We start from the raw sequence: 57,671 nt of genomic DNA on the forward strand, positions 1-57,671 counted from the left end.
AACCGATTGCTTACGCTTCGATTAAATTACACGAGACTTAAATGGGTAACCCTATGATTTTATTTAAGGTTTACTTCTTTATAAATGGCATAATAAAAAACAGATTTATCTTCGGAATACCAATATCCGGCTGGTTTCATAGCTTTTACAAAACCATCGGCTTCTTCTCGAATAGATTCTACAAAAGTATCTACAGTAGAGATGGAGCTTGAATCATTTATTGTAGTTAGTTCTTCTTTGATATATGATTCTGTGGAAGAGGTGATATTTGATCCATTGATAAAAATGACAATTTCTCTTTCGGCTTTTATCTTTCCAACTCTGACTAGAGAGGACATCTTTTTAGTTCCAACATCAACTGCACTAACCCCTGCAATATAAGTTTGCCCCTCCACTTTAATTAAATCAGAACCACCAAACATGAGGAGATCGTTTGATTGAATATTCGATTTCATGCTTTCTGAGCTGATTTGCCCGAATAGAAAAAATGGGAGTATGCTAAGCCAAAGGAATAATTGTGTTTTCATATATGCATTTTTGAAAGATTCCCGAAAAATGATGCTGTAAATATAATAAAAAAATAGAGAGCTGCGGAGCAACTCTCTATTTCAAATTATTCTAGAAATAATTTTGGATTAAGAATCCTATGATGTTAACACTTTGTGAATTAAAACACCTCTGTTAATTAAGTCTCTTGATATTTTCTTCTTTTGTTAAACCATTTAAAATTTCGATGTTAATACCGTCACTAAGTCCAGTTTTGATAATGCGTTTTTCAAAAACTTGAGGGGAGGTTTCTACTTCCACAAAAATGGTATCATTTTCAAAGCTGAGTAGGCTTTCGCTAATGGCTAAAACTTGATCCCGACGGTCGAGTACAATAGCAGCATTAGCACTATAACCTGCTCTAATAAAGTAGTCTTCACGGAGGGTAACTTGAGCTCGAATTTCAAACTGTACGGCACCATTTTCTTCCACTCCCTTAGGAGAAATATGCTCTAATATGGCTTCGAATTCCACATCTTCAATAGCACCAATGGTAAGGATAAGGGGCATGCCTTCTTTTATCTTGCCCACCTCTGACTCGTCAATTTTTCCTTCGAAAATCATTTCTCCCATATCAGCAACAGTGGCAATGGTAGTTCCATCGTTAAAAGTGTTACTTTCGATGACACTGTTGCCTTCTTCCACTGGGATTTCCAATAGCATTCCCTCAATAGTAGATCGGATTAGTGTATTTGTATTGCTATTGGAATTGCTGGTTTGTCCATCACGAATCAGTTCCAAATTGTCGATGGCAGCTTCCACTTCTTCTTGAGAATTCTGAAAGGTGGTTTCCGCTTGTTCAAACTCAGAAAGAGCAATGACTCCTTTTTCATAAAGTTCCTTTTGGCGGTCATATACTGTTTTATTAAAAGTCAGCTGAATCTTAGCTCTATCCACTCGTGATTCTGCATTATTCAAATTCACCATATTAGGGATGATTTTTACTCGAGCTATTAAATCACCTTTCTTTAATATCTGGCCTTCCTCCACATAAATCTCTTCGATAATACCAGAAACTTTTGGTTTAATTTCAATTTCTTTTCTAGGTTTAACAGAACCTGTGGCTGTGGTTTTTTTAATAATATCTAATTCGCTAGCTTGAGCCGTTTCAAATACCACAGGCTGTTCTTGCGATTTTTCCCAAAGGAAATAAAGGGTGTATCCAAAAATCCCTAAGACTACTAAAACTAAAAATACTTTTAAGAAGGTTTTCATTATTCTATGTTTTATTTATTATCTCTGTTATTATTCATCTCGTAATGCATCAATTGGTTTTATACTCACTGCTCTGTTTGCTGGTATTAATCCTGCTATGGCACCAGAAACAACCAATATGATTAAGGCGGTAACTGCTTTTTCAAAATCAACTTCTGGATGGGCAAACATATCAGTATTGGCCCCAAAAGCGATCAATGCATAGTTTATCAATTCTAATAATCCAACTCCAGCAACCAAACCAATATAACCAGATACCGAAGTTAATAATACCGATTCTATGATGATTTGCTTTCTGATATGCCAAGGAGTTGCACCTAAGGCTCTTTGTACTCCAATTTCTTTGGTTCTTTCTTTTACAATGATGAGCATGATATTACTTACGCCAATAACTCCAGCAAATAAAGTTCCAATGCCTACTATCCATATCAATCCATTGATTCCGATAAATAGCCTAGCCATTTTTAAATATTCTTCTTCCACATTAAAAGATCCAATGGCACGTCCATCTTCTGGTGCAATTGAATGACGACTTTTTATAACTACCTTGGCTTTCTCCAAAAGTTCAGCAGCGGAAGCCCCTTCCTTAGCTGTTATAGAATACCAGCCCACTCGATTCCCCATATTATAGGTAGATTGCATGGTGGTAAATGGCATAAATATTTGCTGGTTTTCTTGTTCGGCTTGTTGGTCATTTTTCTTTGAACTACACACTCCCACCACTCTAAAATAGACTCCTCTAATTTTTATGTTTTCACCAATTGGGTTTTCATCTTTATCGAACATCTCTTCCAAAACCCTAACACCAATAACAACCACCTTTCTTTTGTCGATAATGTCATTATTATTGATAAAACGACCTTGAAGAATATTTGATGGATCTATTTTATTATAATCTGGATAATCACCTTGTATGGAATAGGCAGCTGTTCTTTCTTTACGAACCACATTGTTTTGGCCTTGAGCAGCAAATACTTGAAGCCTTGGTGCTATGTATTCTATCTCTGGTAATTGATCGATTAGAGCTTTGGTGTCTTCATTTTCGAATTGAACAAATCGACCTCTAGGAAATCCCTTATAAGGAACGGTAGTTCTATTGCCCCACATAAACATACTATTGGTGGCCATGTCGCCCATTCCAGTACTCACACCATTATGAAGACCTTTACCAGCTCCAAGCATAACCACTAGCATAAAGATACCCCATGAAACTCCAAAAGCGGTAAAGAAAGTACGCAGCTTATTTTGTTTGATAGTAAACCAAATCTCCTGAAGTTTATCTGTATTGATGAAGTTCATAGCTTTTCTTTCTTATTCGTCTCTAAGTGCAATAACAGGTTTAACGGAAGCAGCTTTTCGTGCAGGAACAAATCCAGCTAAAGCCCCAGCAATAATGAGTATGATGGTAGCGCCTAATGCTACATTTATATTTATCTCAGGATTGGCAAAATAACTATCTCCAGAGAAACTTCCAGAGATGAGCTCTAATAATCCGACTCCCAACACCAGTCCTACATATCCTGCAAAAGCGGTAATCATGATTGACTCTTGAAGAATTAAACTTACGATAGACCAAGGTGTCGCGCCTAAAGCTTTTCTTACTCCAATTTCTTTGGTTCTTTCTTTTACTACAATCATCATGATATTACTCACGCCTACTATTCCAGCTATAATGGTTCCTATGCCAATAAACCAGATGAAAATTCTAATACTGGCAAATAGATTCATAAATTGCTGATAATTCTCAATACTATTAAAAATGAAAAGTGCTCGAGTATCACTGGGGTCGAATTTGAATTTATCCGACATGGAGGACTTTATTTCACTTACGGTTTGGTAGCTTTCTTCAACGCTAGCATCTCCAAGCATCAGTTGGATAGAATTCACTCTTTCACCCATTCCAAATACCCGTTGACCTGTACTGGTTGGAATGTAGATTCGCTGTAAATCACGATCGGAACCCGGATCGTTGAATACTCCTATTACTTTAAATGGCACTCCTCCAATATTGATGTATTTATCTATAGCTGGTTCTCCTTTGAAGAGCTCCTCATATACAATTCTTCCTAAAGAAGCTACTTTTCTAGTTTTATCTTGGTCGTTTTTGTTTAAAAATCTACCAGATATCATAGTTAAATCTTCTACATATTTATAGTCTGGAGAAATAGCGAAAACATCGAAGGTGCCGTATTGTTGTTTGTAATTGATGGTGCTTATTCTCCAAAGTCTTGTTCTGCTCGCTGACATGTCTACATTACTCAAGCCCGCCAAGATGTCGTGATCTTCGTTTTTAAACTGGATAAATCGACCAGGTTTCATTCCTTTATATGGTTTACTGGTTACTCCACCATTAATAGAAAGGTAGTTTACAGCATCTCCTTCAAATTCTTTTTTGACTCCGTTTTCGAGGCCATAACCAGAACCTAAGAGGATGATCAGCATAAATATACCCCAAGCCACACTAAAACCAGTCAAGATGGTTCTTAACTTATTTTTCTTGATGGTTTCAAATATTTCTTGCCATTTATCCAGATCAAACATAGGGATGGGTTTTAGTTTTGGAATAAAATCTGATCAACTTTATTTCGGTATTGCATCCAGCTTTTAATCTCTGATGAGTTAATCATCTGAGCACTGGCTTTGGCGATGTGCAGATAATGCTCCCTCAATACACTTAATGTATCGGGAGCTTTATCTACGGAGTTTGTGTTTAAAGGACTTTTTGTTTTCATGGTATACTTGTTTTGATGCTATATGAGAGTTTCATGAATTTTCTGTACTTCGTTTTCATTCAACAGGTTTTGAGTTCTGAAATTTTTTAAGTCGCCATTATAAATATTCTTTTCTATCACTCCATCTTTCAATCGAATGATACGATTAGTCATGGCCGCAATATCACTTTCATGAGTAACCAAAATAATGGTAATACCATCGTCGTTTATCTCTTTCAGAATCTTCATCACTTCATAGGATGTATTGGTATCAAGTGCTCCTGTTGGCTCATCGGCTAGAATTACTTTAGGTTGAGCAATTAGTGCTCTTGCAATGGCTAATCTTTGTTTTTGTCCACCTGATAATTCATTAGGCATGTGTAAAGCCCATTCTTTAAGTCCCATCTTATCCAAATATTCCATAGCTAGGATGTTTCTTTTCTTGCGACTGACTTTCTGGTAATAAAGAGGTAGTGCAACGTTTTCCATGGCGTTTTTAAAAGAGATGAGGTTGAAAGATTGAAACACGAATCCCAGCATTTCATTTCTATAATGTGCTGCTTTTTTTTCGCTCATATTTTGAATCAACTTGCCATTTAAATAATATTCTCCCATGTCATAATTGTCGAGTATACCAAGAATGTTAAGCATAGTAGATTTTCCTGAACCAGAGGAGCCCATAATGGACACCAATTCTCCTTTTTCAATCCCAAGGTTAATACCTTTCAGAACGTGTAATTTATTGGAACCTATAGAATAAGATTTGTTGATGTTTTTGAGCGAAATCATAAAATTCGTTTTTCTTCTTTTATCTATAATCATACCATTATACTTAATATACATGACCTCAGTGCTTTGCCTTTTTAAGAGGCTTTACTTTAACATTTTTTATGTTCGGGGACTAACATGGACTGTTCGTTATCGACCATTTTAAACTTGTAGACTATCGATTATTTCACATTCTATTAGGAATTTATTCACCAACTATCTTTTCTAATCAGTATACATTTGCCGTTCGAAAAAATAAATTATATATAAATGAAAAATATTAGCATTCCAGGCATTCTCAAAAGCTTGGGTATCAAAAAAATAAATAAAGGTGTTTCTACTGGAGCTCAGTGGTATGAAACTGTAGGTAATATAAGTAATTCTGTTTCCCCAATTGATGGAAAGGAAATAGCAAAAGTTCAGAATGGCACTATTGAAGATTACGAAATGGTGGTGCAAAAAGCACAATCAGCTTTTAAGGTTTGGCGAATGGTTCCTGCTCCAGAGCGCGCCGAGATTGTTCGTAAAATAGGAATTGCCCTAAGAGAAAATAAAGAAGACTTAGGCGCTCTGGTGACTTTAGAAATGGGAAAAACCTATCAGGAAGGTCTTGGAGAAGTTCAGGAAATGATAGATATCTGTGATTTTGCGGTAGGTCAAGCGAGATTGATGAATGGTATTAACTTACAATCTGAAAGACCAAATCACCGTTTGTCTGAGCAATATCATCCATTGGGAATTGTGGGAATTGTTACTTCTTATAATTTCCCCGTTGCTGTTTGGGCATGGAACTCTGCTTTAGCAGCCATTGCTGGTGATGTGGTCATCTGGAAACCAAGCTCTAAAACTCCAATCACAGCTTTAGCCACTCAGCATATTATTAAACAAGTTTTAATTGATAATAATGTCCCAGAAGGGGTATTCAATTTGGTAGTGGCAAAATCTTCAGTTATGGGAGACAATTTCATTGCTGATAAAAGAGTTGCCTTGATGTCGATTACTGGTTCAACTGCTGTTGGTAAGAGAGTAGGAGGAATTGTAGGCAAAAGACTAGGGAAAACCATTCTCGAATTAGGTGGGAATAATGCAGTAATTATCACACCAAATGCTGATTTGCAGATGGCCATTATGTCTACTGTATTTGGAACTGTTGGTACAGCTGGACAGCGTTGTACCTCAACACGGAGAGTGATTATTCACGAAGATATTTATGAGGAGGTTAAAGAGAAATTTGTCCATGCTTATGAAGGATTAAAACCAAAGATTGGGGATCCTCTTGATGAAAGTCATTTGATTGGACCACTGATTGACAATGGTTCAGTTGAGCTATTCAGAAATGCAGTGGAACAAGTAGAGAAAGAAGGTGGTAAAGTAATCTTTGGTGGTGAAGTTTTAGAAGGACCTGGTTTCGAAAGCGGAAACTATGTGATGCCTTGTATTGCTGAAGCTGAGAACCATTATGAAATTGTTCAAGATGAGACTTTTGCACCAATTGTGTATTTTATCAAATACTCTGGCGATATTCATAATGCAATAGCTATACAGAACGATGTGCCACAAGGTTTGTCTTCTGCATGTTTTACATTAGATATGCGCGAAGCAGAAACATTCCTTTCTGTTGCTGGTTCCGATTGTGGCATTGCCAATGTAAACCTTGGAACATCAGGTGCTGAAATTGGTGGTGCTTTTGGTGGAGAAAAGGATACGGGAGGAGGACGTGAGTCAGGCTCTGACGCTTGGAAGGTATATATGCGTCGCCAAACCAATAGTGTTAATTATGGTTCTAGTTTGCCTTTAGCTCAGGGTATTAAGTTCGATATTTAATCTGCTTCAATAATAATATTAGCGTCCAAAGTGGAATCTTTGGACGCTTTTTTATATACTAGTATTTTGATATATTTGTAAAAATTATCAATTAGTATTTAAAAACAAACACATGAAAAAAACAATTTTATTATCTCTAATTGCTCTTATGTTTTTTAATTTGAATATATCAGCACAAGAAACCAATTATTTCCAAAAGAAAAATGAATTCAATGTTCAAATTGATGACATTTTTGCCAAAAACAATCTTTTTACTGATCTGTATTTGTATGACATGAGTTCTGAGTATTATTTTCCTCAGATTAGCTATGGGCCAACTTTGGGCTTAGGTTATAAGCACCATTTTACAAAGGGCGCTATAAGAATAAAAGTTAATATTGCAACAAGAGCACAGAAATATCAAATTCAAGATGGTAGTGATGATTATAAAGATGATTCGAAGTTTGCCTCTCATAAAGAAAGAATTTCTGCTGGATACGAATGGCATAGTAATTTGGGTAGAACTCAAATCTTTTATGGATTAGATGCCACTATTTCTATTGAAGCTATCGCCACAGAATCATACCGATATGCCAATTATGAAGGTTCCGATTATACTGTTGAAAATACACAAGGTACTTTTACTTATGGTGTGAAGCCATTTCTAGGGTTCAAGTATTTTATAAGCCCAATGTTTTCTGTTTCTACTGAATATCATATATTATTAGAGGGGTATGCCACTAAAAATGTGAATAAGAATAGTTTAAATGATACTGAACAAAAGACTCGACAGGGTGGTTTTGAAACTAAGATAGGTCCAATAGGTCAACTTACTTTCAGTTTCCATTTTTAACAGAATATTTTCTGATTTGAAAATCCAAAAATAATATATTTGTCCAATGGATAAAAAGAAAAAAGAAGGCCGCTATCAGCGGCTTTTTTCACAAATAGAGAAATTGATGGCCACCTGTGAGCATGAACCTTCTAGAAGAGCGACCATCATAGCATTGCTTCATAATAAGATGGATTACTTTTTCTGGACTGGCTATTATTTGTTAAAAGATGGTGAATTATTAGTAGACCATTATCAGGGTCCAGTGGCTTGTATGCGATTGGCTAAAGACAAAGGTGTTTGTTGGGCAGCTATCAATCAGCAAAAGACTTTGGTGGTGCAGGATGTTCATGATTTCCCAGATCATATTGCCTGTGACTCTCGTTCTAATAGTGAAGTTGTGATTCCTTTAAGAAATAAAGAAGGAGAAATCTATGGGGTTTTAGATGTGGATAGTGCCGATAAAAACTCTTTTGACGAAGTTGATGCAGAATATCTAGAGAAGATATTGGCATTGCGCTGGATTTAATAAATGAATTTTTGTTATTGTACAAAGTAACACGAAGGAGTCACAAAAACCACTAAGAAAAACATAGAGGGTTTATGTTTTGTGTCTTCTTTGGGAGTTTTGTGATATTGCTTTTATTTAGACCAGTAACACAGTTCACATAAGCTGTAGTTTTGGATTGTTTTATCGCATAAAGAACCACCAAGCAATCAAAATTTTGCCCTGAGATTATTACTGCTTGAAGCGGATTTACACTTTCTTAGTTTCTGCTAAAAACCAAGCGGTCATACTTCTGAAAGTAGTTAAATCTATTCCATGTTCAAGCCAAGAAGCATTAACGATTTTGATGTTTTCAGCACTTGGATTAATGTTGGCTAGGTAATTCTTAACTTCTTTAGGATTTACCCTTTCATCTTTCTCCCCTAAGCAAAAGAATAGGGGAGGGTTTGACATGGATTTTAGTTTTGGAATGAATGGCTGTAGAGATACAAAATATAATGCTGGATTATAGAGTAATGCTGCTAATTGCAAATCCTTTGCTAACCAAAAGCCAATAAATCCTCCCATGCTACTACCAATTAACACTTCCACTTGTTCTTCTACCGCGATAGCCTTTATCCTTTCATAAACGGCACCTTGTTCCTTGTCATAATCAATAAATGGAGCGATAATTTCTAATTCAGCCTCCTCTAAAATTTTTATCTTATCGGGATTTGGATTGCTATGAAGTCCGTGTATATAAAGTGCTTTCATGTCAATTGAATATGGGTATAAAAAAAAGATAGAATAAAGACATCTACCTTATTCTATCATTTTCTCTAATATGTTTTTAATGTTCTATAAATGATTCTTAGGCCATCTTAATCAAGAAATAATTCTTCTTCCCTTTTTGAACCAATACGTATTTATTATTTAAAAGATCGGAAGTAGAAACCTCATAGGTATCTTTTACTTTTTCTTTGTTGATGGCTACTCCATTGTCTTTCAACATACGGCGTGCTTCTCCTTTGGAATTAAAGACCTTTGTTTCTTCTGCTAAGAAATCGAGGATTCCAATTCCGTCAGTAAATATAGCTTGCGGAACCTCAAACATAGGTACTCCTTCAAAAACAGCCAAGAAAGTACGCTCGTCTAATTTCTTTAAAGCATCAGTTGTGGCTTTCCCGAAAAGAATTTTAGAGGCTTCTACAGCAGCTTCAAATTCTGATTGACCATGAACTCTAACAGTAATGTCTTCGGCTAATGTTTTTTGTAATTCTCTTAAATGAGGTTCTTGACTATGGCGAGCTATTAAAGTTTCAATCTCTTCTTTACCAAATAAGGTAAAGATCTTAATATATTTTTCAGCATCGGCATCAGAAGTATTCAACCAGAATTGATAAAAAGCATAGGGAGTAGTTCTTTCGGCATCTAACCAAATGTTTCCACTTTCCGTTTTTCCAAATTTTCCACCATCAGCTTTGGTGATCAGCGGACAAGTTAATGCAAATGCTTTTCCAGAGGCTTTACGACGAATCATTTCTGTTCCCGTTGTAATGTTTCCCCATTGGTCGGCACCACCCATTTGTAATTTACAGTTTTTCTCTTGGTATAAATGGAGGAAATCGTATCCTTGAACCAATTGGTAAGTGAATTCAGTAAATGACATCCCGGTTTTACTGTCTGCTCCAATTCTTTTCTTTACAGAATCTTTAGCCATCATATAGTTGACGGTTATATGCTTGCCAATGTCGCGGATGAAATCTAAGAAGCTGAAATCTTTCATCCAATCGTAATTATTCACCATTTCGGCTTTATTAACGATATCGCTTTCAAAGTCTAAGAATTTACTTAGTTGCTTTTTAATACATTCCTCATTATGTCGCAATTCTTCCTCGTTCAACAAATTTCTTTCCTCAGATTTCCCACTTGGATCACCAATCATACCTGTGGCTCCACCTACTAAAGCTAAAGGCTTATGACCTGCTATTTGTAAATGTTTCAACATCATTACGCCTACTAAATGGCCAATATGTAATGAATCTGCTGTTGGATCAATACCCACGTAAGCAGAAATCATTTCTTTTTCCATTTGTTCATCTGTTCCGGGCATGATGTCGTGTATCATCCCTCTCCAAGTCAACTCTTCTACAAAATTCATTCGATCATATTTTTTTAAAAAACAAGATGCAAATATAGTTTTTTTTCATGCTTGAGAAGAGTGCTTTTTGTGAAATTCTGATTAGGATTTTTTGAGGTGAATGATGATTTCATTTTTGTCTGCTTTTAAACTCATTTTCCCATTGAAAATAATGTCTTTTTCATCATCAGTTAATTTCTCCAAAACAGGATAGATTTTTCTGATATGATTAAAGAAATCATTTAGACCTAGATGTTTTCTGCTATCTGTATGTTTTAATTGAACTGCACTCTTTTTGTTCAACTTTTCACCAAAAAGATTGGTTTGAATTGAAAGGTCCGCTATGTCTTCTTCTTTAAGGATAAGATTTTTAAATTCATGAGCTAATTCTTCTTTAAGTCTTAGACTTAATTCATGGTGGTTATCTTTTTCTGTGATAAAACTCAAGAGCTGTTTAAGAAATAAGGGTTTGCTGTTTTCCCATTGAAAAATGATAGATTCTAAACTCGATACAGTCTCAAATATGTAAAAACGACTTTTGTCTATGCCTACTTGGTTTTCTGTTTGTATTTTAATTCTTTCTTGTAGAAATCCATTTTGTATGGGAAGGTGATAATATATGAAATGATCTGCCTCAGGTAATTTTATTTCTGACTGGTCTGAACAGATTAAAAATTGAAATTCATCAGGATTTATGTTTGAATCTGCCTCTAATACTATCGCCGATTTTCGTTCTTCCAATAGAATTCTCTGAATCTGATGTTGTATAGTTTTTGAGGAGGCGTATATAATCACTTTTTCCTCTGGATTTAGATTTAGCTTATGAGAAATGAAATGTCTAAATTCATTAGGTTTTGGATAGTCGATATTGGAAGATTCCGTGTTTCGAGTGGTCTGGCTTAGACTTAATAGTTGTTTAAAATTGTTTTTGAATTGTAGTAAATCGTAATGGTTGATTCTGTCTTGCTTCACCCATTTTAAAAGCCTTTTACTAAGGTTGCTTTGTGTTAGTTTAAGCTCATTATCCAAATCAACTGGTATTCTTACTAGGTCTGCCTTTGGAAACTGATTGAGTATTTCTGACTTCTCTCTTCTTAAATATACTCCCTCTAGTTTTTTGGCTATAATTTCTAAGTTGTGATAGGCCAATATTTTACTATTGTCACTGCTGTCGAATAAGCAATGCTTATAGGATAATTCCCAAAGGGGTGTAAGTAAATACTTGTCGATAAATGCTGACATGGCATAATACTTCATCAGGCTAATTTCGAATTTACTATCTGTGATGAGTAAGATATGTTTGTATTCTATCCTGTGTATTTGGGAAAGGATTCCAGATTCATAATCATCAATTTTTTGCGCTTCATCAATAATTAAAAAGTCACAATTGTTATGTTGTGAAATATTCTCAAAACAGGTTAAGTTAAAGTAAATAAGTTTGTCATCAGGTATCCATTTTTTCATTTCTTTCTCCCAGTGCGGGTGAAGGTGTCTTGGAGCTAGAATGGTTATGTCTAATAACCCCGAGTATTTTATTTTAAGGAGCGCAGCTCCTAGCGCTTGAGCTGTCTTCCCCAGTCCAATTTCATCGGCAAGAATGCTCCCTTTTCTTGAAGCGATAAATAGAATTCCTTGCTTCTGGTATTCAAATATAGGTTTTTTGAGAAGGCTTCCTGGGATTTCTTTGTTGGAGTATAATTCACTGAGTGATTTAGACTCAAAATAATTTGAAATATAACTTTTAACTTCTGGACGTATATTGACAGATTTAATGTCTTGAATGTCCTCCAAAAAGTGATGAAGAAGGTGTAGCTTGTCTTTTTTAAATAGCTGTTTTTCGTTAAAATATTTATCAAGAATGCTTTGAGCTTTTTGCTCAGGTTGATGTGGATAAAACCAAGCAATTTGATAATCATTCAATGGATGTCTAAATATTTCAAGAAAGGGATAAGTTTGTTGAGGAAGCTGACTGATATCGTGATGGTTGGAGAACTCTTTGAAAGCATATATTAGATGTTTGCAGGTCTCCAATTTGTTGGTTTGGTAATCGGGACAAGAACAATATCCAAGCCTTTTCTTAAAATCATAAAAACTCAAATGGTATGATTTATTTTGATTTGTTCGTAGCAGATGTTCGCCGAATATATTATCGCCAAAGTCCATCTCATAATTTTCTTTTAAAGCTCTCTCTTCTCTTTCCTGAATCACCCTCTTAATCATCCCATCTCTAGAATATTGAACGGCATCATCATTAGAGATGAATAATGTTCTACTCATCTCCTGTTGGGTCTGAAACGAAGCAGCATATACATGAGAACATCTTTTGATGGAGTGACAAGAGCATTGAGTGTCGATATCCTTCTCGCGAAATTTGATGTCTACTTTAAAGTCTTCGTAGTCATCTTCCACCGAAAAGGAATAGGTATGGGTGCTAGATGTCATAAGTCTACATTGTCCCATCTCATATATTTTCATTCCTTTTCTATAGGATAGCTTATTTTGTAAAGCAGTATATTCTAAGTGTTCTATAAATTGTGCCAATAATTCCTGGTGATGTTCTTTGTTCATGGTATTCCATATTTATGGCTTACAAATTTAGAAGATAAAAGATACAAGGCTTAGGGTTTTGTCAATTTTGGTGGAAAATTGATGATTATTGAGGTCTTTTAAATAAAATTAACAAAGCTTTGCATTTTGAGACGAACTCATTTTTCGGCAGATAAGATATTATTGTACATTTGCTTTACATTAATGAATTAAATCTGAATACCCATGAAGAATTATTTACTTAGTTTGATTGCTATCGTTTTTATTTTTAGCTCTTGTAGTAGTATCAAGGTTACTGCCGAATACGATGGTAGTGTAAATTTCCAAGAGTTTAAAACTTATTCCTATTTGGGATGGAGTAAAAACAGTGATGAATTGATTAATGATTTTGATAAAAGAAGAATTGAAGCAGCCTTTGCTCATGAATTTGAATTACGTGGTATGAAATATGTCGCTACTGGTGGTGATGTTGAAGTTTCTTTATTCTTAGTGACCCAGCAAAAAACGGCCACTACAGCTTATACCGATTATTATGGCAGCCGTTATGGTGGAGCCTATGGTTATGGTGGCTTTGGTTATGGTGGTTATGGCGGATGGGGTGGTGGCTTTGCTACTACATCTTATCATCAGTATGATTATACTACTGGTACTTTAGTTTGTGATATTTTCTCTGCAGCAGAAAAGAGATTAATATGGCAAAGTGTTGGTTCAGGAACTGTTGATGACAATGCCGCTTCAAGAGATAAAGGTATTCCAAAAGCCGTTAAAGAAATTATGGCTCAATACCCAATTCAACCCGTCAAAAAATAAGCCTTTTATTTTCTAATCCTTATTTTAAGCCATCGATTTGTTCATATGAATTATCTCAAAAAAAAATAAACTTGAACAATTTGCGTTATGGCCCATACTAAAATCCATTTATGAATTATAGATATTTTTTTATACTACTTTTAGTGGTAGTCTTTGTTTCATGTAAAAATGAAGTCGATCAACAGGAGGAGTTTCATGTTGAAAATGATATCGTAGCCCTTGAAGAAAATCTGTTTTTCAATATAAATGTGGATTCGTTGGAGATTGAAACATTTAGGATTAAAAAAAATGAGAATATTTCAGATATTTTAAGTGATCACGGAATTGCTTATTCTTCAATTCTAGAATTAGTAGAGAACTCTAAGGATATTTTTAATGTCAAAAAAATTAGAAGAGGGAATAATTATCATCTCCTCAAATCTAATGATAGTATTGCCAAATGCGAATATATGATTTATGAGAAAAATCGAGTAGATTATGTGGTTTTTCAATTTGCCGATTCGGTTTTGGCTTGGGAGGGTGCAAAAGAAGTTCGACGAGTTTTAGATACCGTTGCTGGAGTTGTTGAGTCCTCACTTTGGGTAGCCTTGCAAAAGAAAAATGCCAATCCTCAGTTGGCCATGGAGCTCTCTGATATTTACAGTTGGACTGTAGATTTTTTTGGAATTAGAAAAGGGGACCATTTTAATGTTCTTTTTGAGCATTTAATTGTGGATGAAGATACTATTGGCATTGGAAATGTATATGCCGCTAATTTCAATCATTATTCCACAGACTATCAAGCTTATTATTTTGTTCAAGATTCCATTGGAGAGTTTTTCGATGAAAAGGGAAATAGCCTAAGAAAAACATTTTTAAAAGCTCCTCTTAGATACAGTCGTATTAGTTCGGGTTTTAGTAATAATAGATTTCATCCAGTTTTAAAAAAGTATCGCCCTCATCATGGGATTGACTATGCGGCTCCAAGTGGAACTCCAGTTTATACAATTGGTGATGGAACTGTTATAAAAAAAGGCTATCAGAAAAGAGGAGGAGGAAATTATATTAAAGTAAAGCACAATGCCAATTATACTACAGTATATATGCACTTGAAAGGCTTTGCAAAGGGTATTCATGTTGGTCAGCGATTAAAACAAGGTGATTTAGTGGGTTATGTTGGAGCTACAGGTCTAGCTACCGGACCACACCTTGATTTTCGCGTTTATAGAAATGGCCTTGCAATTAATCCTTTGAAAATGAAATCGACTCCAGCAAAGCCAGTAGATTCTACTAATAGAGTTGAGTATCAGACATTGGTGGACTCTTTGCAAATTTATATTAAGCAAGAAAACTTATTGGATATCCTACAATAGTTATTTGTTGGCTTGAAATCTTTTTACGATTTTTAATTCTCTATTGTTAATTAAGAATACACCGAGTAAAATGATAGTGACGAATATAAAATAGGTGCTGCCTATCTTTTCACCATCGATAATCCCCCAAAGTGTTGCTATTGCTGGAATAAAGTAGGTGACACTTGATGAAAAAACAGGGTCTACTAGTTTCACCAGCCTGTAAAATAATATTAATGCCAATGCTGTAGCTACCAATGAGAGGATGCCCACGTATAATAAACCTTCTAGAAAATCAGGCTCAAAAGAAGCGATTTGAGTAAAGTTAGTAAAGAAAAATAAAACAATGAGCGCTGGAAATCCAATAATAAAGAATTGTATGGCAACCAAATTAATCGATGGTATATGGCTCAAGAGGTATTTGATAATATTCACTTGTATTCCATAGAATAATGAGGCAATAATGATTAAGCTACCATATTTGGCATTAAAGCTAATATCTTGTCCTCCTGATACAGTTAAAAGACCATAAGTGCCAATAAACGTTATTATGATTCCAAAATAGTTCCACCACCTGGCTTTAAATGAGAAGAAAAGTACGCCAATGCTAAGGGTAAATAACGGGGTTAATGAATTCAGTATCCCAGCCGTTGAGCTATTTACGCCTTGTTGAGCCAATGCAAATAAATAGGCGGGAAAAAAGCTGCCAAGACTACCTGAAACAGCAAGGACTAGCCACTCTTTCTTTTTTACCATACGCAAATACCGAATAGAAAATGGAAGAAGGGCTAAAAAAGTAATGATTATTCTTAGGCTACCGAGCTGGTAAGGATCGAAAACCATTAGGCCTTTTTTAATGAGGATAAAAGAACTTCCCCAAATTAGTGTTAAGGCTAGGAAAATCAGTATAGCTAGAGGGTTTAATGAAGTTTTCATAAATTATTAAATGTGTTTGCAAATCTAGAATATTTTTCACATTTTAGCGAAGTATTTGGTGAGTGCTTAAGGTTCTGTATATGAGTTATTTAGAATAGTTAGCCCATTAATTTTGAAAATAATTAATTAATTATGCAATCTGACGCAACCATTTTGGTGGCGCTATTGTCTAATAAAAATGTGTTAATAGGTGTGATAGGTGAAAAGAAATACCTATTTTTACGCCCTTATTTATGCAACTTTAAAAAACTTATAACGTACTCAATTGTGAATTTAATATGATAAGCCTATGAACTAAACCTATAAATATTTGATTTACAGTGTTTTACTAACTGTATCAAATAGGAATATTATTATGAATACCAATTTTTAAATTGAATAATTAAACAATTCTTTTATATTTATTAACTAAATTTTTTTAATTCTATGAAAAATTTTACAAAAATGAAAACGTGGCTGATGCTAGTGAGTTTTATGCTTATTGGTACTTCTATGTTTGCTCAGAGTGATTGGAAAGTTGCTTTGTATGATAGTTGGGGGGATGGCTGGAATGGCAACTCTTTAACTGTTTATGTCGACGGTGTTGCCGTTGTTACTGATGCTACCATCGAAGATGGTGATGAAGCAGAGTTTGTTTTTTCTGTAATGGAAGGCTCTGAAATCACTGCTATGTATGATGGTGGTGGATCTTATCAGTCTGAAAATAGCTATGAAATCATTAATGCTTATGGTGATGTTCTCATCTCTAAGGATGATGAAGACATTGTTGCTGGTGAGCTTATGGCTTATTCAGCTCTTGCTTTGAATCCTGATGTACTTGCTCTTGATGAGTGGGCTGTTGGTGCATGGCAAGAAGGATCTACTGTTGAATTAGTAAGTTCTGGTAACTTAGGTGTTAATTTAAAAGGTAGTGATTTAGATGATGCTGATGATGCTTTTAAATTCACAGCTTTATCTTTACCTATGGACATTGAGCCAGGTGAGTCTGCTGAGGTTGAATTTATGTTCGACGGTGATGCTGCTGGTGCTTTCGAAGCTATTTATGTAGCTACTACTGGTGCTTCTAAAAGTGTATTTACTGCAAGAATTAATGTAGAGTCTTATGTTGCCAATACTGGTGATGTAGTTGAAGACCCATTTGACGCAGCAACTATCACTTTCCCACACGCGGTTGCCGTTGCTGATATTAAGGATAACTATAATACTCCAGCTTCTTCTAAAGTTGATGGTACTAAAGATGCAGTTTATGCTTTTACATTAACAACTGATGATGTTGTAAATGTATCTTCAACTAACGTTGATGCTAACTTTGCTATCTATGCTGCTGACTTTGGTTTAACAGGTGGTCCTATGACAGATAATTCTATCGTAGACGGTGCAGCTATCGTTGATGAAGTGTTATTTGCTGGTAATTATTATTTAGTTGCTTCTTGTAATACTGATTTTGATGTGATGTTCGGTTCTGTGCCAATGCCAGTTCCTGCTATTGCTTTCAACCCTTCTCCAGTAGATGCTGGTCCAGTACCTCCAGGTGTTGACCCATCTAATGTAACTTTAACTTGGGAAGTTGATATGTATGCTGATGAATATCAAGTATTATTTGGAACAGAGTATCCTCCAACAGTGGTTGTTATGGACTGGGCTCCAGTTGCTACTTCTTATAATGTTGGTAGTTTAGATAACAATACTCAGTATTTCTGGCAAGTTAACTTGAGAAATACTCAAGGTGTTGCTACTGTGGCTGACGTTTGGGGTTTCACAACTTCAATTTCTATTCCACAAGGTGTTACTGCTGTTGTTGCTGATACTAATGATGTAACTATTACTTGGGATGCTTTAGATTCTAAAGTTTTCTTAAGTTATAACATCTTCCGTGATGGTGTTCAGTTAAATGCAGATCCTTTAACTACAGCAATGTATGTTGACATGGATGTTCCATTTAATATGACTACTGGATATGATTATACTGTAACTGCAGTTTATGACGAAGGTGAATCTGAGCATTCTACTGCTGTAAATGTTATGATTAACGGTGCTGGATATGTTAATGGTGTTGTTACTGAGTTATTAACTACAGGTCAACCTATTAGTGGTGCTACTGTAACTTTTGCAAGTACTTCAGCTACTGGTGAAACTTATGTTTTCACATCTGATGCTGTAGGTGCATATGAAGGTATGGTTATGCAAGATACTTATGACATTACTGTTGAAGCTGATGGTTATTCTAACGCCTCTATGGATGATGTTGTCGTTGCTTATGATGTAACTGTTACAAATAACTTCGAATTAGACGAGTATCCTTATGCTCCTACTTCAGTAACAGCTGTTATTCAAGCTAACGAAGAAGATGTTTTAGTTTCTTGGGTTATGCCAAGTAAAGGAATCTTATCTTATAATATATATCGTTTTGATTGTGATGGTGGAAACCAAGAATTCTTAGGAAATGTAATTAATGGTACACAATTTATCGACAACAACTGGGGTGGCCTTGTATGGGGTGAGTATAAATATGGTGTTGAAGTTCTTTACACAAACCAAAACTCTGCTGTTAAACATTCTGTATGTTTAGCTAAAGATATGGATATCGTAGTTGACTTCACTGTTACAACTAACTCTGATGATTCTCCTGCTGGAACTACAATTTCATTGTTCAATACAGTAACTGAAGAAGAATTTGGTCCAGAATTACCTCTTGGAGACGATGGTTTAGCTACTGCTTTCCCAGTACGTAGAGGTGACTTATATGAAATCACTGTAGGTTTAGATAAATTTGATACTATTAGAGAATCTTTCGTTATTAATAACGATACAGCATTATTCTATGAGCTTATCGAAATTATTGAATCTCCTGCTGCTTTATATGTTACTCCGCTAGGTTATGCAACTTGGGTTGATCCTAATGCATTAGTAGATGTAACTCTAATGAACGAGAGTTTTGACGATGGTATTTCTGAAGATTGGACAATTACTCATAACGGAACTGAAGCTGAATATACTTGGGCAGGTGTTGAATCATATGGAACAAGTTCTATTGATGGAAGTCCATTTGCATTTGTATTCTCTTGGAGTGGCTCTACTGGCGGTTTTGCTGCTGACGAAGTATTAACTTCTGCTGCTGTGGATGCTAGTGCTGCTGCTATCTTAAGCTTAGAATTTGATCATTATTATAACCGTTATAATGGTCCTGAATCAGGAACTGTTGAGGTTTTTGATGGTGCAAATTGGATTCAAGTTGCTATTTATGGTGAAACTGCTGATGCTGGTTCTTGGACTAGTCCAGCTCATGAAATGATTGATATCACTTCATATGCAAATGCTGATTTAGCTGTTAGATTCCATTATGTTGCTGATGATGAATTTTATTGGGCTGTAGATAATGTTAAGATTTCTGGAATGGCTGTTGCTGGTAAAGAATTCTTAAATTATACGGTATGGCATGATGGTAACTTTGCTGCTGATGGAGTAATGGAGCCAATGTATCAATATGGGGATAACCCAAATAATGTCTTGGTTTCTGGTGAAACTTATTTAGCTGAAGTTGCTAATAAATATGAAACAGGTTGGTCTCCAAAAATCAATTATACTTGGACTTATTTACCTTGTGATTCTTTCCCAGGTAATGACGGTATGATGGCTTCTTATGTTGAAGGTACGGCTAATAATATGGTTGTATGGGATGCGTTAGATGCAGTTGCAACTATTAATGCTACAGATTTCGAAGTATTAGGAACAAACATTTACCGTAATGGTGAAATGCTTGCTTTTGTAGCTGTTGATGCATCTGAATTCTTAGATGCTAATGTTGATCCAGGTACATATACTTATTGTACTGAGGTTGTTTATTCATTAGATGGTGGTACTCATAAGTGGACTTCTTGTACTGCTAACTGTGCTACTGATGTAGTTGTTCCTGAAGATATCTTTGGAACTGTTAGTGGTTTAGTATATGACGCTATCACTATGTTACCTATCGAAGGTGCAACTGTTACAATTTCTAACGATGATCATTCAACTGTATTTACTACTATCGAAGATGGTACTTATGCTGGAAATGTTGTTATTGGAACTTATGACTATTTAGTTGTAGCTAATGGATATAACGATGATGATACACAAATGGATATCGTAATTGCTTATGGCGCTCCTGTAGTTAAGGATTTCGCTATGAATGAATTTGCTTATCCTGTATCTAACGTACATGCTGAAGAATTATCTGATAATAAAGTTGAAGTAACATGGGGTGAGCAAGCTGCTGAGCAGTGGTTCACATATGATGCTGACAATATGGTTTATGGTGGTCTTGGTGCTGCTACAGGTGATTATAACCTTACTTGGGCTATCAAAGTGATGCCAGAAAATTTAGCTGCATTAGGTTCAGCATTCGTAACTAAAGTAGAAGTAGCTCAAGCTGAAACTACTGGTTATGTTGGTGATAACTTAACTGAAGTTAGAATCCTTTCTGGTGAGAATGGTGAAACTGTTCTTTATACTCAAGATGTAACTGGTGAATTAGACCTTACTGGTTGGACTACTATTAGTCTTGATCAAGCTGTTGACTTTGATAACACTGCTCCATTATGGATAGCAATGTATGTTGAACGTCCTGCTGATACTTATAATGAGCCAATTAGTGATCCAATTAGCTTCGAGTCTGACCTTATGGATTTATATTCTTATAATGGTGAAGCTTGGGGTACAATGGAAGCTGCTTATGGTATTCAGTTAAGCTGGATGTTAAGAGGTTATGCTACTACAGAAACTGGTAAAGAAGTTGCAATTGGTAATGTAGACTTAAGCGAAGGTTCTTATAAGAACTATCCTGCTACTAGAAATACAGCAACTGAATTAATGCCTATTTCTGATGAAGCATTGAAAAACTTCTATGCAGATAGAACTCCTAATTCAATTAAGAATGCTAAAGAATTAATGGGATATAATGTATATCGTACAGCTTGTGGAAGTGAAGACTTAACAGGTGCTGAATTCTTAGGTTATACTTTAGATACACAATTTACTGACAACGCTTGGGGTACCGCTGATTGGGGTATTTACAGTTGGGCAGTTGAAGCTGTTTATACTAATAATGTTACTTCTGAGCCTGCATTCTCTATAGAATGTTGGGATAAAGACATGTTAACTCAAGTTAATATGACAGTGACTACTTCTTCTGGTGATGCTCCTACTTGTAGTGTTCTTTTCACTAGTACAGTTGAAGAACTAGAAGATGTTACTGCTAATGTTCCTAGTTCAGGTTTAAAAACTATCGATGGTTTCCGTAGAGGTACTTATGATATCACTGTTACTAAACTTGGTTTCACAACTATAGCTTTAGAAGATGTTGTTATTCATGATACTACCAATTTCGTATGGGAATTAGTTGAAGAGTTAGCCGTTCCTAGTAACTTATATGTTACTCCTACAGGTTTAGCTACTTGGACTGGTTTAGACGAGGTTGAATTTATGCCTTTCGTTGAGACTTTCGATGATGCTTCTTCTTTTGATGCATGGGAAGTTGTTGTTGGTGGTTCTACATCTGATTCTTGGGTTTGGACAGCTAGCTATAACGGAAATGATTTAGATGGAACTCCATTTGCTTTCGTTGATTCTGATGGTGCTGGACCTGGTTCAACAATGGATGAAATGTTAATTTCTCCTGTAATTGATGCTTCAACTGCTGGTGAATTATTTATTGAGTTTGACCAATATTATAATAACCTTTCAGCTCAAGAACTTGCTGATGTTGAGGTTTATAATGGTTCTGAGTGGGTACTAGTATTACACCAAGCTGAAGATTTAGGTGCTTGGGGTGCTCCAGACCACGTTATGATTGACGTTACCGAGCATGCTAACGCTGAATTCAGAGTACGTTTCCATTATGTAGCTCCAGGTTGGGATTGGTATTGGGCTGTTGATAATTTCGTAGTTACTAACGTAACTGGTAAATCAACTAAAGCTATCGTTGAATACTTAGTATATCATGATGGTGCTAACACTAATAACACTGATGTAACAATGTATCAGTATGGTAATGTTGAAGCTGAAGAATTAGTTTCTGGTACAACATACTTAGCTGAGGTTGCTGCTGCATACACAACAGGTATCTCTGAAAAGGCTGCTTACACTTGGACTTATTTACCATGTGATAGTTTCCCTGCTTATAACTATTTCAATGCTGATGGTGTTCCAAATAGTAACGACGTTCTTGTTAATTGGTCAAGTATTGGTGGCGGTTCTGGTAGCGGTCCAGCTGACTATTACGAAGAGTTCGAAGGTGCATTCCCTCCTGCAGGTTGGATGAAAGCTAACCCTGACGGTGGTACTGGTTTCGAAGCAATTGCTGCTGGAACTACTCCTCTTCCAGGTTGGAATGGTGGCGAAGCTGTGGCTTGTCCAGAAGGTGGAGCCCAAATGGCTTATGCTTCTTGGCAACAAGGTGGTGCTAGTTCTAATGACCAATGGTTAATTAGTCCAATGTTAGAAGCTTATGACGGTTACGAATTAGCTTTCTATATGGATGTTCCTTATGCTGATTCTTATTTAGAGAATGTTGACATTTTAATCTCTACTACAGGAACTGATGTTGCTGACTTTACAATAGTAGTTGAAGAAATGACATTCACTTCTTTATTAGGATGGCAGTTATACACATATGACTTAGTTGATATGGGATTATTAGACTCAGGTGATGAGTTCTATGTTGCAATTAACGAGCATGTTGCTGATAACTTCAATAATGGTGCTGCTGTATTATTTGATAACTTCTTCTATGGTGCTCCATCTAAGATGGCTCAACCTCAAACTGGTATTATTGCTTCAGTTGGTGGACGTAACTTGAACTCTGTTCATGCTCCTGCTATTGATGCTCCTTATCAAGCAATTGATGTGAAGAGTGTTAATTCTGATGCTGTTGCAATAGGAACAAACATCTATAGAGATGCTGAATTCATCGCTTTCGTTCCTGCTGCTGATACATTCTATGTTGATATGGACTTAGAGCCAGGTATTTACGAATACTGTGCTGCTACTGTTTATACAGAAGATGATGGTCTACATACATGGGAATCTTGTGAAGGTGAAATGTGTGATGATGCTACAGTTGAAGAAGACTGTGTAGCTCCAACTAACTTAGTTGCTCAAGACTTATTAGGTGATGGATATACTGCTACTTTAACTTGGGGTTCTATTGATCCTCAGTCTGAGTGGTTATATTATGACACTGATGTAATGCAGTATACTGGTATTGGTGCTGAAGCTTCTGATTATAGCCTAATTTGGGGTATTAAATTCACTCCTGATATGCTAGAAGAATATGCTCCTGGTTATGTAACTAAGATTTCTGTATTCCAAGGCGCTAGTGTTGGGGATTATTTAACTGAAGCTAGAGTTATGTCTGGTGACGGTATGAATGTTCTTTATTCACAAGATGTTACAGGTACTTTATCTGAAGGTTGGAACGAGATTGAATTAGACGATGCTGTTGCTTTTGATAATTCTGAAGACCTTTGGATTGGTTTCTACGTTGAAAGACCTGGTGGAACTGCAAATGAGCCTACAAGCCCTGCTTCTGTTTCATTATCTGGTGTTTATGATTTCTTCGCTTATAATGGTGCTGCTTGGACTTCAATTGAAAGTCAATATGGTATCGGTGGTCAATCATGGATGCTTAGAGGTTTCGTAACTAATTCAGCTGGTAAATCAGTTGCTTTAGGTAACGTTAACACTAATGACTATACAGAGTATACTTCTAATGGACAAACTGGTGTTGCTATGATTCCAGCTGATCCTAATTACGTAGGTGAGAAATTTGACTTCGGAGCTTCTTCTAGAGGTTTCTTAGGATATAATATCTACCGTGATGGTACTATGATTGAAGAAAACTGGCCAACTACTGGTTATTCTGATGACATTGGATCTTCTTACGAAGTTTGTTATACTGTAACAGCTAACTACGAATTCTGTGGTGAGTCTGATGCTTCTAACGAGGCTTGTGTTACTCCTGGCGTTGGTGTTGGTAATTTAGAGAATATTATCTCTGTTTATCCTAACCCTGCTAAAGATTATGTAACTGTTGAAGCTTCTAGTGATATCCTTACTATTAAGGTTACTAACTATATGGGTCAAGTTATTAGCTACATTCAAGATGTAGAAGTAACTAGTCATACTATAGCTACTAGCTCTTATAGTTCTGGTGTTTACTTTGTAGAAGTTGAAACTGCTACTGGTGTTGAAAAAGTAAGAATCGTTATTTCAGAATAATCTGAATAGATATATTACTCAAAAAGGCTTGCCATTTGGCAAGCCTTTTTTTTGTACTCAAATTTTAAGCATTTTTAAATCTACAATTCTATCTTTATATTAATTTTGTGAAAATTTTAATTCTATGTCAGTAATACTTATTTTAATTATTGTTGCCATTGCTTTCTTCTATTTCTCTGGAAGCTTTAGTAATGGTAATCAGTCGAAAAAGCAAAATTCATTTCAAGATAAGGATAAATCTCCACGTACTAAAAGTGGTGGTTCTAGTTATGGTAAGTGGGTTGGAGGTGGCCTTGGTTGGGCAGTAGGTGGTCCCATAGGTGGTCTCATTGGCTTTATGTTCGGAAACATGTTTGACGCGGGAAGTAGTTCTAGTGGTCAAAACCATCCCTATCAAGAAGGTGGACCTACTCGTAGTGGTGATTTTAGTATGAGTCTTTTGGTATTATCTGCCGCCGTTATGAAAGCAGATGGAACTGTTAAAAAATCGGAGTTGGATTATGTTCGTAGGTTCTTTACTACCAATTTTGGTGAAGAGCAATCCAGTCAGCAAATGTTGGTTCTTCGTGAGCTATTAAAGAAGGATATCAATCTTCAAGAGGTCAGTGTTCAGATTGGTCGTTATATGGATTATTCTAGCCGTCTGCAACTTCTGCATTATTTATTTGGTATTGCTTTATCTGATGGACAGGTAGATAAGTCTGAAGTGGACACTATTTCTTCTATTGCAAGCTTTATGCGTATCTCTAATGCCGATTACGCATCTGTTAAGGCTATGTTTGTTAAAGACACTGGAAGTGCCTATAAGGTGCTAGAAGTAGAGTCAACAGCAAGCGATGAGGAAGTAAAGAAAGCCTATAAAAAAATGGCGGTAAAGTATCACCCTGATAAAGTCAGTCATTTAGGAGCGGATGTGCAAAAAGCAGCTGAAGATAAATTCCAAATGTTAAATTCAGCCTATTCTGAAATTAAAAAGCAGAGAGGGATGAATTAATGGATTTGGTTAGGCATAAACAATTTGCGGCAGAGCATTTAAAATCCAATAAAAAGCTAGCTCAAAATTTAATCAAGAGAAAACCAAAGGATTTAGATAGTATCACTTCTGATTTGCATTTTGATGCTTTTGAAGAAATAGATTGTTTGGATTGTGCTAATTGTTGTAAGTCTATTAGCCCTATGGTTACTGATAAAGATATACAGCGTATTGCAAAGCACCTGAGGAAAAAGCCCAGTAACTTAGTTGAGGAATATTTGTATCTCGATCATGAAGGGGATTATGTGTTTAAAACACAGCCTTGTCCTTTTTTAGGACCTGATAATTATTGCGATATTTATAGTGTTCGCCCCAAAGCTTGTGCTGAATACCCTCATACGGACCGACAAAAGTTTTATCAATTGCTCAATCTTAGTGTTAAGAATACCTTGATTTGTCCTGCCGTTTCAAATGTATTTACTGGATTAAAAGAAAACTATATGGATAAGAAATAAATATTTTAGAGAAGGATGGTTCTATTTAAAATTATCTTTTACATTGTATTTAGTTTTGTTAATTTGAAAGCCTCAACCTTGGCATGAAATCAGTTAAATCAATGTGATATTCTAATCATTTGGAATGTGATTTATTGACAGATTTACTTAGTTTAACATGGTAGTAATTGTTATTATATTTGTTACTAATCAGTAAGGATTATTATAGTTTAATTCCCCCTGATTTCACCCGAACCTATCAATAGTCAGGGAAAAGATTCAGTAAAATGATTAGGTTAAAAATTTGATATTCTATTATCATTTGATTTTTGAAACTGAAATCTGATTTTTTTTCTCCTCATGGGTAGGAACGATGCTATTCGCACGGATGAGCGTAGTGATAATCATAGCATCGTCATTAACCGAAGCGTAAGATGAATGGGCAAAACAAAAAATCATTTATAATGGGCAACTACAGTAAATTTACATTGGACTGATTAGTAACAATAGTTTCAACCCATTAATAATTCAAAATAGAAACTAGCCCCTTTTTGAGGTTCTGATTTTATTTTAATTTCGCTCCCCATTAGATTTGCATAGGCTTGTGCTATACAAAGTCCTAAACCGGTACCTTCTCTAGCTTCGCTATCTTCAATATCTGCTTGAATAAACCTTTCGAAAATGGCTTTTTGTCTTTTTAATGGTATTCCAATTCCGCTGTCATTTATATAGAAATGAATTTGATTATTCTTTTGGGAGCATCCCATTTCTATCCACCCTTGGTCAGTATATTTTATGGAATTCATTAACAAGTTACTTAAAATAGTGATTAGTTTCTCTCTATCTGAAGTGACAAAGAGTTGGTTTTGGGGAGGAGTATACTTGAATTTTAAATTTTTTTGTGCTATTTTATCATTAAAAGAAAGATAAAGTTGGTTGAATACCTCATTTATATTGAATTTACTAGGGTATAATTTGAGTTGATTAGATTCTATTTGTGAGACAGTAATGATATTATTAAGCGTACTTAGCATTCTTTTACTGCTTCTTAATATCACAGAAAGAAAGGTGTTTTTTTCTTTGTCATCAAGATTTTTATCCTTGAGTAATTCTGCAAAACCTACAATCCCATTCATAGGTGTTCGAATCTCATGGCTAATATTTGCAAGGAATGCAGATTTAAGTCTGTCGTTTTCTTCAGCTTTTTCTTTGGCTTTGATCAATTCTTCCTCATAAATAACCCTATCCTTAAAATCTCTTAATACTGCTACAAGAGCATCTTGATTATCCCAAATGGTTTTGTTTATTGAAATTTGGAGAGATATTTTTTTATTAGTTTTGACTTGACTTCCTCTCCATTCAATTATTTGAGGCTGTCCGTTTAATGCTTTTCCCCATGTTTTATTTAAGGGTTCGGTTAAGTTATCCGAAGGGATATGTAGTAAATTCACCGATTTAATGTCGCCATCATCAATATTTAAAAGCTTCTGGGCGGGTTTATTTATCGAAAGTATTTTCCCATTGAGTTTGTGAATGATTATACCATCAATTGTGTTTTGAAAAATAGTTTCGAGGTTTTTCTTTGCAGATTCCAGTTCCTCTAACTTTTGCTGTAATTCAGGATAATAACTTTTCTTAAAAGAGTCTTCCCCTAATCCAATAATCTTTTTCCTATTTTCTTCCCAAGAGTTTGGCATATTACATGGCTTCTTTTAATATTTGATTGAAATCATCTTGAACTGGAGACCTTGGGTTAGTTGCATTGCATGGATCCAATATTGCTTTTGAGGAAAGGACCGGAATGATGTCTACACTCACTCCTTTATCCTTGAGCTTTGAATCAATACCAAGTTTATGGTTTAAACTAAAAATCTCTTTGATAAGTTGAGTTTTGCATTCTTTGGTATTTAATCCATGATTATTAATTCCCATTAAAGATGCAATATCTTTATATTTATGCTCTGAGTACGAGAAATTATAATCGATTATATGAGGTAATAAAATGGCATTGCATTCACCATGGGGTAAATCTAAATATCCACCTAAGCTATGGGCTAAAGAATGCAAACTTCCCAAACTTGCATTTGAAAATGCTAGACCAGCATACATACTGGCTAACATGATTTTTCCTCGAGCTTGAATATTATGGGGTTCATTAATACTTAATTCAATATTAGCAGCAATCAGGCTGATGCCTTCTCTGGCATAAAGGTCAGTAAAAGCTGAACTGGCATTGCTCACGTAAGCTTCAATGGCATGAGTGAGGGCATCTATGCCGGTACATGCAGTGAGGAAATGATCCATACTCGTTAGAACTATAGGGTCAATTAATGCCACATCCGGTACAATTGCTTTGCTGATGATAGCCATTTTATACTTTTCTGTAGTATTATTGATAATTGTAAATTGAGAAACGTCGGCAGAGCTTCCTCCTGTAGTTGGGATGCAGATTAATGGAGGAATTGAGTTGTATATTCTGTCCACACCTTCAAAAGCATTAATATTCTTATTATTGGTGGTCACAATGCCAATAGCTTTGGCACAATCCATTACACTGCCACCGCCCAGAGCTAATATAAGATTACAATTGTTTTCTAGATAAAGATCCTTTCCTTCTGCTACTTCATAATCTCTTGGATTTGGAGATACTCTGGAAAAAACAATGAAATGAATATGTTGATTCTTCAAAGAAGTAGTTGTTTCTTCAAACCATGGAGTAGATAATAAACCTGCATCGGTGACTAGAAGGACTTTTTTGGCACCATGCTTCAGGCAGTAGTTAGCTGCAAGTTTTCTAGCATCTATGCCAAATATATATTCAGGAGCGACAAATTTTCGTAGCTCTAATTCAATATGATTTTGATTTTTCATTTTTCCCCTAAAAAGAAATACTTATGAATAAAGGTAAGGAATTTTTTTACTTAAATTAAGTGTTTTTTTAGTTCTAATAAAAAATGCATGATTAATCTCTAATTAATTCAATATATAGAGCAATATATAGGCTTTGTTTCGTATTAAAATATATTTTTGTGCAAACATTTATCATAAACTTACACAAATGAATAATTATACTGAAATTAATCAGAAATTGGCTTTTATCTTTCTATTTCTAATTACATTCTTTTTAGGGAATAACCTGAAGGCACAAGATGAAACCATAGGCCTTCTGCATTTTGATGAAAATGCTTCTGAAGGTTATATTTTAATTACACCCAAGAAGAATACATCTTCCTATTTAATAAATAATTGTGGTGAATTAATAAATGAATGGATATTTTCAGAAACCCCAGGAGCAACTTGTTATTTATTAGAAAATGGCAATCTGTTAAGAGCAGGAAAGGATTCATTGGAAATTAGAGATTGGGAGAGTAATTTAGTTTGGTCCTATCCAACCACTGCTAATGGGATTAACCAACATCATGATATAGAGCCATTGCCAAATGGTAATATCTTATGCGTAGCCGGTGTGAATTTTACAAAAGATGAAATTGTAGCTCTTGGTAGGGATCCTGAAAATACTTCAGATTCATTTAGGATGGATAGAATTGTTGAATTAGAGCCTGTTGGTTCACATGAGGCCAATTTGGTTTGGGAATGGAGATTCCAAGACCATCTAGTTCAAGAGTTTGATGAGACAAAACCAAATTATGGATTAGTGATTGAACATCCTGGATTAGTTGACTTGAATTATATTAATAGTAATCAAGCAGACTTTACTCATGTAAATGCTATTGATTATAATGATGAACTTGATCAGATTATTATATCACCACGTCATTTAAATGAAATTTTGATCATCGATCATAGTACCACTACTGAAGAAGCAGCTGGTCATACTGGTGGTAACTCAGGAATAGGTGGAGACTTGATGTGGCGATGGGGAAATCCAGCGGGCTATCAACAAGGAACAGAAGCTGATCAGAAATTGTTTCTACAGCATGACAGCAAATGGGTTGAAGATGGATACCTTGATGAAGGAAAAATTTCGGTGTTTAATAATGGAGGTGATCAAAGTGGTTTATTTAGTTATGTTCATCTTTTAGTTCCTACATTTACTGATGGTGCTTATGTAAAAGAATCAAATGTCTTTCTTCCTGTGGATTATGATTGGTCTTGGAATGGAATTATCTTAGGAGATACTGTTCAGGAACCAAGTCAGTCTGGGGTGATGTGTTTACCAAATGGGAATGTTATAATATGTGAATCCTCAAAAGGACAATTGACAGAGATAACTAAATCTGGAGAGCATTTGATGACTTATGTTAATCCTTCTGGATCTGAAATTTACAACCAATTTGATGTAATTGAAAATAAGGATAACTTAATATTTAGAGCAGAGAAGTATCCTACAGATCATCCAGCATTTGAAGGAAGAGATATGAGCCCAATTGGAATCATAGAGGATGTAAATGCAAACTCAGATTTGTGTACAACTCTACAATCTAGTCAAGAACTTAAGAACGATTATACTGAAATTGTGAATCCTGTGATAGGGAATCGTCTTCAATTTGTGAAGCAAGTATTAAATACACATGTTCTTATTACTGATATTAATGGGAGAGTAGTTTTTGAAAAAGAAAATTTTAGTGGCAATAGCTTGATGATAAATCTATTGCCATCTCTTTATCTTCTTGAACTGAAAAAGGGTAACGAAAGAGAAATATTGAAGTTAATTATTCAATAACCTTTCTTAATCCAAGTCTTTGTAAAACATAAATCTATCTAATAATTCTCCAATAGAAAAGGATATAAATATAGTCCAGAATGGAGTTCCTAAGAAAAGGAAGATAATTGCTAAATCTATCATCCCCCAGCGTACTAATATTAGCGTATTTAGTTTTTGAGGAGGCTTATTAGATAGCATAGGGTATAATTGGATACCTATTCTAATTAAGATAAGTGCCAATAGAAGCCAATAGAAGTGTAGGAGCAAAAGCAGTAAAGAAGTTGTGATAAATATGCTTTGTCCAGAATGAAATGGGATTTTCCACTTTTCTTGCACTGGTTGATAAAGCATATCTATGGATAGTAAAGTCAAGGCTCCTGGAATGAGAACTACAAAATAGTTTAAATCGAAAAAGAAGAAATTTATAGTTAAAGCTACAAAATAGATGGCAAAGAAGAAGATTTCTCTGCTGAGCCATGATTGCTTGATATTTAATATAGCACGCCACATCCTTAGCTTTTTACCCAGATGTAAACTGCTTAAAGTTGCACCAATAATGGCTACAATCATCATGCTCCATTTTAACCAATCAGGGGATTGCATTCCAACCCCTACTGCTGTGAATGCTACTAAAACCGACACGATAAAGGTAAAAACCAGTAGCGGCCATTCTTCTTTTGCATGGACTCGTTTTACTATTTTTCCCTCAACTACTAAATCTTCTTTTTCAAAGAGGCTCATGTCCATTTCCGGGCCCTCCTCGTTTTCTAATTCTTTTATTTGAATAGAAGGATATGGGTTTTTAGCAACTGAAATACTAGGTAGAATCTTCTTTTTATCTATTTCTTCAAAGGAAAAGTCTAATGCATTGGTTGGACAAGAAGTGGCACAAGCAGGAGCCTGATTATCCAATAATCGGCTTTCACAAAAATGGCATTTTTCGACAATTCCAATTTGAGAATTGAATTTAGGCGCATTATAAGGACATTGCCAAATACAATATTGGCAACCAATACAATGTTCTGGTTTATGAATTATGCCACCAGTTAAGAGGCTTTTTGTATAGGCTAAGGCTGGGCAGTTTCTCATGCAATGTGCATCTTCGCAATGATTACATGCCAAGGATATGTGAAATAAAGGAATCTTAGGTAGTTTTGCTTCATTCTCTGTGATGATATTTCGCCATTGTTGCTTGGATTGAAATCCATTTTCATTCATGCAGCCAATCACACAAGCTTGACAGCCAACACATCGGTTTTTATCGAATATGAAATAATTGCTGTTCATATCTTTTCCACCTCCACCATATTATCATGAAAAGCAGTACCGTGGCCCATATCTGTTTCTCTACCTTTTGAAAGTAGGTTAGGACTTCCGCCTTCGCTATTCCAATATCCATTGACCATGACCACATTCCCAGGTCTTAGACTGTGATCGAATCGAATTTTTATAATGACTTCTCCACGTAGATTCCATACTTTGACCTGTTCATCTTGTTTTATTCCTCTTGCTCGGGCATCTTTTGGGCTCATCACCAAAATAGGCTCAGGATCTAATACATTAATACTTTCCAAATTGCCAAATTGTGAATGAATTCTGTTTTTAGTATTGGGACTCATCAGGCTTAAAGGAAATTGGTGATTTGCTTTTTTCTGGCCTTCCTCTAATCTTTCATAAGTAGGTAAATGAGGAACTTCCCATTTATTAAAAGCTTGTTGTGAAAATAGTTCTATTTTTCCTGATGGCGTATTGAATTTCATATCCTCGAAAGCAATTTCTTCTAATCCTGGGGCTAATACTGGACCTTCTTTAAGTTTCTCAAATGTCAATTCATCAAAAGCTTCTAATTCTTTGTTCAAATATTTTTCAATGGCTTCATCATTAGGTTCAGGGAAATGTTTTTTGATGTCCTCCTCAGAAAAACCTAACTTTTGAGCCAAGAGATAATAGATTTCTGTTTCTGGTTTTACTTCACCAGCAGGCTCCATTACCTTTTGTTTTAATTGAACGTATGGATTCCAATAGGAACCAATAATATCGCTTTGTTCAAACATATTTTTGGCAGGGAGGATGAGGTCGGCTTCCAATGCAGTATCAGTTAAAAATTGTTCCACAACTACCACAAAATCCAGGTTTTTAAATGCAGCAATAGTTTTATTGGAATCTGGGTTTTGTGTAATTGGATTTCCTCTCTCTACCCAAGCCATTTTTAATTCTGGATTCTTTTGTTCCATCATCTTTTCGCCTAAAAGAGCCGTTGGAATGCTTCTCCTAAAGGGTTGGTCAGCTTCAGAGGGAAAATAGTTGACAGGTTCTTTCACTTTGTCAAACACATAGGATTGTAAATTGGCATAATGCCAACAAGCACCTTTTTTACCAATATTTCCTGTGATGATGGATAAAGCCAAAATACAACGGGTGCTTTGTCCGCCATTGGTATAACGCTGCATTCCATAGCCAGGGACTAAAGTCATGGGTTGAATGTTTCCCATCAGATCGGCCAGCTTTTCGATGAGATAAATGGGGATGCCACATTCTTGGCTAGCTTGTTCCAAATTAATTTCTTCTAGGCTTTTCATAAACTCAGGGAAGCCTAAGGTCTGTTTTTCTATAAAATCAATATCATGATTTCCCCTTGCAATGATTATTTTTGCTACTGCTAAAGCAAGAATCCCATCAGTTCCAGGAATGGGTTGAAGTAATAAATCAGCCCGTTCAGAAGAAGGCGTTCGGCGAGGGTCTATAACAATTAGTTTGGCTCCTTTCCTTTGCGCTTTTTCTATGGGTAACATTTGGTGTATATTACTTTCGGCTGGATTTTTGCCCCAAAGTACAATGAGTTTAGCATTTTCTATATCCCAAGGCGCATTATGTTTATTTTCGCCTAAAGTTAATCGAGAAGCTTCTAATCCTGCTGGCCAACATAAGTTTCCATAAACTGTGGTTGTCCCTCCAAATAATCTCCAAAAATCACTACTTACAGCATTTAGCATACCAGACATTCCGCTTGCTGCATAGAACAAGATGGAATGACTACCATAATTAGCTTTATAATGATTTAATTTTTCTACTATTTTGTCAAGAGCTTCTTCCCACGAAATCCGAGTAAATGTACCATCTTTCTTACGAAGAGGGTAGAGGATTCTATCTTTAGAATGGGCTCTTTCTTTATAGGCCAAACCTTTTAAACAAGGACCTTCGGAAGTTGCTAAGTTGAGTATTTGAGGATCTATACTAAATATGGTTTGATCTTCGATCTTTACAATGAAAGAGCAAGTGCTATAGCAGTTTCGTGGACAAGCTGTATGAAAGGTTTTTATCATCAATTGTACTTCTCAAAAATATTTCGATATAAATATAGAAATTATTCTGCGGACAGTGATTAGAAAATAATTACAGAGGGAATAATATGTATCGCTTGAAAATAAGCAATTAGAGAGCAAGTTAACCTAAAGGATGATTTACGCAAAATGATCTTTATCCATTTCAAAATCTTCTACTTCGCCATGTTTATCTTCGAATTGGTCTTTTTTAGCATCTTTCAGGTAACCATCGTCATCATAATCATCGTCATCGAGAATCATTTGGATGGCTTTTCTAACTGACATGCGTACCATATAGTATTTATCGTCGCCTTCAAATGGCAGAGCGCTTACCGTTTCGTTATGTCGATTTTTAAATTCGATTAAATAATCGCTAAAACCTTCTGGATAAGTTAGTTTTATTTTTTCCTGAACATCGGTAGGCAATTTTTCAAAATCTGTAATCACTTTTAATTTGCTCTGACTCATAACTCTATTTTAAAGATGGTTGTAATAGTATTTACCTTTCTTATACAATTGATGCTGTAAGGCCTTGGACAAAAATAATAGATTATGCTAGGCTTTAGCAAATGAAAGGAGATTTTTTTTAATAATTTTTAATATTCAGTATATGAGATAGATAGAGTGTTTTTTCAATTGGTATAAGATAGGAATTTTAAGGAGGGATAGGTAGATCATGCAATCGTAAGAGGCTTAATTTGTCCCAATATCCCCTTTGGAATTTTATTTTTTCATTTGCAATATGGAAGAATCCACAACCTCTTAAACCAAGAGGATCTTTCCATTCCAAAATAGCCCATTCACCATCTTCAAATATATTCTCGACAATACAAGTCATATCGGTAGCAGAAAATCCCTCTTTAAACATGTTTTCTATAGCTTTTTGTCCAACAATTGGTTCTTGATTAACTTGATGGTTGATGGCATTAGGGGTGTAGAGGTTAGTTATTTCTTTATAGTCTCCTGTGTTAAATATATCTACCCAATGTTGTACTATTTGCTTAGGTGTTTTCATAGGAAATGATTTAAAATATGTAAAGAATTTATGAATTTCCTGTGATATTCTTTATTACAAGGACCATTGTTATGTGATGAACATTTCTTTTTTTAGTATCTTTAAGCGATAAGGATTTAATAATCAACAATTAAGTGGATGAGAGTGCTGCTGACAGGGGTAACTGGTTATGTTGGGAAGAGGCTATTGGTAGTACTTATCGATATGGGTTTTGATGTTGTTTGTGCGGTCCGGGATAAGCGTCGTTTAAAAGTAAGTGTCAATATTTTGAATAAGATTGAAATTGTTGAAGTTGATTTCCTGAATAATGAATCCTTGAAATCAATACCATCCAATATAGATGCAGCTTATTATTTAATACATTCTATGGCATCATCTACAAAGAAATTCTCTGAATTAGAGTCAGCGTGTGCACGGAATTTTAAAGATTATATGAATGAGATTCAAGTGAAGCAAGTGATTTATCTAAGTGGACTAATCACCAAGCAGGAAGATACGTCAGAGCATTTAGCTTCACGCAAAAATGTAGAAGATATTTTACTATCAGGGAATTATAAATCAACAGTTCTACGTGCTGGTATTATTGTAGGTTCTGGAAGTGCATCTTTTGAAATTATCCGAGATATTGTGGAGAAATTACCTATTATGGTTACTCCTAAATGGGTTTTGACGAAATCACAACCTATCGCTATTCGTGATATCGTTACTTATCTTTCCAGAGTTCTTTTTAATGAGGCTTGTATGAATCATAGCTATGATATTGGGGGTCCTGAGGTACTTACCTATAAAGATATGTTGCTACAATATGCAGATGCAAGAGGCTTGGACCGGAGAATAATTACGCTACCGATAATGACACCTAAAGTTTCTTCGTTTTGGTTATATTTCATTACATCAACATCTTACCGTTTGGCCACTAACTTGGTCCAAAGCATGAAATATGAAGTGGTTTGTCAGAATACAGAATTAGAAAAATTATTGTCTATTAAGCCCATTAGTTATCGAAAAGCCATTGAATATGCTTTTTTAAATATTAAACAAAACATGGTCACTTCCAGTTGGAAAGATTCTATACATGATGAACAATTGAGCCATAAGCTTTCAGAATTTATTGAAGTTCCTGCCTATGGTTGCTATGTTGATAGAAAATCGATTAAAGTTGAACAAATAGAGGAGGTCATGAATAATATTTGGTCGATAGGAGGAGAGAAAGGTTGGTATTATGCCACTTGGCTTTGGGAGCTACGAGGCCATTTTGATAAGTTATTGGGCGGTGTGGGTTTAGGAAGAGGCAGAAAGCATCCCACTCAGGTTTTTCAAGGTGAATCTATTGATTTTTGGAGAGTTCTAGTTAGCAATAGAGAAGAAAGAAGACTTTTGTTATACGCAGAAATGAAGCTACCAGGGGAGGCCTGGATGGAGTTTAAAATAGATAAGGATGATATTTTACATCAGGTAGCTACTTTTAGGCCCAAAGGGGTTCTAGGTAGAGCTTATTGGGGAATGACAATGCCCTTTCATTTTTTCATATTTAATGGAATGATTCGTAATATTGCTAAAGTTGGGTAGTATTTCTACGATTAATTTTTGTAAAAAAAAGAGGACTGCTATATAAGCAGTCCTCAATAAAAACTCTCATCTATTCTAACTCACTCTATTAATCTATTTGTTTCTTAACAAATTTATAGCCACCTGAAGTTGCTCCCCAAACCTGTTCTTTCTTATTGTTCCAACCTTGGTCCCAACTATATAATAATTCTGGACTGATCTCCACAATACTAGTAGCATAGTTTGCTTCTCCCCATGAATTTTTACATGCCCCTTCTTCTGTACTTCCAGCAAAAACTCCATCTTTATATATTAAGGTTAATGCGCATCCTTCTAAAGCTGTTAGGCTATCCGATGTGATCTCATTGAATATCTCTGTGTTTAAATGACCTCCAATATATTTTTTTGGATTTGGCATGGTCATTATGCTTGATGTGAAAGTGGTATCATCTATTTTTTGCAAATGATAAACTCTTTGACGATAAGGTTTACCTGGTGTCCAAGCAGCCGTTTGTTCAACATATAGCCAAGCACCATCTTTGTTTTGAGGCCAAATTTGTTTCATATCTAGAGTAATATGAAGGAAATTGGTGTCAGCTTCTGATTGTGCTAATGAAGAATAAGCGCCTTCCATATAGCTGACTAATTTGGGTAGATCGGCTGTTTCTTTTTGAGCTTGAACTTGAAAAGCTGATAAAAAGATTAAAATAGCTAAGGCTAGTTGTGAAAATTTCATATTCGTTTTTAGTTTTGTAATAATAATTTTGTATTCATCTAGAAATGATGGTCAAATATAGATTGTTTGCCTCAGTTACTAGATGTTAATGAATAAGAAATAGTGATATACTTAATTGTAGTTCCTATATAACCATGAGTTTTTAGTGGGAATTGGAAAAAACGATAAATAAATGTGATATACAAAGAAGAAGACTTTTTAGCTTTCTAAGTTTATTGATACATGCTATCAATCAATTTATGATATTGCTGAGTAACTTGTTTCCTTTTTATTTTCAAAGTATTAGTTAAAGCATTATTTTCAATGCTAAAAGCTTCTGGCATGATGATGAAATTTTTAATTTGCTCATAGCCATCCAAACCCTTTTGTTCCTGATTAATCAGCTCTTTATAGAATTCATATACTCTTGGACTTTCAGCAATTTCTTTTCCATTTTTTCCAACAATATCCAATTCTTTTTCTTTAGACTTTAAGGTTTCGTAGGCAGGAATAATTAAGGCAGAAACAAATTTTCTATTGTCACCTATCACCACAATTTGTTCAACGAATTTATTGGTGCCAATTAAAAGTTCCAATTTCTGGGGAGAAATATATTTTCCTCCAGAAGTTTTCATCATGTCTTTAATACGATCGGTCATAATAAAATAGTTATCTTCATTTATATAACCTTGGTCGCCAGATTTGAAAGTTTTGCCTTGTAGAACTTTGGCAGTCTCCTCGGGTTTTCTGTAGTATCCTTTGAAAATGGTATCTCCCGTGATGATGATTTCATCGTTTTCGCTAATTTCTACTTTTGTTTCTGGCATTACAGAACCGCAAGTGTTAAGGTCATATTTATCAGAACGCATACAAGCTACGGTTGCTGTAGTTTCTGTAGCACCATATCCATAATTCACAAAAAGACCAATTGCATGGAAAAAATTAAGCAGTTCTGGCCGAATAGCTGCACCAGCACAAGGAGTCATTCTAAGTTGGCTTCCGAAAATACTATTGAGCTTGTTCAGTACTAATTTCTTGGCAATTTTATGTTGTAATGAAAGAGGGAATGCTGCTTTTTTCGGACCAATGGTTTTATGACCTATTGCTATAGACCAATCGAAAATTTTTTGTTTGGTTGGACTCCAACGAAGGTATTCTTCATAGATTCCATCATAGGTTTTCTCAAAAAATCGGGGAACCACACACATAACAGTTGGGTTAACTATTGGTAATGCTTCTATTACTTTCCTAGGGTTAGATAAGAAGGTGTTTGATGCACCGCAGTATATAAGAAAGAATGTCCAGGCGCGTTCAAAAATATGACTCAGTGGGAGGAAAGCTAAAGAGGAGTCAGATTCAGAAATATCTAATCTTTCATGATTTATTTTAAAGCTAGTCATGAAATTCAAATGGCTTAACATGACACCTTTAGGTTCTCCTGTAGTTCCAGAAGTATAAATAATAGAAGCAATATCCTCTGAGGAGGCTGCTTTTAATAAATTATCAACTTTTGATTCATCATTTTGGGTTCCAAGTTGGCAAAAGTCAGTCCAAGTCATTACGGACTGATGCTTCTTCTTGATTTCTGAAAAGCTAATAATCGTTTTTAGAGCTGTTTTATCGAGCAGTGAAATGGCTTTCTCTAATTGGCCTTCATCATCCACAAACATCAATTCCATTTGGGTCTCATCAACTATATATTTCAGTTGTTCTTTATTGCTGGTGGCATAGAAAGGAACCACGATAGCCCTAATGTTTAGAATACCAATATCAGCCAATGTCCATTCAGGTTTATTATTCCCAAATATTCCAACTTTAGAATTCTGTCCATATCCTAAAGATACCAGAGCTCGTGAAACTTGTTTTGTCGTTTTTATTAACTCGTCTGCACTAATACTTTCAAGTTGATTAGATTCCTCCGAAAAACTTTTTAGTACTGCTCTACCTTTATAATTCTGCACTCTATCGAGCACCATATGCGAAATATGATCGATCATTCTATATATTTTAATGACTAGGTCAATAAGTAATGTGCTGTAGGATTTGTATTACCGTATTGAAATCCATTATGTTATGCAGATTATATTGTCCAATTAATAAGAGCGCTAAAGTAGGTTTAATTTTTCGATTCTTTATATCGCCTTTACCTGTATTTTACAACTGCTAAAAGGCTGTATTACTGATGACTAATTCAATGATGTATATTGAAACCTTTCCAAAACGCTTTAAAAGTTAGAGATTTGGAAAAATAAGTATAATGAACACGCTTTTTGATAGTTCAAGTTTAGAACTCATCACCAATCTACTAGAATTGGATAGTCTTTTTGAGGCTAATGATTAGAAGTTTTAATTGAAGAATTGAAATGATATTATTTATTCCTAATTTTCTCCACCCAATAAACCCAAAGGCTAAAGATAATCACATAGAAGAATGGGCGGAATAAGTAATCGTGGCTGAATTTCCAATAATCGGGAACAGCAACTAGAACTACTGCAAGTCCAATAATTCGGAATAAATTGGTCAGGTGAACGATAAAAATACCTAGAGGAATATACCATAGTTTATGTTTCCAAGGGCCAGGGAAAATCATCATCAGTAAGGCGAATTGTATCATTTGTTTTAAGCCTGAGCATCCATGATTAATGGCAATATATCCTTCGTTGGCCCAATACATGGTTCTGTCCACAGTTGTGATTTCCATCCCCAAAACATGTTGAATAAACCAAGAACTCTCCACAAATACTCTTTCAGAAAGATGGTCGTGCATAGCAGCCAAAGTTTCAGTAAAAGGGTAGTATTGCTGGGTTACCCAGTATCGGTATGTATAATGAATTACCAAAGTAATAAGGATAAAAAGGGCCACATCAACAATGGGTTCTAACTTCTTTTCTTCTACAAATGCTTTAAACTTTGAATAGTAACTTGGGGTCATAATTAATAAATTTGATGCTAAAGTAGGGAAAACTTTTTGATGGATTTTGATTTTTTTTGGCTATTGTTTTTTTATAACGAATACAGTTCTTCTGTTTTTTGCTCTTCCACTATAAGTTTCATTGCTCGCAATAGGCTTCGATTCTCCATATCCATTGGCCGATAATCTTGAACTAGGTATGCCTTGTTCCACTAGGTATTGGTAAACTGCTTTAGCTCTTTTGTCTGATAATACTAAATTGGTCTCCTCTTGTCCCACATTATCAGTATGTCCTTGAATCTCTACTATAATATTATCATTATCAATTAAGAATTCTAAAAACTCATCAATAATACGTTTGGCATCTTTGTTGAGTTCAGAGGAATTGGTGACAAAGTGAATATCATCAATATTATAAGCTTCGCCAACTTTTATTTCTTTCACTTTTAAATCTACTGTTTTAGGCTGATTGAGGGTGGTATCTTCAACACTTAAATATCTTGAAGAATAGACATAGCCTTCTTGTTTTACCGTAAGAACTTGGTCTTCTTTAAAAAGAATGGCAGCCACATATTTACCTGTGTTAGCATTTACAGGTATTTCTGTAATGGCTTTAGTTTGCATGTTCTTAAGTTGAACTCGCGCCCTGATAGGTTCGGAATTGTTTTCTACTTCAATTTCACCTTTAACTAAAAGCACTTTTTGTGGACGAGCTTCTTCATAGAGGGGAAATGAATATAAATTCCATTTATAATTAGCATCTAATCTATTAGAGGCATAATAGCCATGACGGCCATCGGTACTTGCAAAGAAACCTAAATCATCATCAAAAGAATTGATAGGGTAACCTATGTTTTTGGGTTCTTGCCAAACTCCATTTTCATCTTGTCTACTGAAATAAATATCATAGCCTCCAAGTCCTTTTTGGCCATCGGTGGAATAGTAAAGTGTCTGACTATCGGTGTGAATAAATGGTGATTTTTCATTCCCAGAAGTATTAACGGGTGCACCTACATTTTCTGGATGACTCCATTCTCCTTCTTCATCTTTTCTAATTTGATAGATATCATAACCTCCCAATCCTCCTTCTCTATTGCTTGCAAAAAATATAGTCATTCCATCAGAAGTTACACTGGGTTGTGATTCCCATGAATCAGGATTATTAATATGTTCGCCTAGGCTTTCAATATTGCTCCAATATCCTTTATCGAAAAAGCTATGGTATAAATCGCAATTTAAATAATTGGTTTTTGGATCGCGAATACATACTGTATAATAAAGGCTATTATTATCAATGGTAAGGGTAGCAGCACCTTCATTTTCTACTTTATTGAAAGGATATTCCATTTCCCATCCTTGCTCAAATTTTCCGTTTTCGTTTCTTAAGCTGAAAGTGAAAACTTCCTTATCCACCAATTGCTCGGTTAAGCCTCGGCTGATATAGTGTTTCTGACGGCGGGTAAAAAGTGCAAACTCATTATCTGGAGAAATAATAGGAAGGTACTCATCTTCTTTGGTAGAAATCCCTTCAACTTTTTTAGGCTCGAAGGGCACTGGATGCTCTAACAGTTCTTGAGTGGCTTTTGCATATTCTAAATAATTCTTGGCTTCAAAATAATCGTCATCGGTTTTAATTAAATCCACATCTTTTAAAAAGAATTGAAATCGCTCAACAGATTTTTTAAAATCTTTAGCACCATAATATATCTTACCTAAATAGAAATGTGAGTAAATGACGCTGTCCATGCAAAGGTTTACAGATTTTTCTAGATATTTTTTAGCTGTATTTATATTGGGACTTGAATTCTCGATATAGAAAATCCCAAGCGACATTTGAGCTTTGGCATAATCAGGGACTTCTTTGCTGAGTTGAAACATGATTTTTCTAGCCTCATTATAATTTTTGGCTTCATGATATTCCCAAGCTTTCTGATAGCTTTTTAGTTCTTTTTTTGATAGTTCCACCTCGCAAGATTGGCCAAAAGCATTTGATATAGCCAATGATAGAAGCATCAGATAAATAAAAAAGTTGATATTTTTTTTGAAGTGATTCATTTAAGGTAAAACGAAATATTCATTCAATATTATTATAAATTTGTAGCTGTAAATACAAACTTAATTTGTGAAGCTATGATTTTATATTTGGCACCTTTGCAAGGTTATACTGAGGCTTATTTTAGAAATGCTTATAGTAAGTATTTCGACAGCTTCGATCATAGTATAGCGCCATTTATTCCTGCCGGTAAAGGCGATTCCATTAAGGCTTCTCGTATTAAGGATCTACTGCACGAAAATAATGATAAAATGCCGGTTGACCCACAAATAATTGGGAAATATGCACCGGAGTTTATTCCGCTCGCGAATCACTTATACCATTATGGGTATAAAACGCTGAATATTAATATGGGATGCCCCATTAAAAGCATTGCTCATAAGATGCGTGGTTCAGGTATGATTGCTTATCCTGAGGTAGTTGAAATGCTTTTGGAGAAGTTGTTTGAGGAGGTTCAAAACGAAATTTCAGTAAAAATTCGCTTGGGTTATTATAAAAAGGAAGAATTGGAAGTCCTCATGCCCTTATTAAATAAGTTTCCATTAAAAGAATTGATTGTACATCCGCGATTAGGAGTTGATATGTACAGTATAGATCCAGATTTGGATGCTTTTGAATGGTGTTTGAAAAACTCAAGTAATCCTCTAGTTTATAGTGGCGACATATTTACGGTACAAAACATGAATGATTTGCAGGCACAATTTCCAAAACAAGAAAAGTGGATGATAGGGAGAGGTGTTATTTATGATTTGTTTCTTCCACATCAAATTAAGCATGGAGAAATTTCAAAATTCGACAAGCAAGAATTGTTTGGTGCATTCCACCAAAAGCTACAAGATGAGGTTATAAAATATAGGCGGAGACCTAAGAATCAACTCAATAAAATGAAAGAATATTGGGGATACTTTTCACGACAATTTGAGAATTTTAATGAGATTCACTATAAAATAACTAGATGTAGTTCCTTGGAGGAATTTGAGGAATTGAGTCAGAAAGTGTTACGAGAAGAAAAATGGCGCGACCAACCTATTATTGATCACACCATGTCTGAGTAAAGCCACAAAGAAATGGTATTATGGTATTTCCTTATTTCTTCGCCAATCCCTTAGCAAAATCAAAAAGCAATCTTACACCAACTCCACTGCCACCAACTCCACGATAGTTAAATTTCTTGGTATTGAAAGCCGGCCCAGCAATATCTAAATGAATATAAGGGTAGTCGGTAAATTTTTCTAGGAATTTACCTGCTGTGATGGCTCCACCTTCTGCTCCACCTAAATGAACCATGTCTGCAATCTCAGATTTTAACTGCTCAGCATATTCATCCCAGAATGGAAATTCTACAATGCGCTCCCCCGTTTTTTCTCCACTTTCTTTTAAGTTAGTCATGTGCTCACCATATTTAGAACCCATGGCTACAACGCCAAGGTTTCCAATGGCACGAGCAGCTGCACCAGTTAATGTAGCTAAATCTATTACCAATGATGGATTGAATTTCTTGGCATAAGACAAGGCATCAGCTAAAATCATTCTGCCTTCTGCATCTGTATTAATAACTTCCACAGTTTGTCCATCGAACATAGTAATGACATCACCACTGGCATAAGCATTTCCGCCAGGACGGTTATCGGTGGCAGGGATTAAAGCCATAATATAAAGAGGAAGCTTGGCTTTAGCGATGGCGAAAGCAACACCTGCTGCAGCAGCGGCACCACCCATGTCACATTTCATGGTATTCATGAATTCGCCAGTTTTAATATTTAAGCCTCCAGTATCATAAACCACACCTTTTCCTACAAAAACAACGGGTTGCTCATTAATTGCATTTTCAGGTTTGTACTCGAAGATGGTAAATGTTGGTGGGTCTATACTGCCTTTGTTAACGGCTAAAAGGCCACCCATTTTTAAAGCTTCAATCTTATTCTTATTTAGAATGTCGATTTTGGCGCCAGCATCTTCGGCCATAGCTTTAATTTCATTGGCTAAACCTTCTGCATTTAAATAATTTACTGGCTGATTAACCAAAGTACGAGCCATAAGAGTAGCTTCAAGTACCACATTTAATTCATTGACATCCTCTTGATTTATTTCAGCATTAATCAGATGAATAGTTTCAAGATATCGAATCACTTTCTCTTTTTGGGTTTTATAAGCCACAAAACTATAGTTACTTAAGACCATACCTTCTGCAAATGCAGAAATTTGGGCTTTATTTAAACTTTTTGCTATAATATAAACCTCTTGTGATTTTCTATTTTGAAGGCAATTAATCAAACTATCCCCCATCTTTCTAAGTGCTTCTAGAGTGTGGTTGGGGTTTTCTTTTTCTTCCACCAATTCAATATAAATCTGATGTGAAAGTCTGTCGAAAGAAAATTTCTTCTTCTCATTTTCAGTGAACTGCATGGTCAGATGCTCCAATTCTTCCGAAGAAATAGGAAGCTGATCGTTGAGTTCAGATTTTTTAATGAGGAAGATGCTGGTGCTTTGTTCAGCAATATTGTTTTGTTTGTTGAGAATAGTAAACATATGAAACAGGTTTTTATGAAGAGCAAAAGTACAAATAATGCTTTGTTTTCTGATATATCATTGAATTCTATATGTGGTTTCAAAAATATATTTTATTTTTGTCTGAAAATATAAACATCACAACTATGTTAGAGGAAGCAAAAATGATCTTGGAAGATGCTAAAGAAGGTATGGAATCTTCACTTGAACACTTGGATAAAGAGTTTTTAAAAATTAGGACAGGAAAAGCAAATCCATCTATGTTATTGGGTGTGAAGGCCGAGTTTTATGGAACCTTAACTCCCATAGAGCAAATGGCGAATATTAATACTCCTGACCCCAGACAAATAGTTGTACAGCCATGGGACAAAAGTACTTTGCATACTATTGAAAAAGCTATCCTTAATTCTAACTTAGGTTTTAATCCTCAAAATGATGGCGAAATTATTCGTATTGCTGTTCCACCATTGACTACAGAGAGAAGAAGAGATTTAGTGAAAAAAGCAAAAGGGGAAGGTGAAGATACTAAAGTGGGAATTAGAAATATCAGGAGGTCTGCTAATGATATGGCTAAAGGTCTAAAGGATGAAGGATATTCTGAGGATATGGTTTCTAATTTAGAATCAGATATTCAAGAATTAACTGATAAATACATCAAAAAAGTAGATGAGCTTTTTGCAGAGAAGGAAATTGACATCACTACTATTTAATTAAAGATAAAAATCTAAAAGCCATTTCCTTTGTTAAGGAAGTGGCTTTTTTCATAAATATAAGCTCCATGAAAGTCATTTGTATCGGTAGAAATTATATCAACCACGCTAAAGAATTAAATAATCCTATTCCGTCTAAACCAGTTTTCTTTATGAAGCCAGATACGGCCGTTTTAAGAAAGAACCTCCCTTTTTTCTATCCAGAATTTACTCAAGATTTACATCATGAAGTGGAGATTGTGGTTCGAATTAGTAAAATAGGAAAGTATATACAAGAGGAATTTGCCCATAAACATTATGATGAAATTGGATTAGGAATTGATTTTACTGCTCGTGATCTGCAGAATGAACAAAAGAAAAAGGGATTGCCTTGGGAAATTGCCAAAGCATTTGACAGTTCAGCTCCTATTGGAGATTTTATTCCCAAATCAGAATTAGGAGATTTAAATAAACTATCTCTAAGCTTGAAAAAAAATGAGGAGACTGTCCAATCAGGATCATCCGCGGATATGATTTTCACTATCGATAAAATCATTGCTTATGTTTCTCAGTTTGTGAGTTTGAAAATTGGTGATTTAATCTTTACCGGAACACCAGAAGGAGTAGGGCCAGTAAAAATTGGTGATCGACTTACAGGATTTCTCAACGATAAAGAAATGTTCTCTTTTGAAGTGAAATAAAATACCTATATGCAAGTCTTGCAAGCATTGATAAATGGTAAGATGTCTAATTTCTTTATGGACATTTAAAATCTTCGAGCTTCAAGCTTCGCACTTCCATTCCAAAAACCTATCTTTGCGCCCACTAAAAAATATTCGATGGGCTTAATACAAGAAATAGGAAGAAGAAGGACATTTGCCATTATCTCGCATCCCGATGCTGGAAAAACAACGCTTACTGAGAAGTTGCTACTTTATGGTGGGGCTATTCAGGTAGCAGGTGCTGTAAAATCTAATAAGATTAAAAAGACAGCGACTTCCGATTTCATGGAGATTGAAAAGCAAAGAGGTATTTCTGTGGCTACTTCAGTTATGGGATTTGATTATAAAGGCTTCAAAATTAATATTCTTGATACTCCTGGTCATAAAGATTTCCAAGAAGATACCTATAGAACCTTAACTGCTGCCGATAGTGTTATAGTTGTTGTAGATGTGGCGAAAGGGGTAGAGCCTCAAACTGAAAAGTTGGTGGAGGTTTGTCGGATGAGAAAGATCCCTATTATTGTATTTATCAATAAGCTCGATAGACATGGTAAAGATGCATTTGAGTTATTGGACGAGATTGAGCAAAAACTACATATCAATGTGACTCCTCTGAGTTGGCCTATTAATATGGGTCCTGATTTTAAGGGTGTTTATAGTATCTTTGAAGATAAATTAAACCTTTTTACTCCCAGCAAGCAATATGTGGAGGAGTATGTTGAAGTGGATGGTTTAGAAGATTCGAAGCTGGATGAAATAGTAGGTAGCTTTGAAGCAGATACTTTAAGGGAAGATATGGAAATGGTAACTGGGGTTTATCCCAAATTCCAAAGAGAAACCTATTTAGATGGAGATATTTCACCCGTATTTTTTGGTAGTGCATTAAATAATTTTGGTGTAATGGAACTGTTAAACTGTTTTGTCGATATTGCTCCCAATCCACTTCCATATGAAACTGAAGAAAGGGTAGTAAAACCAGAGGAGGATAAGTTTACAGGATTTGTGTTTAAGATCCATGCTAATCTCGACCCCAATCATCGCGATAGAATTGCTTTTGTTCGTGTGACTTCTGGAGTATTCCGTCGTAATGTTTTCTATAAGCATGTTCGCCTTGATAAAAAAGTGAGATTTTCGAGTCCAACAGCCTTTATGGCCGAAAAAAAATCGGTAATTGATGAGGTGTACCCTGGTGATATCGTTGGTTTACATGATACAGGAAGCTTTAAAATTGGTGATAGTCTCACTGAAGGAGAAGTTCTGAATTTCAAAGGAATTCCTAGTTTCTCACCCGAGCTCTTTAAGTATATTGAGAACGATGATCCTATGAAGTCTAAACAATTGGCCAAAGGTATAGACCAGTTGATGGATGAAGGAGTGGCCCAGCTTTTTGTTGGAAAAACTTCTACCAGAAAAATTATTGGAACCGTTGGAGCTTTGCAGTTTGAAGTCATCCAGTATAGATTATTGCATGAGTACGGTGCAAAATGTAGATATGAGCATATCACTTTATATAAAACGGCTTGGATAACCAGCGATAATAAAGCTGCCTTAGATGATTTTGTGAAGAGAAAAGGTTCTAGCTTAGCAGTAGATAAGGAAGGAAGACTCGTATTTCTGGCTGAATCTCGTTATTCTCTTGACCTAGCGATGAGTAAATATAAAGACATTAACTTTCATTTTACTTCTGAGTTTTAGTGGATAGCCTCCTCCTTTTTTAAGTTTCGGGTAGGAATAGGGCATCCATCTTAATATCATTTTGAACTAAACCTAATGAATGTTGGTTTTCTAGGATTCCATAGGTGGTGAGCATGCATAAGAATACAGATTTTCTAGTAGAGGTTTCAGTTTTAAAAAGACCGATTTTGTTTCTTAGTTCGCTGGCATATTTTTTTGTAATGGTATAGGGGTTTATAGAGAATTTTACTTCACATAAATTAATCACCTGATCCCTTCTGTCTATGACTAAATCAATTTGAGCACCATTATCAGAACTCATACTTCTCCATGATGAAACTTCAGAGTACACACCACTAATTCCTAGTTTTTGTTTAATCTGAGGAATGTGTTGAAGGCAAATTTGCTCATAAGTATAGCCACTCCAAGCCCGATATTTAGGAGAGTCAATTGTGTTTATCCAATTGTTTTTATCTATTGCATTCGAGTCTTTAATGAATCTCAAATAAAACATTGAATAAAAGTCAACCAGCTGATATAAGCTATTTCTAAACTTCTTCCCAAAAGGTTGGTATTTTCTAATAAACCCGCTCTGTTCTAGTTCATCTAATACACGAGTTGTACTTCCTGCATTAGGTAAATCAGATAGTTTTACAATTTCATCTCGGGTTAAGCCCATGGCTTTTTTAGCCATCACCGAAATGATTTTGACATGGTTTTCAGATTTTTTAAATAATGAACGAAATAAGTTATTGAATTCATTCCTTAGTAGGCCTGTTTCTGAAAAACACACTTCTTCTATATTTTGAAAGGCACTTTTCCCAGCTTGGATTTCATCCCAATAAAATGGTATCCCTCCTATTGACATATACAATTGAATGATTTGATACCTATCTAATTCTATAGTTCTATTTTTTAAATACTTCTCACATTCGAATAAATTGAATGGATTTAATTTAATAGTTTTTGTAATTCTATTGTGAAGACCTCCTTTGTTATTGATAAGTTTATTTACCATCCATGAGGTTGCAGATCCGCAAACAATTAAAATAACATCATTGCGTGCAGAAGCCCAACTATTCCAGAAATGCTCTAATCCTTGAATAAATTTTGAATTTCTGGTATCAAACCATGGTAATTCATCAATGAATATGACTTTTTTCCCAATTTTGGTTTCCAAAAAATCGATTAGTTGTGCGAAGGCTGTTATCCAGTCTTCTGCTAAATTGATGGTTTCATTGTTTTTTTGATGTGTATTTATGGTTAGGTTGAAGTTTGCTAATTGAAGTTTGCTTGAAGTATTAGCTAAACCTGTTATTTGAAAGGTAAACTTATTCTCAAAAGCAGATCTTATTAGATAGGTTTTGCCAACTCTTCTTCTTCCATAAACAGCAATAAATTCTGACTTATGTGAATGATAAAGCTTATCGAGTAAGCTAAGTTCTTTTTCTCTTCCTACAATTTCACCCATGAGACTTTATTTGGCTATAAATATATAAAAAATTATAGTTGTAGCCAAATAGAATTCTAAATATGGCTATAAGTCTTCTAAATACATTGTTTATAGCCAAATTAAAAAATGTAATCTTGATTTTATAAGGGAATTACAAATTTCTCGGCTAGTAATCTGCTATCCAATTTTATTTGCAGAACATAAGTTCCTGCTTCTATGTTAAGAGGCTGTTCTGTTTGCGTGAAATTTGCTCTACTAAATGAGGATACTCGTCTACCCATCATATCGAAAATACTAAATTCAGCTTGTTTGATGTATTCTTCACTATTGATGACTATTGCTTGATTAGCGTAAAATGCTATAATCTTAGCCTCCTCCATTTCATTGATAAAGTCAGGCTTTTTAGTGGATTTCAGCTTCTTCAAAATCCTAAACCCAGATTCTTCCTCTTCAGCATCTAGTTCATAAATCCAACTGGGCATTTCAAATTCATCAATATTGTAGATGCTATCCATAGTTACATCTACTTGTCTTAAAAAGCCAGCATCATCTCCATAATGTCGGCAAACATTCACAGCAAAGGCATCTCCATTGTTATTATAATCAGCTATGAATGAATATTTTGTTCCGTTTGCTTTAGAATTACCAGAGTTTAAGGTTCTCATTTCAAGTGTAGATAAATCAAAACTCACCGTTTTTCTATAAGCAATATCCCACTTCGAATAGTACAACTTCTCAATGAATTCTCCGACTAACAAATGCTCTGCTGTTTTAACAAAATTGAAATTAATTGAACTATAATCATAACCTGAATAATCACCTTTATAATCTTTCAAATTGGCAACAATACTCATTTCTTGTGACGGTATATTAAAATTCATCAATACAGCACTATCTGTAGCTCTTGCTTGACAGAGTAGGTTGTTCTCATCCATTAGAAGCATTTGGTCAATTTCTAAATTTCCAAATGGAACTAATTCCTCAATTTCGTGACTTGAAATATGGTACCGTTCCATCTTTTGCGTAGAATTATTTGCTCTAATTAAACTAGAACCTGATTCTCTAAGCCATTTGTTTTTATAATGATAAGGGCTGAATCCTTCTTCAGAAACATATTCTAACTGTTTGGTTTCTGGATTGTACAAGAAGCTTTTTTCAGAAACACCATAATAAAATCCCAAAACTTTATTTTCAGAAGTAGTAAACACCTGACTTGCCTTTGTTGCATCGGGAAATTCGTCCACTATATTCATTAGCTTTTGATACGCTTTAGTTTCTGGATTAAACTGATATAATGTACCGCCACCATAATATGGCTCGTAGGTATTACCACCTTTACTTGTAATCCCAATGATTCCGCCATTCTCTAACTGTGTAAAATCGGTTGGATAAAAGCCCCCATAAACATTGGGGTTCATACTTATTGTTTTCAGGTTTTGATATGTAAAACTTTCATTATCGATTTTATATATATGACGGTGAATATTAGTATCTATAGTACTAAACATTCCCAATATGGCTCCATCTGGAGCTAAACTTAATGCGCTTTTGGTTTCAAAATTGCTTTCAGGTAAATAAGAATATACCAAATCTATTTCATTTGTTAATGTGTTATAAGAAAAAACCCCGCCAAAGTCATGGGCCCCACCATCAACGCTATTCCCAAATATTTTTTGTTCATCATCAATTACTAAATTCCCAATTAAACTATTTCCAACCTCTTCTGGAATAGGAGCTAAAATTTCGAAAATAGAATTTGATGGGTCATAAGAAAACATATAAAATCGGTTATCCTTTGGCACTAGTTTTCCTGCACCATATAATTTCCCACCTGAATCCATTACGAATCCTTTTAACCAGTTTATTCCAGAATGATATTCTAAGGAATCATTAGTATAGATAAATTCTTCATTATAACTATCTGTATCCAAATCATAGGAATCAATAAAAAAGCTCATCTTTCCATCTATAACGAGAGTTGCCATAGAGTATAATTTATGATTATCTGCTATAATTCTTCCAACCCTTGAACGAATCGGCTTTTCTTGTTCAGCAAGCACACTTGTTTCATAGGAGTTTAAATACACAGCGGTAAGTTGCTCTGTTGCTCCATTTACCCGCCAAGTTAAAAGCTCATTATCATTTATTGGGTTAATGATAGGATTACGAAAGAATATATTCAAATCTATTTTTTCATATTCAAGGGTAGATACATTCATTTTATACGAGCGTGTATCCCCTTCATTATTTGCTCTATAATAACAATAGCCCTGTTGGTCATAAAAAAAACTCCCAAGCAAAGCCCCAGGTGGACTTACTGTCTGATAATCACCTGTTTCAATATTATACTTGAACACCCGTTCTCCTGTGCAACCAATATAGTCATTAGTATTCCCAATTTGAGTCATTGGATTACCTCTATATGGAAGAACATATCGCATAAATCGGTGCTGGATTTCGATTTCTTGACTGGCACTATCAATACTAAATAATATGCCACCATTATCAGAACCTGCGAAATGTTTTACACCCCATATCTCAGTTTGTTAGAAAAGGCTAAGACTTACAATAAATAAAACAAAAATGAAGATGCGTTTCATGATTTTATTTTTACGTTTGATATATAACGTAAATGTACAAATAATAATAATAATAATAATGAAACTTCTTTGCTTTTTTAACTCAAATATTTAGCAACAATTGGAATCCTTCTTCCCATTCCAAATGCTTTAGAGCTCACACGTAAAACTGGGGAGGTTTGATAACGCTTGTACTCATTTAGGTTAACGAGTCGTAAAATGCGATGAACTAGAGCTTCTTCAAAACCCATGCCTATAAGTTCTTGTGGACCTTTGCGTTTCTCAATATATTGAAAGAGAATCTCATCTAAAATTTCGTAATCTGGTAAAGAATCAGAATCCTTTTGGTCAGGACGTAATTCTGCAGATGGTGGTTTAGTAATCGTGTTCCAAGGAATTACTTCTTCATCTTTATTCATGAACCGAGCCAGCTCAAACACGTCAATCTTGTAGACATCCCCAAGAACAGAAAGACCGCCATTCATATCACCATATAATGTTCCGTAACCTACCGCTGCTTCGCTTTTGTTGCTTGTATTGAGCAGAATACTTCCAAATTTATTGCTTAATGCCATTAGGAGGACTCCTCTAGAACGTGCTTGAATATTCTCTTCTGCAATACCAAAAGGCAAGCCTTTAAACTGTTCTTCCAACTCTTTCTCAAAAGCATTATAAATGTTTTTAATGGGGATGATATCGTAAGGAGAGCCTAAGTTTTTAGCTAAGTCTTCTGCGTCTTTCACCGAATGGTCGCTAGAATATTGAGAAGGTAATAATATGGAAGTTACATTTTCGACTCCCAAGGCTTTTACTGCTAATACCAAAGTTACGGCTGAGTCTATTCCTCCACTTAATCCGAGGAGGGCCTTTTTGAAACCCAATTTCTCAAAATAATTTCTAATGCCCATTACCAAAGCATCGTGTATCAATTCTATTTTGCTAGTTTGACAAGTTTCCACAGGAGTTGACGAGAGGTTTTGAGTATCGAAAAACTGAAAATCTTCTTCAAAATAACTCATTTCACCCACTATCTCAGCTTTCTCATTCATCACCAAACTACCACCATCAAAAAGTAATTCGGTTTGCGCGCCCACATGATTCACATACAATAGTGGAATATTATATTTTTCCACATTCCTCTTTAGTATATCTTTTCGCACTTCACGCTGATCGAAATGAAAAGGGCTGGCTGCTATATTGATCATCACATCTGGATTTTCTTTCACTAACTCATCCATAGGGTTAATGGTATATAGTGGAACATCTCCAATATTCCATAAATCCTCGCAGATAGTTAAGGCTATTTTCTCACCTTTGAAATCGATACATGAGAATTCTGAATTGGGCTCAAAATAGCGGTATTCATCAAAGATATCGTAATTGGGTAATAAGCTTTTGTGCTTGACATCCTTAATCTTCCCATCCTTAATAAAGGCAGCAGAGTTAAATAATGGCTTTCCCTTATCGGCATGATTACGAGTGGGCAAACCCATGATGACAGCAATGTTTTTACATGATTCCGCAATTTTTTCGGTACTGGCCCAGCATTTATCAATAAAATCGTTGAATTCTAAAAAATCTCGAGGAGGGTAACCCGAAATGGCCAGTTCAGAAAAAACTATTAAATCAGCTCCTTGACTTTGAGCTTTTTCAATATTCAATAAGATTTTTTGTTCATTGGAAGCAAAGTTTCCAATATGATAGTTGAGTTGTGCCAGTGCTATTTTCATGCTAAAATATATTTGCAGCAAAGATAGAAAAGCACCTTGGATTTTAGAAATCAATTTGTAATTCATAAAATTGCTAGTATTAAAGAATTAGTGTAGTTTTGCCGCCAAGAATTGTATGCCATTTCAACTGATTTAAACCCTTGAAAACGAATAGAAATGAAGACTAAAAAAATATCTCCATCATTGCTTTCTGCTGACTTTGTGAATCTAGAAAGAGACATTAAAATGCTGGAAAAAGGTGGAGCGCATTTGCTTCATGTTGATGTGATGGATGGGCACTTTGTACCTAATATCACCATTGGTCCTCCTGTGGTAAAAGCAATCAAAAAGGTGGCTTCTATTCCTTTAGATGTACATTTAATGATTGAAAACCCAGGTTTGTATGTGGATGATTTTATTAAAGCGGGTTCTGATTATGTAACTGTTCATGTAGAAGCAGCCCCTCATCTTCATCGTGTGATTCAGCAAATTAAAGCGGGTGGTGCAAAGGCTGGAGTTTCTTTAAACCCTCACACTTCTTTGTCAACTATTGAGAATGTTTTAGGAGATATTGATATGGTGTTGATTATGTCGGTAAATCCTGGATTTGGTGGGCAGAGTTTTATTCCTCAGAGTTTGGATAAAATCAGAAAGCTGAAAGCCATGTTGAAAGAGCACGGTGCGGAACATGTGGAAATAGAAATTGACGGCGGCGTGAAACTCGATAATATTAAAGAGGTTTCAGATGCTGGTGTGGATGTTTTCGTATCTGGTTCTGGGATTTTTGGGGCGGCAGATCCTCAAGATATGATTCAACAAATGATTAAGGAAATAAATTAGTACCGAATTGTGTCCTTAGAGCTTGAAAAATTACCATTTTATTAAATATTATTCATTAAAGCTTTTCAAGGGCTTTATATTGAAATTAATTACTTTTGCAGCATGGAAACAAAACGTCAAGAAAAAATAGCCAGATTAATACAGAAAGAAATGGGATTGCTTTTTCAGAAAGAGTTGTCTCACTTTGGTGGAGGGGGAATGGTTACTGTGACCAAAGCCAAAATCAGTAGTGATTTAAGTATTGCAAGAATATATGTGAGTCTTTTAGCAGTAGAAGATACTGCAGCTGTTATTCAAGAACTAAACGATAATAATAGAGATATTCGTTTTGCTTTTGGCAAAAAAATTAAAACACAATTGAGAATAGTACCTCATATTAAATTCTTTGAGGATGATTCCTTAGATTATTACGAAAATATTGAAAGACTCCTAAACGAATAAATAAAAATGAGATACGATCCCATTAAAAGAAGCCTTGGTAAGGTTTTTAATCAACATCCTTCCCTTAGAAAAATATTTTATAGTCTTCTCGATTTATTATTACTCAGAACTTGGCATGTGAAAAAAGCTTTTAGAGCTTGGTCAGAAAATGCAAAAGGAGAGGAGAATATTCTTGATGCAGGTATGGGATTTGGTCAGTATAGCTGGTTTATGTCACGAATGCTTCCTAAGGCTCAAGTAAAAGGAGTGGATGTGAAGGACGAGCAGGTGGCAGATTGTAATGGCTTCTTTACAAAAGTTGGACAAAAGAATGCTCATTTTAAAGTGGCCGATTTAACCAAGTTCGAAGAAAAAGATAAATACGATTTCATTCTTTCTGTGGATGTGATGGAACATATTGAAGATGATGTTCAGGTATTTAAGAATTTCCACGCCAGCATGAAAAAAGGCGGAATGTTATTGGTTTCAACTCCTTCAGATCAAGGAGGTAGTGATGTTCATGACCACGACCACGACCATGATAGTGGTGGAGAGCATTCATTTATTGATGAGCATGTGCGCGATGGTTATGGAATTGATGAAATTCAAGAGAAATTAAAGAAAGCAGGATTTAGTAAATCCGAAGCTCATTATAATTACGGCACTCCTGGAAAAATCAGCTGGAAATTGAGTATGAAATATCCTATTTTAATGTTGAATGTTTCTAAGGTATTTTTTATCATCTTACCTTTCTATTATTTGATTACGTTTCCATTTGCTTTGATATTGAACTATTTCGACTTAATAGGAAAACATCAAACAGGAACCGGTTTGATTGTTAAAGCTTGGAAGTAGGACCAATGCTAGAATGATTTAATGGAATAATGATTGAATAGGATAAAATCAACTATTCTAAACATATCGTAAAGCTTCTACCTCAATAACTGATAAACTTTCCCCGGCATACATTTAATTACGCCCTCAAATTCAAGATTAAGTAATGTGGAAGCTAGTTTGCTACTCGTTAAACCACTTTTTCCCATTAATATATCGATAGCACATTGCTTATTTTCTCTCAATAAATCAACAATCTTTTGCTCCTCAGGTTTTAAATCTAAGAATAGTTTGTGTTGTATGTTTTTAGGTTTTTTGGTCAAGTCCCAGGACAATTGATAGAGGAGGTCTGCCGCATTTTCAACAAGAGCAGCCCTATTGGTTTTGATGAGGAAATTGCAGCCTCTCGAGAATTGATCTTCTGGTCGGCCAGGAATGGCATAGACATCACGGCTATAGGAGTTGGCAATGTCAGCTGTAATTAACGAGCCTCCTTTTTTTGCTGACTCAACCACCAAAGTCGCATCTGCCATTCCTGCAATGACTCTATTTCTCTGAGGAAAGTTAAAAGCATCGGGTTTGGTTCCAGAAACAAATTCACTAATGATTCCACCTTTTATCTGCATTTCATCTGATAAGCCTCTATTCACAGCAGGATAAATGGTATCTAAGCCATGCGCCACAACGCCAACCGTGGGTATTTTATGCTTGACACAAGCTTTGTGAGCCCGAGTATCAACTCCATAAGCCAAGCCGCTAACTACTAAAACCCCAGCATCCTTTAAGCCTTCCACTAAAGCGTCCGTGGTTTCTTTTCCTCTTTCGGTGATATTTCTTGTTCCTACTATGGCGAGGATTCTATCATAATTCAAAACGTCTATTCCTTTGTAATAGATCAATAGAGGGCTATCCATGGCTTGTTTTAAGCGATATGGGTATTGGGCATCGTTGAAGAATAGTGCTTGTATGTTTTCCTTTTTGATGAAGGCCAATTCTTTCTCGGCATCTGCTAAGATGGATTGTTCTGAGATAAGAGTGGCTAATTTACTACCAATTCCTTCTATTTTTTCTAAATGACTTTTCTTTTGTTTAAAAACGCCTTCGGCTCCTCTGCAATAGGCGACGAGTTTCTTTCCGTTTATGCTTCCAACTCCAGGTAATAGGCTGACGCCAATTTCATAGATAAGATCTTGATCGGTTTTTATCATGCTGTTATTCTTATTGTGGGAATGCGAATATACGGAAAATGACTGATCTTATTTCTCTTTGTGGTTAATTTTAACTTCCAATCAAATTCTCAACAGTAGCAATTTCAATATAAGAGGCTCCTATGGCTTGACCAAAATTCCCAGAGATAACAGCAATTAAATTATCCTTATTGAAGGTTTGCTTATGCTTTAGATTTTCTAGGGCCAAACGGATAAAGTTGGTGTGATCTTCTGGAACTTTCATGAAATCGATATGAACCCCATATGACAAGGCCAGTTTTCGCATAGTTTGGGCATTATAACATTGGGCATAAATGGTATGTCTTCCTCTATATGCTGCTAAAGAACGAATGGTGTTCCCGCTTGTCGTATCTGCAATAATGGCTTCCAAATCTAACTTTTCAGATGCCTCTACAATGACCTTTGTAAGTTGAGCAGCTACTTGCTCATTTATGGAATTACAATCTTTATTGAATTCCGACTCCAATTTAAGTTGAGATTTATAAGTAAGGGTGGTCCCTTCTACTTCTTTTGCAATACGAGTCATCATCTGTACTGATTCGAGAGGATACTTCCCATAGGCAGTTTCTCCACTTAGCATAATGGCATCCGTACCATCAAAAATAGCATTAGCAATGTCACTAACTTCTGCTCTTGTTGGGCGTGGATTTTCTATCATACTATGTAGCATTTGTGTAGCAACAATTACTGGGCGGCGCTTTTTTATTGCAATATCAACCAATTGCTTCTGAACTAATGGAAGTTTTTCAGGAGATATTTCAATGGCTAAATCTCCTCGTGCTACCATGACACCATAGCAAACATCTAAAATTTCCTCAATGTTTTTTACGCCTTGTTCGTTCTCTATTTTCGCTATAATACTAATATTACTATTCAACTCATCCAGGATATTTTGAACTGCAAAGACATCCTCTTTATTTCTTACAAAAGAAT

At 35.3% G+C, this 57,671-nt stretch carries 43 protein-coding genes (1 of these 43 running past the window's edge); 17 read left to right on the forward strand and 26 right to left on the reverse strand.

Features of this window, described 5'->3' with window-relative positions:
• Positions 1–59: 59 nt before the first annotated feature.
• The 6 genes from HNS38_RS02800 to HNS38_RS02825 all read right to left on the reverse strand — a co-directional run bounded on the left by HNS38_RS02800 (position 60) and on the right by HNS38_RS02825 (position 5,261).
• Positions 60–527 carry a hypothetical protein gene (locus HNS38_RS02800; RefSeq protein ID WP_172282794.1) on the reverse strand — a complete coding sequence of 156 codons (468 nt, stop codon included), beginning with the start codon at positions 525–527 and terminating at the stop codon, positions 60–62.
• Between the two features lie 154 nt (positions 528–681).
• Positions 682–1,761 (reverse strand): efflux RND transporter periplasmic adaptor subunit, encoded by a 1,080-nt coding sequence (locus HNS38_RS02805; RefSeq protein ID WP_172345949.1) that lies wholly within the window; start codon positions 1,759–1,761, stop codon positions 682–684.
• 30 nt (positions 1,762–1,791) lie between these two features.
• A complete protein-coding gene (locus HNS38_RS02810) occupies positions 1,792–3,060 on the reverse strand; it encodes an ABC transporter permease (protein WP_172345950.1) in 1,269 nt (422 codons plus the stop codon).
• Between the two features lie 12 nt (positions 3,061–3,072).
• Positions 3,073–4,302 carry an ABC transporter permease gene (locus HNS38_RS02815; RefSeq protein WP_172282800.1) on the reverse strand — a complete coding sequence of 410 codons (1,230 nt, stop codon included), beginning with the start codon at positions 4,300–4,302 and terminating at the stop codon, positions 3,073–3,075.
• An 11-nt stretch (positions 4,303–4,313) separates the two neighbouring features.
• Positions 4,314–4,493 carry a hypothetical protein gene (locus HNS38_RS02820; RefSeq protein ID WP_172282802.1) on the reverse strand — a complete coding sequence of 60 codons (180 nt, stop codon included), beginning with the start codon at positions 4,491–4,493 and terminating at the stop codon, positions 4,314–4,316.
• Positions 4,494–4,511: 18 nt separating this feature from the next.
• Positions 4,512–5,261: an ABC transporter ATP-binding protein gene (locus HNS38_RS02825; RefSeq protein ID WP_172282830.1), complete on the reverse strand. Its 750-nt coding sequence runs from the start codon at positions 5,259–5,261 to the stop codon at positions 4,512–4,514.
• Positions 5,262–5,510: 249 nt separating this feature from the next.
• Here HNS38_RS02825 and HNS38_RS02830 point away from each other — a divergent pair, with 249 nt between their 5' ends.
• The 3 genes from HNS38_RS02830 (at position 5,511) to HNS38_RS02840 (ending at position 8,404) form a co-directional block, all read left to right on the forward strand.
• The gene (locus HNS38_RS02830; protein WP_172282804.1) at positions 5,511–7,064 is read left to right on the forward strand and encodes an aldehyde dehydrogenase family protein; all 1,554 of its coding nucleotides are present in this window, start codon (positions 5,511–5,513) and stop codon (positions 7,062–7,064) included.
• Between the two features lie 112 nt (positions 7,065–7,176).
• Positions 7,177–7,896 (forward strand): hypothetical protein, encoded by a 720-nt coding sequence (locus HNS38_RS02835; protein WP_172282806.1) that lies wholly within the window; start codon positions 7,177–7,179, stop codon positions 7,894–7,896.
• 46 nt (positions 7,897–7,942) lie between these two features.
• Positions 7,943–8,404 (forward strand): GAF domain-containing protein, encoded by a 462-nt coding sequence (locus HNS38_RS02840; RefSeq protein WP_172282808.1) that lies wholly within the window; start codon positions 7,943–7,945, stop codon positions 8,402–8,404.
• 228 nt (positions 8,405–8,632) lie between these two features.
• Here the strand turns inward: HNS38_RS02840 and HNS38_RS02845 are convergent, their stop codons facing one another.
• The 3 genes from HNS38_RS02845 to HNS38_RS02855 form a co-directional block, all read right to left on the reverse strand.
• Positions 8,633–9,136 (reverse strand): YqiA/YcfP family alpha/beta fold hydrolase, encoded by a 504-nt coding sequence (locus HNS38_RS02845; RefSeq protein WP_172282810.1) that lies wholly within the window; start codon positions 9,134–9,136, stop codon positions 8,633–8,635.
• A gap of 97 nt (positions 9,137–9,233) precedes the next feature.
• On the reverse strand, positions 9,234–10,523 hold the full coding sequence (gene tyrS, locus HNS38_RS02850) for a tyrosine--tRNA ligase (RefSeq protein WP_172282812.1): 1,290 nt from the start codon (positions 10,521–10,523) through the stop codon (positions 9,234–9,236).
• Positions 10,524–10,604: 81 nt separating this feature from the next.
• Positions 10,605–13,070 (reverse strand): SNF2-related protein, encoded by a 2,466-nt coding sequence (locus HNS38_RS02855; RefSeq protein WP_172282814.1) that lies wholly within the window; start codon positions 13,068–13,070, stop codon positions 10,605–10,607.
• A 204-nt stretch (positions 13,071–13,274) separates the two neighbouring features.
• Between HNS38_RS02855 and HNS38_RS02860 the strand changes: the two genes are divergently transcribed.
• The gene (locus tag HNS38_RS02860; protein ID WP_172282817.1) at positions 13,275–13,859 is read left to right on the forward strand and encodes a DUF4136 domain-containing protein; all 585 of its coding nucleotides are present in this window, start codon (positions 13,275–13,277) and stop codon (positions 13,857–13,859) included.
• A 110-nt stretch (positions 13,860–13,969) separates the two neighbouring features.
• Positions 13,970–15,211: a M23 family metallopeptidase gene (locus HNS38_RS02865; protein ID WP_172282819.1), complete on the forward strand. Its 1,242-nt coding sequence runs from the start codon at positions 13,970–13,972 to the stop codon at positions 15,209–15,211.
• Here the strand turns inward: HNS38_RS02865 and HNS38_RS02870 are convergent, their stop codons facing one another.
• The gene (locus HNS38_RS02870; protein WP_172282822.1) at positions 15,212–16,126 is read right to left on the reverse strand and encodes a DMT family transporter; all 915 of its coding nucleotides are present in this window, start codon (positions 16,124–16,126) and stop codon (positions 15,212–15,214) included.
• A 444-nt stretch (positions 16,127–16,570) separates the two neighbouring features.
• Between HNS38_RS02870 and HNS38_RS02875 the strand changes: the two genes are divergently transcribed.
• The 3 genes from HNS38_RS02875 (at position 16,571) to HNS38_RS02885 (ending at position 25,870) form a co-directional block, all read left to right on the forward strand.
• Positions 16,571–24,382: a T9SS-dependent choice-of-anchor J family protein gene (locus tag HNS38_RS02875; RefSeq protein WP_172345951.1), complete on the forward strand. Its 7,812-nt coding sequence runs from the start codon at positions 16,571–16,573 to the stop codon at positions 24,380–24,382.
• Between the two features lie 124 nt (positions 24,383–24,506).
• Positions 24,507–25,376, forward strand: a complete 870-nt coding sequence (locus tag HNS38_RS02880; protein WP_172282826.1) for a TerB family tellurite resistance protein — start codon at positions 24,507–24,509, stop codon at positions 25,374–25,376.
• A gap of 5 nt (positions 25,377–25,381) precedes the next feature.
• Positions 25,382–25,870, forward strand: a complete 489-nt coding sequence (locus tag HNS38_RS02885; RefSeq protein ID WP_253916401.1) for a YkgJ family cysteine cluster protein — start codon at positions 25,382–25,384, stop codon at positions 25,868–25,870.
• Positions 25,871–26,361: 491 nt separating this feature from the next.
• Here the strand turns inward: HNS38_RS02885 and HNS38_RS02890 are convergent, their stop codons facing one another.
• Both HNS38_RS02890 and ercA read right to left on the reverse strand, forming a co-directional pair.
• A complete protein-coding gene (locus HNS38_RS02890) occupies positions 26,362–27,546 on the reverse strand; it encodes a PAS domain-containing sensor histidine kinase (protein ID WP_172278201.1) in 1,185 nt (394 codons plus the stop codon).
• A 1-nt stretch (position 27,547) separates the two neighbouring features.
• A complete protein-coding gene (ercA, locus tag HNS38_RS02895; protein ID WP_172278203.1) occupies positions 27,548–28,720 on the reverse strand; it encodes an alcohol dehydrogenase-like regulatory protein ErcA in 1,173 nt (390 codons plus the stop codon).
• A 187-nt stretch (positions 28,721–28,907) separates the two neighbouring features.
• Between ercA and HNS38_RS02900 the strand changes: the two genes are divergently transcribed.
• On the forward strand, positions 28,908–30,533 hold the full coding sequence (locus HNS38_RS02900; RefSeq protein WP_172278205.1) for an aryl-sulfate sulfotransferase: 1,626 nt from the start codon (positions 28,908–28,910) through the stop codon (positions 30,531–30,533).
• A 6-nt stretch (positions 30,534–30,539) separates the two neighbouring features.
• Here HNS38_RS02900 and HNS38_RS02905 read toward each other — a convergent pair whose 3' ends face one another.
• The 4 genes from HNS38_RS02905 to HNS38_RS02920 all read right to left on the reverse strand — a co-directional run bounded on the left by HNS38_RS02905 (position 30,540) and on the right by HNS38_RS02920 (position 34,853).
• A complete protein-coding gene (locus HNS38_RS02905) occupies positions 30,540–31,802 on the reverse strand; it encodes a DmsC/YnfH family molybdoenzyme membrane anchor subunit (RefSeq protein WP_172278207.1) in 1,263 nt (420 codons plus the stop codon).
• Entirely contained in the window at positions 31,799–33,838 is a 2,040-nt protein-coding gene (locus HNS38_RS02910; RefSeq protein ID WP_172278209.1) for a molybdopterin-dependent oxidoreductase, read from the reverse strand. The genes HNS38_RS02905 and HNS38_RS02910 overlap by 4 nt, the downstream gene beginning before the upstream one ends.
• 138 nt (positions 33,839–33,976) lie before the next feature.
• Positions 33,977–34,306 carry a hypothetical protein gene (locus HNS38_RS02915; RefSeq protein WP_172278211.1) on the reverse strand — a complete coding sequence of 110 codons (330 nt, stop codon included), beginning with the start codon at positions 34,304–34,306 and terminating at the stop codon, positions 33,977–33,979.
• 187 nt (positions 34,307–34,493) lie between these two features.
• A complete protein-coding gene (locus HNS38_RS02920; RefSeq protein WP_172278213.1) occupies positions 34,494–34,853 on the reverse strand; it encodes a nuclear transport factor 2 family protein in 360 nt (119 codons plus the stop codon).
• A 138-nt stretch (positions 34,854–34,991) separates the two neighbouring features.
• Here HNS38_RS02920 and HNS38_RS02925 point away from each other — a divergent pair, with 138 nt between their 5' ends.
• Positions 34,992–36,422 carry an SDR family oxidoreductase gene (locus tag HNS38_RS02925; RefSeq protein ID WP_172278215.1) on the forward strand — a complete coding sequence of 477 codons (1,431 nt, stop codon included), beginning with the start codon at positions 34,992–34,994 and terminating at the stop codon, positions 36,420–36,422.
• Between the two features lie 88 nt (positions 36,423–36,510).
• Here HNS38_RS02925 and HNS38_RS02930 read toward each other — a convergent pair whose 3' ends face one another.
• The 4 genes from HNS38_RS02930 to HNS38_RS21020 form a co-directional block, all read right to left on the reverse strand.
• Positions 36,511–37,137, reverse strand: coding sequence for a chromophore lyase CpcT/CpeT (locus tag HNS38_RS02930; protein WP_172278217.1), 627 nt, complete (start codon positions 37,135–37,137; stop codon positions 36,511–36,513).
• A 212-nt stretch (positions 37,138–37,349) separates the two neighbouring features.
• Positions 37,350–39,113 (reverse strand): long-chain fatty acid--CoA ligase, encoded by a 1,764-nt coding sequence (locus tag HNS38_RS02935; RefSeq protein WP_172278219.1) that lies wholly within the window; start codon positions 39,111–39,113, stop codon positions 37,350–37,352.
• A 372-nt stretch (positions 39,114–39,485) separates the two neighbouring features.
• A complete protein-coding gene (locus tag HNS38_RS02940; RefSeq protein ID WP_172278221.1) occupies positions 39,486–40,049 on the reverse strand; it encodes an archaeosortase/exosortase family protein in 564 nt (187 codons plus the stop codon).
• A gap of 60 nt (positions 40,050–40,109) precedes the next feature.
• A complete protein-coding gene (locus HNS38_RS21020; protein ID WP_172345952.1) occupies positions 40,110–41,993 on the reverse strand; it encodes an OmpA family protein in 1,884 nt (627 codons plus the stop codon).
• Between the two features lie 165 nt (positions 41,994–42,158).
• Between HNS38_RS21020 and HNS38_RS02950 the strand changes: the two genes are divergently transcribed.
• Positions 42,159–43,136 carry a tRNA-dihydrouridine synthase family protein gene (locus tag HNS38_RS02950; protein ID WP_172278225.1) on the forward strand — a complete coding sequence of 326 codons (978 nt, stop codon included), beginning with the start codon at positions 42,159–42,161 and terminating at the stop codon, positions 43,134–43,136.
• Positions 43,137–43,167: 31 nt separating this feature from the next.
• On the opposite strand, the gene HNS38_RS02955 is transcribed toward HNS38_RS02950, so the two are convergent.
• Positions 43,168–44,610, reverse strand: a complete 1,443-nt coding sequence (locus tag HNS38_RS02955) for a M17 family metallopeptidase (RefSeq protein WP_216663624.1) — start codon at positions 44,608–44,610, stop codon at positions 43,168–43,170.
• 125 nt (positions 44,611–44,735) lie between these two features.
• Here HNS38_RS02955 and frr point away from each other — a divergent pair, with 125 nt between their 5' ends.
• The 3 genes from frr to HNS38_RS02970 all read left to right on the forward strand — a co-directional run bounded on the left by frr (position 44,736) and on the right by HNS38_RS02970 (position 47,695).
• Positions 44,736–45,299 (forward strand): ribosome recycling factor, encoded by a 564-nt coding sequence (gene frr / locus HNS38_RS02960; RefSeq protein WP_172278227.1) that lies wholly within the window; start codon positions 44,736–44,738, stop codon positions 45,297–45,299.
• 68 nt (positions 45,300–45,367) lie between these two features.
• Positions 45,368–45,979 carry a fumarylacetoacetate hydrolase family protein gene (locus tag HNS38_RS02965; protein ID WP_172345953.1) on the forward strand — a complete coding sequence of 204 codons (612 nt, stop codon included), beginning with the start codon at positions 45,368–45,370 and terminating at the stop codon, positions 45,977–45,979.
• A 138-nt stretch (positions 45,980–46,117) separates the two neighbouring features.
• Complete coding sequence (locus HNS38_RS02970; RefSeq protein WP_172278231.1) at positions 46,118–47,695, forward strand: peptide chain release factor 3; 1,578 nt, start codon at positions 46,118–46,120, stop codon at positions 47,693–47,695.
• A 19-nt stretch (positions 47,696–47,714) separates the two neighbouring features.
• Here HNS38_RS02970 and HNS38_RS02975 read toward each other — a convergent pair whose 3' ends face one another.
• From HNS38_RS02975 to HNS38_RS02985, 3 genes are all read right to left on the reverse strand, one after another.
• On the reverse strand, positions 47,715–49,145 hold the full coding sequence (locus tag HNS38_RS02975) for an ATP-binding protein (protein ID WP_172278233.1): 1,431 nt from the start codon (positions 49,143–49,145) through the stop codon (positions 47,715–47,717).
• A 122-nt stretch (positions 49,146–49,267) separates the two neighbouring features.
• Positions 49,268–51,568: a T9SS type A sorting domain-containing protein gene (locus HNS38_RS02980; protein WP_172345954.1), complete on the reverse strand. Its 2,301-nt coding sequence runs from the start codon at positions 51,566–51,568 to the stop codon at positions 49,268–49,270.
• A 236-nt stretch (positions 51,569–51,804) separates the two neighbouring features.
• Positions 51,805–53,436 (reverse strand): NAD+ synthase, encoded by a 1,632-nt coding sequence (locus tag HNS38_RS02985; protein WP_172345955.1) that lies wholly within the window; start codon positions 53,434–53,436, stop codon positions 51,805–51,807.
• Positions 53,437–53,592: 156 nt separating this feature from the next.
• On the opposite strand from HNS38_RS02985, the gene rpe reads away from it, so the two are divergent.
• The 3 genes from rpe to HNS38_RS03000 all read left to right on the forward strand — a co-directional run bounded on the left by rpe (position 53,593) and on the right by HNS38_RS03000 (position 55,530).
• The gene (gene rpe / locus HNS38_RS02990; RefSeq protein WP_172345956.1) at positions 53,593–54,255 is read left to right on the forward strand and encodes a ribulose-phosphate 3-epimerase; all 663 of its coding nucleotides are present in this window, start codon (positions 53,593–53,595) and stop codon (positions 54,253–54,255) included.
• A gap of 102 nt (positions 54,256–54,357) precedes the next feature.
• On the forward strand, positions 54,358–54,696 hold the full coding sequence (gene rbfA / locus HNS38_RS02995; protein WP_172278240.1) for a 30S ribosome-binding factor RbfA: 339 nt from the start codon (positions 54,358–54,360) through the stop codon (positions 54,694–54,696).
• A 6-nt stretch (positions 54,697–54,702) separates the two neighbouring features.
• Entirely contained in the window at positions 54,703–55,530 is an 828-nt protein-coding gene (locus HNS38_RS03000) for a bifunctional 2-polyprenyl-6-hydroxyphenol methylase/3-demethylubiquinol 3-O-methyltransferase UbiG (RefSeq protein WP_172278241.1), read from the forward strand.
• 77 nt (positions 55,531–55,607) lie between these two features.
• On the opposite strand, the gene dprA is transcribed toward HNS38_RS03000, so the two are convergent.
• On the reverse strand, positions 55,608–56,717 hold the full coding sequence (gene dprA, locus HNS38_RS03005) for a DNA-processing protein DprA (protein ID WP_172345957.1): 1,110 nt from the start codon (positions 56,715–56,717) through the stop codon (positions 55,608–55,610).
• A 70-nt stretch (positions 56,718–56,787) separates the two neighbouring features.
• On the reverse strand, positions 56,788–57,671 hold the 3' portion of the coding sequence (gene pyk, locus HNS38_RS03010; RefSeq protein ID WP_172278244.1) for a pyruvate kinase. The gene runs 556 nt beyond the window's last position; 884 of the gene's 1,440 nt are visible here — the last part of the coding sequence; its start codon lies beyond the right edge, outside the window — the gene reads right to left on this strand; the stop codon is at positions 56,788–56,790.

The organism is Lentimicrobium sp. L6, from assembly GCF_013166655.1.
Taxonomy (GTDB): domain Bacteria; phylum Bacteroidota; class Bacteroidia; order Bacteroidales; family UBA12170; genus UBA12170.

Coding starts and splice junctions, on each gene's coding strand:
- HNS38_RS03000 (WP_172278241.1), top strand. CDS start 54,703: ATGAGATACGATCCCATTAAAAGAAGCCTTGGTAAGGTTTTTAATCAA.
- HNS38_RS02920 (WP_172278213.1), bottom strand. CDS start 34,853: ATGAAAACACCTAAGCAAATAGTACAACATTGGGTAGATATATTTAAC.
- HNS38_RS02855 (WP_172282814.1), bottom strand. CDS start 13,070: ATGAACAAAGAACATCACCAGGAATTATTGGCACAATTTATAGAACAC.
- HNS38_RS02875 (WP_172345951.1), top strand. CDS start 16,571: ATGAAAACGTGGCTGATGCTAGTGAGTTTTATGCTTATTGGTACTTCT.
- HNS38_RS02970 (WP_172278231.1), top strand. CDS start 46,118: ATGGGCTTAATACAAGAAATAGGAAGAAGAAGGACATTTGCCATTATC.
- HNS38_RS02965 (WP_172345953.1), top strand. CDS start 45,368: ATGAAAGTCATTTGTATCGGTAGAAATTATATCAACCACGCTAAAGAA.
- HNS38_RS02830 (WP_172282804.1), top strand. CDS start 5,511: ATGAAAAATATTAGCATTCCAGGCATTCTCAAAAGCTTGGGTATCAAA.
- HNS38_RS02935 (WP_172278219.1), bottom strand. CDS start 39,113: ATGATCGATCATATTTCGCATATGGTGCTCGATAGAGTGCAGAATTAT.
- HNS38_RS02900 (WP_172278205.1), top strand. CDS start 28,908: ATGAATAATTATACTGAAATTAATCAGAAATTGGCTTTTATCTTTCTA.
- HNS38_RS02800 (WP_172282794.1), bottom strand. CDS start 527: ATGAAAACACAATTATTCCTTTGGCTTAGCATACTCCCATTTTTTCTA.
- HNS38_RS02940 (WP_172278221.1), bottom strand. CDS start 40,049: ATGACCCCAAGTTACTATTCAAAGTTTAAAGCATTTGTAGAAGAAAAG.
- HNS38_RS02825 (WP_172282830.1), bottom strand. CDS start 5,261: ATGATTTCGCTCAAAAACATCAACAAATCTTATTCTATAGGTTCCAAT.
- HNS38_RS02815 (WP_172282800.1), bottom strand. CDS start 4,302: ATGTTTGATCTGGATAAATGGCAAGAAATATTTGAAACCATCAAGAAA.
- HNS38_RS02985 (WP_172345955.1), bottom strand. CDS start 53,436: ATGAAAATAGCACTGGCACAACTCAACTATCATATTGGAAACTTTGCT.
- HNS38_RS02950 (WP_172278225.1), top strand. CDS start 42,159: ATGATTTTATATTTGGCACCTTTGCAAGGTTATACTGAGGCTTATTTT.
- rbfA (WP_172278240.1), top strand. CDS start 54,358: ATGGAAACAAAACGTCAAGAAAAAATAGCCAGATTAATACAGAAAGAA.
- HNS38_RS02955 (WP_216663624.1), bottom strand. CDS start 44,610: ATGTTTACTATTCTCAACAAACAAAACAATATTGCTGAACAAAGCACC.
- HNS38_RS02915 (WP_172278211.1), bottom strand. CDS start 34,306: ATGAGTCAGAGCAAATTAAAAGTGATTACAGATTTTGAAAAATTGCCT.
- HNS38_RS02865 (WP_172282819.1), top strand. CDS start 13,970: ATGAATTATAGATATTTTTTTATACTACTTTTAGTGGTAGTCTTTGTT.
- HNS38_RS02905 (WP_172278207.1), bottom strand. CDS start 31,802: ATGAACAGCAATTATTTCATATTCGATAAAAACCGATGTGTTGGCTGT.
- HNS38_RS02820 (WP_172282802.1), bottom strand. CDS start 4,493: ATGAAAACAAAAAGTCCTTTAAACACAAACTCCGTAGATAAAGCTCCC.
- HNS38_RS02870 (WP_172282822.1), bottom strand. CDS start 16,126: ATGAAAACTTCATTAAACCCTCTAGCTATACTGATTTTCCTAGCCTTA.
- HNS38_RS02840 (WP_172282808.1), top strand. CDS start 7,943: ATGGATAAAAAGAAAAAAGAAGGCCGCTATCAGCGGCTTTTTTCACAA.
- HNS38_RS02845 (WP_172282810.1), bottom strand. CDS start 9,136: ATGAAAGCACTTTATATACACGGACTTCATAGCAATCCAAATCCCGAT.
- HNS38_RS02890 (WP_172278201.1), bottom strand. CDS start 27,546: ATGCCAAACTCTTGGGAAGAAAATAGGAAAAAGATTATTGGATTAGGG.
- HNS38_RS02810 (WP_172345950.1), bottom strand. CDS start 3,060: ATGAACTTCATCAATACAGATAAACTTCAGGAGATTTGGTTTACTATC.
- HNS38_RS02925 (WP_172278215.1), top strand. CDS start 34,992: ATGAGAGTGCTGCTGACAGGGGTAACTGGTTATGTTGGGAAGAGGCTA.
- frr (WP_172278227.1), top strand. CDS start 44,736: ATGTTAGAGGAAGCAAAAATGATCTTGGAAGATGCTAAAGAAGGTATG.
- HNS38_RS02930 (WP_172278217.1), bottom strand. CDS start 37,137: ATGAAATTTTCACAACTAGCCTTAGCTATTTTAATCTTTTTATCAGCT.
- HNS38_RS02860 (WP_172282817.1), top strand. CDS start 13,275: ATGAAGAATTATTTACTTAGTTTGATTGCTATCGTTTTTATTTTTAGC.
- tyrS (WP_172282812.1), bottom strand. CDS start 10,523: ATGAATTTTGTAGAAGAGTTGACTTGGAGAGGGATGATACACGACATC.
- HNS38_RS02835 (WP_172282806.1), top strand. CDS start 7,177: ATGAAAAAAACAATTTTATTATCTCTAATTGCTCTTATGTTTTTTAAT.
- HNS38_RS02975 (WP_172278233.1), bottom strand. CDS start 49,145: ATGGGTGAAATTGTAGGAAGAGAAAAAGAACTTAGCTTACTCGATAAG.
- HNS38_RS02805 (WP_172345949.1), bottom strand. CDS start 1,761: ATGAAAACCTTCTTAAAAGTATTTTTAGTTTTAGTAGTCTTAGGGATT.
- HNS38_RS02980 (WP_172345954.1), bottom strand. CDS start 51,568: ATGCGATATGTTCTTCCATATAGAGGTAATCCAATGACTCAAATTGGG.
- dprA (WP_172345957.1), bottom strand. CDS start 56,717: ATGATAAAAACCGATCAAGATCTTATCTATGAAATTGGCGTCAGCCTA.
- rpe (WP_172345956.1), top strand. CDS start 53,593: ATGAAGACTAAAAAAATATCTCCATCATTGCTTTCTGCTGACTTTGTG.
- HNS38_RS02880 (WP_172282826.1), top strand. CDS start 24,507: ATGTCAGTAATACTTATTTTAATTATTGTTGCCATTGCTTTCTTCTAT.
- HNS38_RS02910 (WP_172278209.1), bottom strand. CDS start 33,838: ATGATAAAAACCTTTCATACAGCTTGTCCACGAAACTGCTATAGCACT.
- ercA (WP_172278203.1), bottom strand. CDS start 28,720: ATGAAAAATCAAAATCATATTGAATTAGAGCTACGAAAATTTGTCGCT.